53 protein-coding genes, 1 tRNA gene, 1 other RNA gene and 1 pseudogene (2 of these 56 only partly in view) are annotated in these 57,379 nt (G+C 51.0%); 22 read left to right on the top strand and 34 right to left on the bottom strand.

Going from position 1 to position 57,379, the window contains the following annotated elements; translation table 11 throughout:
• From ABFZ83_RS08270 to ABFZ83_RS08285, 4 genes are all read right to left on the bottom strand, one after another.
• Positions 1-504: the 5' portion of a helix-turn-helix domain-containing protein gene (locus tag ABFZ83_RS08270; RefSeq protein ID WP_411816074.1), read on the bottom strand. 174 nt of this gene lie to the left of the window's left edge; the window shows 504 of its 678 coding nt (coding positions 1-504); its start codon is at positions 502-504; its stop codon lies beyond the left edge, outside the window.
• Positions 505-760: 256 nt separating this feature from the next.
• Positions 761-1,393: a response regulator transcription factor gene (locus ABFZ83_RS08275; protein ID WP_411816075.1), complete on the bottom strand. Its 633-nt coding sequence runs from the start codon at positions 1,391-1,393 to the stop codon at positions 761-763.
• A 5-nt stretch (positions 1,394-1,398) separates the two neighbouring features.
• Positions 1,399-2,892, bottom strand: a complete 1,494-nt coding sequence (locus tag ABFZ83_RS08280; RefSeq protein ID WP_411816076.1) for a PAS domain S-box protein — start codon at positions 2,890-2,892, stop codon at positions 1,399-1,401.
• Positions 2,893-3,039: 147 nt separating this feature from the next.
• The gene (locus tag ABFZ83_RS08285) at positions 3,040-3,465 is read right to left on the bottom strand and encodes a c-type cytochrome (RefSeq protein WP_411816077.1); all 426 of its coding nucleotides are present in this window, start codon (positions 3,463-3,465) and stop codon (positions 3,040-3,042) included.
• Between the two features lie 391 nt (positions 3,466-3,856).
• Between ABFZ83_RS08285 and ABFZ83_RS08290 the strand changes: the two genes are divergently transcribed.
• Positions 3,857-4,486, top strand: coding sequence for a phosphoribosyltransferase (locus tag ABFZ83_RS08290; RefSeq protein ID WP_411816078.1), 630 nt, complete (start codon positions 3,857-3,859; stop codon positions 4,484-4,486).
• A 233-nt stretch (positions 4,487-4,719) separates the two neighbouring features.
• The gene (locus tag ABFZ83_RS08295; RefSeq protein WP_411816079.1) at positions 4,720-4,866 is read left to right on the top strand and encodes a hypothetical protein; all 147 of its coding nucleotides are present in this window, start codon (positions 4,720-4,722) and stop codon (positions 4,864-4,866) included.
• A gap of 61 nt (positions 4,867-4,927) precedes the next feature.
• Here ABFZ83_RS08295 and ABFZ83_RS08300 read toward each other — a convergent pair.
• Positions 4,928-6,193: pseudogene (locus ABFZ83_RS08300) on the bottom strand (class I SAM-dependent methyltransferase).
• Between the two features lie 325 nt (positions 6,194-6,518).
• Here ABFZ83_RS08300 and ABFZ83_RS08305 point away from each other — a divergent pair.
• Complete coding sequence (locus ABFZ83_RS08305; RefSeq protein ID WP_411816080.1) at positions 6,519-7,283, top strand: glutaredoxin family protein; 765 nt, start codon at positions 6,519-6,521, stop codon at positions 7,281-7,283.
• Between the two features lie 564 nt (positions 7,284-7,847).
• On the opposite strand, the gene ABFZ83_RS08310 is transcribed toward ABFZ83_RS08305, so the two are convergent.
• The 3 genes from ABFZ83_RS08310 to ABFZ83_RS08320 form a co-directional block, all read right to left on the bottom strand.
• Positions 7,848-8,399: a TetR/AcrR family transcriptional regulator gene (locus ABFZ83_RS08310; RefSeq protein WP_411816081.1), complete on the bottom strand. Its 552-nt coding sequence runs from the start codon at positions 8,397-8,399 to the stop codon at positions 7,848-7,850.
• A 43-nt stretch (positions 8,400-8,442) separates the two neighbouring features.
• The gene (locus ABFZ83_RS08315) at positions 8,443-8,883 is read right to left on the bottom strand and encodes a methyltransferase family protein (RefSeq protein ID WP_411816082.1); all 441 of its coding nucleotides are present in this window, start codon (positions 8,881-8,883) and stop codon (positions 8,443-8,445) included.
• Between the two features lie 140 nt (positions 8,884-9,023).
• On the bottom strand, positions 9,024-9,323 hold the full coding sequence (locus ABFZ83_RS08320; RefSeq protein WP_411816083.1) for a hypothetical protein: 300 nt from the start codon (positions 9,321-9,323) through the stop codon (positions 9,024-9,026).
• Positions 9,324-9,574: 251 nt separating this feature from the next.
• On the opposite strand from ABFZ83_RS08320, the gene ABFZ83_RS08325 reads away from it, so the two are divergent.
• On the top strand, positions 9,575-10,579 hold the full coding sequence (locus ABFZ83_RS08325) for an FkbM family methyltransferase (protein ID WP_411816084.1): 1,005 nt from the start codon (positions 9,575-9,577) through the stop codon (positions 10,577-10,579).
• 313 nt (positions 10,580-10,892) lie between these two features.
• On the opposite strand, the gene ABFZ83_RS08330 is transcribed toward ABFZ83_RS08325, so the two are convergent.
• Positions 10,893-10,969, bottom strand: a tRNA-Asp gene (locus tag ABFZ83_RS08330).
• A 274-nt stretch (positions 10,970-11,243) separates the two neighbouring features.
• Here ABFZ83_RS08330 and ABFZ83_RS08335 point away from each other — a divergent pair.
• From ABFZ83_RS08335 to ABFZ83_RS08355, 5 genes are all read left to right on the top strand, one after another.
• Positions 11,244-11,990 (top strand): alpha/beta hydrolase, encoded by a 747-nt coding sequence (locus tag ABFZ83_RS08335; RefSeq protein ID WP_411816085.1) that lies wholly within the window; start codon positions 11,244-11,246, stop codon positions 11,988-11,990.
• 156 nt (positions 11,991-12,146) lie between these two features.
• Positions 12,147-12,533 (top strand): BlaI/MecI/CopY family transcriptional regulator, encoded by a 387-nt coding sequence (locus ABFZ83_RS08340; protein WP_411816086.1) that lies wholly within the window; start codon positions 12,147-12,149, stop codon positions 12,531-12,533.
• Positions 12,530-14,569: a peptidoglycan DD-metalloendopeptidase family protein gene (locus tag ABFZ83_RS08345; RefSeq protein WP_411816087.1), complete on the top strand. Its 2,040-nt coding sequence runs from the start codon at positions 12,530-12,532 to the stop codon at positions 14,567-14,569. Before ABFZ83_RS08340 ends, ABFZ83_RS08345 begins: the two co-directional genes overlap by 4 nt.
• Before the next feature lie 212 nt (positions 14,570-14,781).
• Positions 14,782-17,868 carry an efflux RND transporter permease subunit gene (locus tag ABFZ83_RS08350; RefSeq protein WP_411816088.1) on the top strand — a complete coding sequence of 1,029 codons (3,087 nt, stop codon included), beginning with the start codon at positions 14,782-14,784 and terminating at the stop codon, positions 17,866-17,868.
• 11 nt (positions 17,869-17,879) lie between these two features.
• The gene (locus ABFZ83_RS08355) at positions 17,880-19,010 is read left to right on the top strand and encodes an efflux RND transporter periplasmic adaptor subunit (RefSeq protein WP_411816089.1); all 1,131 of its coding nucleotides are present in this window, start codon (positions 17,880-17,882) and stop codon (positions 19,008-19,010) included.
• Here ABFZ83_RS08355 and ABFZ83_RS08360 read toward each other — a convergent pair.
• The 5 genes from ABFZ83_RS08360 to ABFZ83_RS08380 form a co-directional block, all read right to left on the bottom strand.
• Positions 19,007-19,285: an HPr family phosphocarrier protein gene (locus tag ABFZ83_RS08360; RefSeq protein ID WP_411816090.1), complete on the bottom strand. Its 279-nt coding sequence runs from the start codon at positions 19,283-19,285 to the stop codon at positions 19,007-19,009. The genes ABFZ83_RS08355 and ABFZ83_RS08360 overlap by 4 nt on opposite strands.
• On the bottom strand, positions 19,286-19,696 hold the full coding sequence (locus ABFZ83_RS08365; RefSeq protein WP_411816091.1) for a PTS sugar transporter subunit IIA: 411 nt from the start codon (positions 19,694-19,696) through the stop codon (positions 19,286-19,288).
• Positions 19,697-19,766: 70 nt separating this feature from the next.
• Positions 19,767-21,491, bottom strand: coding sequence for an ATP-binding protein (locus ABFZ83_RS08370; protein ID WP_411816092.1), 1,725 nt, complete (start codon positions 21,489-21,491; stop codon positions 19,767-19,769).
• A 6-nt stretch (positions 21,492-21,497) separates the two neighbouring features.
• Positions 21,498-22,193, bottom strand: a complete 696-nt coding sequence (locus ABFZ83_RS08375) for a response regulator transcription factor (RefSeq protein WP_411816093.1) — start codon at positions 22,191-22,193, stop codon at positions 21,498-21,500.
• Between the two features lie 103 nt (positions 22,194-22,296).
• Positions 22,297-22,629 carry a 4a-hydroxytetrahydrobiopterin dehydratase gene (locus tag ABFZ83_RS08380; protein WP_411816094.1) on the bottom strand — a complete coding sequence of 111 codons (333 nt, stop codon included), beginning with the start codon at positions 22,627-22,629 and terminating at the stop codon, positions 22,297-22,299.
• A 195-nt stretch (positions 22,630-22,824) separates the two neighbouring features.
• On the opposite strand from ABFZ83_RS08380, the gene ABFZ83_RS08385 reads away from it, so the two are divergent.
• Entirely contained in the window at positions 22,825-25,053 is a 2,229-nt protein-coding gene (locus ABFZ83_RS08385; RefSeq protein WP_411816095.1) for a TonB-dependent receptor family protein, read from the top strand.
• Between the two features lie 366 nt (positions 25,054-25,419).
• Here the strand turns inward: ABFZ83_RS08385 and ABFZ83_RS08390 are convergent, their stop codons facing one another.
• Entirely contained in the window at positions 25,420-26,913 is a 1,494-nt protein-coding gene (locus tag ABFZ83_RS08390; RefSeq protein ID WP_411816096.1) for a sodium-dependent transporter, read from the bottom strand.
• Positions 26,914-27,072: 159 nt separating this feature from the next.
• Between ABFZ83_RS08390 and ABFZ83_RS08395 the strand changes: the two genes are divergently transcribed.
• Positions 27,073-27,441: an Hpt domain-containing protein gene (locus ABFZ83_RS08395; RefSeq protein WP_411816097.1), complete on the top strand. Its 369-nt coding sequence runs from the start codon at positions 27,073-27,075 to the stop codon at positions 27,439-27,441.
• 33 nt (positions 27,442-27,474) lie between these two features.
• Here the strand turns inward: ABFZ83_RS08395 and rodA are convergent, their stop codons facing one another.
• The 6 genes from rodA to ABFZ83_RS08425 all read right to left on the bottom strand — a co-directional run bounded on the left by rodA (position 27,475) and on the right by ABFZ83_RS08425 (position 33,982).
• Positions 27,475-28,620 carry a rod shape-determining protein RodA gene (gene rodA, locus ABFZ83_RS08400; RefSeq protein WP_411816098.1) on the bottom strand — a complete coding sequence of 382 codons (1,146 nt, stop codon included), beginning with the start codon at positions 28,618-28,620 and terminating at the stop codon, positions 27,475-27,477.
• A 3-nt stretch (positions 28,621-28,623) separates the two neighbouring features.
• Positions 28,624-30,540: a penicillin-binding protein 2 gene (gene mrdA / locus ABFZ83_RS08405; protein WP_411816099.1), complete on the bottom strand. Its 1,917-nt coding sequence runs from the start codon at positions 30,538-30,540 to the stop codon at positions 28,624-28,626.
• Between the two features lie 2 nt (positions 30,541-30,542).
• Positions 30,543-31,055, bottom strand: coding sequence for a hypothetical protein (locus ABFZ83_RS08410; protein WP_411816100.1), 513 nt, complete (start codon positions 31,053-31,055; stop codon positions 30,543-30,545).
• Positions 31,056-31,058: 3 nt separating this feature from the next.
• The gene (gene mreC / locus ABFZ83_RS08415) at positions 31,059-31,964 is read right to left on the bottom strand and encodes a rod shape-determining protein MreC (RefSeq protein ID WP_411816101.1); all 906 of its coding nucleotides are present in this window, start codon (positions 31,962-31,964) and stop codon (positions 31,059-31,061) included.
• A gap of 49 nt (positions 31,965-32,013) precedes the next feature.
• A complete protein-coding gene (locus ABFZ83_RS08420) occupies positions 32,014-33,054 on the bottom strand; it encodes a rod shape-determining protein (protein ID WP_411816102.1) in 1,041 nt (346 codons plus the stop codon).
• Positions 33,055-33,214: 160 nt separating this feature from the next.
• On the bottom strand, positions 33,215-33,982 hold the full coding sequence (locus ABFZ83_RS08425) for a TVP38/TMEM64 family protein (RefSeq protein WP_411816103.1): 768 nt from the start codon (positions 33,980-33,982) through the stop codon (positions 33,215-33,217).
• Between the two features lie 242 nt (positions 33,983-34,224).
• Here ABFZ83_RS08425 and ABFZ83_RS08430 point away from each other — a divergent pair, with 242 nt between their 5' ends.
• Positions 34,225-34,908, top strand: coding sequence for a lysozyme (locus ABFZ83_RS08430; protein WP_411816104.1), 684 nt, complete (start codon positions 34,225-34,227; stop codon positions 34,906-34,908).
• Here ABFZ83_RS08430 and miaA read toward each other — a convergent pair.
• Complete coding sequence (gene miaA / locus ABFZ83_RS08435) at positions 34,901-35,800, bottom strand: tRNA (adenosine(37)-N6)-dimethylallyltransferase MiaA (RefSeq protein ID WP_411816105.1); 900 nt, start codon at positions 35,798-35,800, stop codon at positions 34,901-34,903. The two genes, ABFZ83_RS08430 and miaA, sit on opposite strands and share 8 nt — an antisense overlap.
• 18 nt (positions 35,801-35,818) lie before the next feature.
• On the opposite strand from miaA, the gene serB reads away from it, so the two are divergent.
• Positions 35,819-36,703, top strand: coding sequence for a phosphoserine phosphatase SerB (gene serB / locus ABFZ83_RS08440; RefSeq protein WP_411816106.1), 885 nt, complete (start codon positions 35,819-35,821; stop codon positions 36,701-36,703).
• Here the strand turns inward: serB and ABFZ83_RS08445 are convergent.
• The 3 genes from ABFZ83_RS08445 to hflK form a co-directional block, all read right to left on the bottom strand.
• The gene (locus ABFZ83_RS08445) at positions 36,700-38,088 is read right to left on the bottom strand and encodes a Do family serine endopeptidase (protein WP_411816107.1); all 1,389 of its coding nucleotides are present in this window, start codon (positions 38,086-38,088) and stop codon (positions 36,700-36,702) included. The two genes, serB and ABFZ83_RS08445, sit on opposite strands and share 4 nt — an antisense overlap.
• 120 nt (positions 38,089-38,208) lie before the next feature.
• The gene (hflC, locus tag ABFZ83_RS08450; RefSeq protein ID WP_411816108.1) at positions 38,209-39,096 is read right to left on the bottom strand and encodes a protease modulator HflC; all 888 of its coding nucleotides are present in this window, start codon (positions 39,094-39,096) and stop codon (positions 38,209-38,211) included.
• Between the two features lies 1 nt (position 39,097).
• On the bottom strand, positions 39,098-40,258 hold the full coding sequence (gene hflK, locus ABFZ83_RS08455; protein WP_411816109.1) for an FtsH protease activity modulator HflK: 1,161 nt from the start codon (positions 40,256-40,258) through the stop codon (positions 39,098-39,100).
• A 150-nt stretch (positions 40,259-40,408) separates the two neighbouring features.
• Between hflK and ABFZ83_RS08460 the strand changes: the two genes are divergently transcribed.
• Positions 40,409-41,509 carry a P-loop NTPase gene (locus ABFZ83_RS08460; RefSeq protein ID WP_411816110.1) on the top strand — a complete coding sequence of 367 codons (1,101 nt, stop codon included), beginning with the start codon at positions 40,409-40,411 and terminating at the stop codon, positions 41,507-41,509.
• Here the strand turns inward: ABFZ83_RS08460 and ABFZ83_RS08465 are convergent, their stop codons facing one another.
• The 4 genes from ABFZ83_RS08465 to ABFZ83_RS08480 form a co-directional block, all read right to left on the bottom strand.
• Complete coding sequence (locus ABFZ83_RS08465) at positions 41,510-42,679, bottom strand: nuclear transport factor 2 family protein (RefSeq protein WP_411816111.1); 1,170 nt, start codon at positions 42,677-42,679, stop codon at positions 41,510-41,512.
• Between the two features lie 167 nt (positions 42,680-42,846).
• Positions 42,847-43,377 carry a dihydrofolate reductase gene (locus ABFZ83_RS08470; RefSeq protein ID WP_411816112.1) on the bottom strand — a complete coding sequence of 177 codons (531 nt, stop codon included), beginning with the start codon at positions 43,375-43,377 and terminating at the stop codon, positions 42,847-42,849.
• Entirely contained in the window at positions 43,374-43,868 is a 495-nt protein-coding gene (locus ABFZ83_RS08475) for an N-acetyltransferase family protein (RefSeq protein ID WP_411816113.1), read from the bottom strand. The genes ABFZ83_RS08470 and ABFZ83_RS08475 overlap by 4 nt, the downstream gene beginning before the upstream one ends.
• Entirely contained in the window at positions 43,865-44,659 is a 795-nt protein-coding gene (locus ABFZ83_RS08480; protein WP_411816114.1) for a thymidylate synthase, read from the bottom strand. The genes ABFZ83_RS08475 and ABFZ83_RS08480 overlap by 4 nt, the downstream gene beginning before the upstream one ends.
• 124 nt (positions 44,660-44,783) lie before the next feature.
• On the opposite strand from ABFZ83_RS08480, the gene ABFZ83_RS08485 reads away from it, so the two are divergent.
• Positions 44,784-46,208 (top strand): hypothetical protein, encoded by a 1,425-nt coding sequence (locus tag ABFZ83_RS08485; RefSeq protein WP_411816115.1) that lies wholly within the window; start codon positions 44,784-44,786, stop codon positions 46,206-46,208.
• Here the strand turns inward: ABFZ83_RS08485 and ABFZ83_RS08490 are convergent.
• Positions 46,201-46,515 (bottom strand): helix-turn-helix domain-containing protein, encoded by a 315-nt coding sequence (locus ABFZ83_RS08490; RefSeq protein WP_411816116.1) that lies wholly within the window; start codon positions 46,513-46,515, stop codon positions 46,201-46,203. The two genes, ABFZ83_RS08485 and ABFZ83_RS08490, sit on opposite strands and share 8 nt — an antisense overlap.
• A 106-nt stretch (positions 46,516-46,621) precedes the next feature.
• On the opposite strand from ABFZ83_RS08490, the gene ssrA reads away from it, so the two are divergent.
• The 5 genes from ssrA to ABFZ83_RS08515 all read left to right on the top strand — a co-directional run bounded on the left by ssrA (position 46,622) and on the right by ABFZ83_RS08515 (position 49,871).
• Positions 46,622-46,996: a transfer-messenger RNA gene (ssrA, locus tag ABFZ83_RS08495) on the top strand.
• Between the two features lie 174 nt (positions 46,997-47,170).
• Positions 47,171-47,689, top strand: a complete 519-nt coding sequence (locus ABFZ83_RS08500) for an SspB family protein (RefSeq protein ID WP_411816117.1) — start codon at positions 47,171-47,173, stop codon at positions 47,687-47,689.
• Positions 47,690-47,787: 98 nt separating this feature from the next.
• A complete protein-coding gene (gene fumC / locus ABFZ83_RS08505) occupies positions 47,788-49,179 on the top strand; it encodes a class II fumarate hydratase (protein WP_411816118.1) in 1,392 nt (463 codons plus the stop codon).
• Positions 49,180-49,346: 167 nt separating this feature from the next.
• A complete protein-coding gene (locus tag ABFZ83_RS08510; protein WP_411816119.1) occupies positions 49,347-49,568 on the top strand; it encodes a hypothetical protein in 222 nt (73 codons plus the stop codon).
• Positions 49,569-49,652: 84 nt separating this feature from the next.
• Positions 49,653-49,871: a ribbon-helix-helix domain-containing protein gene (locus ABFZ83_RS08515; protein ID WP_411816120.1), complete on the top strand. Its 219-nt coding sequence runs from the start codon at positions 49,653-49,655 to the stop codon at positions 49,869-49,871.
• Here the strand turns inward: ABFZ83_RS08515 and ABFZ83_RS08520 are convergent.
• Positions 49,859-52,684, bottom strand: coding sequence for a hypothetical protein (locus tag ABFZ83_RS08520; RefSeq protein WP_411816121.1), 2,826 nt, complete (start codon positions 52,682-52,684; stop codon positions 49,859-49,861). The genes ABFZ83_RS08515 and ABFZ83_RS08520 overlap by 13 nt on opposite strands.
• A gap of 140 nt (positions 52,685-52,824) precedes the next feature.
• On the opposite strand from ABFZ83_RS08520, the gene ABFZ83_RS08525 reads away from it, so the two are divergent.
• Complete coding sequence (locus ABFZ83_RS08525; RefSeq protein WP_411816122.1) at positions 52,825-54,459, top strand: chloride channel protein; 1,635 nt, start codon at positions 52,825-52,827, stop codon at positions 54,457-54,459.
• A gap of 5 nt (positions 54,460-54,464) precedes the next feature.
• Here ABFZ83_RS08525 and ABFZ83_RS08530 read toward each other — a convergent pair whose 3' ends face one another.
• Complete coding sequence (locus tag ABFZ83_RS08530; RefSeq protein ID WP_411816123.1) at positions 54,465-55,202, bottom strand: squalene/phytoene synthase family protein; 738 nt, start codon at positions 55,200-55,202, stop codon at positions 54,465-54,467.
• Between the two features lie 84 nt (positions 55,203-55,286).
• Here ABFZ83_RS08530 and ABFZ83_RS08535 point away from each other — a divergent pair, with 84 nt between their 5' ends.
• Positions 55,287-55,886, top strand: a complete 600-nt coding sequence (locus tag ABFZ83_RS08535) for a superoxide dismutase (protein ID WP_411816124.1) — start codon at positions 55,287-55,289, stop codon at positions 55,884-55,886.
• Positions 55,887-55,954: 68 nt separating this feature from the next.
• Here the strand turns inward: ABFZ83_RS08535 and secF are convergent, their stop codons facing one another.
• On the bottom strand, positions 55,955-56,929 hold the full coding sequence (secF, locus tag ABFZ83_RS08540) for a protein translocase subunit SecF (RefSeq protein WP_411816125.1): 975 nt from the start codon (positions 56,927-56,929) through the stop codon (positions 55,955-55,957).
• Between the two features lie 11 nt (positions 56,930-56,940).
• Positions 56,941-57,379, bottom strand: partial view of a protein translocase subunit SecD gene (gene secD / locus ABFZ83_RS08545; RefSeq protein WP_411816126.1) — the final stretch only. Its footprint extends 1,196 nt past the window's final position; 439 of the gene's 1,635 nt are visible here — the last part of the coding sequence; the start codon falls outside the window, past its right edge — the gene reads right to left on this strand; it ends in the stop codon at positions 56,941-56,943.

The raw sequence follows: 57,379 nt of genomic DNA on the forward strand, positions 1-57,379 counted from the left end.
AATATTACTCGTTGCTTTTTGTTCACGTGAAAGCCTAATTAAAAATGCTGCCACCCGTTGAATAGCACTCATTCGACCGAGCATGATCATCCTTTCGCGGGAGCTATGCAAGCGAGCCATTAGCGTGTCTAGCAATTGCTGAGAAAGTTTGGGGCATGATGCGACTGCCTTTAAAAACGGATCGCGTGAATAGCAACGCACAGCGCAATCAGTAATGGCCTCAGCGGTGTGTAGCTGGTCTTCCAATTCCGAAATCCCAAAGAGATCGCCTACCCCGTAAAAATCAGCCACCTGGCGGCGACCGTCCTCTAGTGTGTTATACTCCTTAACAACGCCACTCACGACCTGATAACAATAAGGCGCGCTCTCACCCTCTACATAGAGCGTTTCGCCCGCTTTGAACCGAACGACATTCGCATTTTTGGCAAGCTTGAAATCAGATGCGCCGGGCCAAATCGCGCTCTGGTCGTAAAAAGGACTTTGGACTTGTGCTGAACACATCATAGTAACCTCACCTGATACGAATGAACCTAACGCAACCCACGAAAATATATTGATTGGATCATCAAGGTTTTTATATTGTGGTGATTACCTAGGTATTCTCTACACTGAAGGCCCCGCTATCGCGCGTTGACCCGAACGCTTCCGCGATGTCGGTATTTATTGACGACGCTTAACCATTGAAAAGCTCAGTAATTTGCGCACTTCTAGGTATTTCTACGTAGGTAGTTCTACGTTGCGACTCTCCGCCTTGCGACAACTATTCACAAAGGCCTAGCGCAACTGCCATGCGGATTAATTCCGCGAAACTGCCGGCTTGCATCTTTGCAATCAGGTTTTTCCTATGGGCCTCTACGGTCCTGGGGCTGATATCGAAGCGCCGGGCGATCTCTTTACTCGTCGCGCCTTCGACAAGCTCCTGAATGACCTCTTTTTCTCTCGGCGTTAATGCATCAAACCGCGCTTTTACCTCTGGTAGAGCGCTCAAATCATGATTAGACGCGGACCCAATTTCTTTGGTTGCTCTAGTTAGCGCCGCTGTGACTTCCTCCGCAGTAAATGGTTTTTCTAGAAAATATGCTGCGCCAGATTGCATTGCTCGAACGGCTAATGGAATATCGCCGTGGGCCGTCATAACTACGACCGGAAGTTCAGTTCCTTCGGATTTCAGGTGTGAGAGCAGCTCTATTCCCTGCATGCCCGGCATGCACACATCGACGAGTAATGCTGCATTACTCAGATCGCAATTCTGCAATTCATCGAGAAAAGTCTCAGCGGAATTAAAACATGTCACCGAATAGTCAGCTGCGGTAAGAAGTGCCGAGACGCCGCGCCGAACTGCGGCATCGTCATCAACAAGGAATATCGACACTGGACGGGCTTTTTCTACCATTATATCTAACTAATTATCGGTAAACGGAACACAAAAGTGCAACCACCTGATTCTTTATTATGTGCGCATATTTCGCCTTGATGTGCGTCAATTATCGCCTTTGAAATTGATAATCCAATACCCGTTCCATCGTCTTTGTTAGACACAAATGGCTGAAAAAGTTGATCTTTGATTTCATCTGCAAGACCAACCCCACTATCCTCTACAGATACCTCGATACATTTATCAGTCCTTTTCGTCGAAATCGATAATCGCCGTTCTGGCGCAGCCCGCATTGCATCTATCGCATTGCGAATAAGATTGGTTACCACCTGCTGAATTTGAACACGATCAAGCATCATCTCGCCCGCTCTTTTATCAAAATTTGTTTCAACGCGTATTCCATCCGCATCCGCGCCGATGAGCGCAATCTTACTGGCGTCTTCAACGACTTTATTAACATCGTGAATGCTTCGTGCGGTTTTTCTCTTACGCACGAAATCTCTCATATTGCTAATGATTTCGCTCGCGCGCTTGATCTCCCCTATCGCATCATCAAGCATCTCGGTCGTATTCAAAAATCTTTCTTCATTATCTTTCTTAAGAGTCAAAGACACAGCGCCAGTTAGGCTAGCCGCTGCTGTCAACGGTTGGTTCAACTCATGCGCGATTGACGTCGCGATCTCTCCCATGGCCCCGAGCCGTCCAGCGTGATGTAATTGCTCTTGAGTTTCATTGAGGCGACGTTCGGTATCTATGCGCTCAGTGACGTCCTCCACGAACCCGACATAAATATCATTATCATTGTGGAATTCGCTTACATGCAAAATCGCAGGAAACACCTCACCATTTTGTCTCAGCGCCTTAATAAGCCTTGCCTTGCCGATTATTCTTCGCTCACCCGTTTCCGCATAATGGCTAATATATTGATCATGCCGAGACCGGTCTGGTTCGGGCATTAGCATTTTTATATTTTTGCCGAGCACATCCACTTCTCTATAGCCGAATGTTAACTCTGCTTGCCGGCTAAAGGTCAGTATTCGACCTTTTTCATTTATGGTAATGACCGCCACCGGTGAGGCATCAATTATAGACCGCAAAAACGCCTGACTTTCTTGGAGTGCCGCTTCCCTCGAGCGCCGGTGTGTCAGGTCCTTGCCACTAGCAACGATGTACGAAATTGAGTTAGCCTCATGTATGATTGGCCGGAGGGACCACTCTATCAATACGCGCCCATTGTCTTTGACCGTCCAATATCCGGAAAATTCAAATAATGCATCTGCTTGCTGCGCATCGAATATGGTAGACTTAACATGCTCTGCGTCTTCTGATGACGCAAAAAGATCCCAGAATTTTCTTCCTGATACTTCGTGCCCGGCAAAACCTGAGAGCGTCTCGCAGGATTTATTAAACCGTAGAACGTCCCCAGATGGAGAAAGCAAAATCAGTGGTGCATCGACCTTATTTAGAAGCTCCTCAACTAGTGAGCCCTCAAGATCGGTCAATACCGGGCTTTCCATACTATCCTCACCGAGCGCACTTATTTGTTTCTTATACTAAAGTGGCACCCTGAGAATATTATCCGCAAAAGTAATACATTCAAACAACGCAATTATGATGTGATATTATCTCAAAACGTCGGTTTACCCGGTAAACCGAGCCTAATCCTAATAATTTGGCATTTCCTCATATTGCGATTGCAGAAATGTCACCAAATCGATCAGCTCGCTAACCGTCATGACGTCATTGTAATTGCGCATCTTGGAAACCCCGTCATCGGAATATTCTTCGCTGCGGTAGTACCGAGATATTCGATGAGAGGGATTGATAACAGAGGTTACGAGCTGGCCATAGGTTTTCACCTGTGTTGTCATTCCCCCAATAACAACGCTCATTTCCGGTTCAGAATCAATCTTCAGATCATCACGCCCCGGTATTACATGGCAACTCGCGCATTGATACTGAGCGAAAATTTTCTGCCCCTTCTCCGCATTCCCGTCAGGAAGCCTGAATCCCAGTGAGGATTTCGGACTATAATCACAAGCAGAGATCGATAGCGCAGCGGCGATAAGCAGCGTATGCAAAAGTTTCATTATTGACCTCCTCGCTTCATCAGTTCAGATACCATTGCAGATCTATAAGGATTTTCTAGGCTATAAAGATTGATTCCGATCAATCGCATTCCCCAAATCGCAAACTGATATTGTGTCTAGAAAAATATTCATCGATTGATGCAGATCAATTATCAAACAAAAGCGGGATGCTTTTATTAAATGCCTATAATGGGGAGCCGAACTAAAGGTGCATTGCCGAAACATATCATAGCGGTATGAACCGGTAATAGTATTCGTTAGCGACGCGACGATCCATTATGACGGAGCCCGAGAGCGGGTGTCGTAAGCGCGCCGGAGGAGACTTTGGCGTAACGCGATATCCTCTCGGGCTTTCCGTTTTTGATTATACTTGGTATTTTAGGGAGGACCGATGTTCGACAATCGTCAACAGGCCGGTGAACTTCTCGCCCGTGCGCTGAAAAAATTAGACATCGAAGATCCAGCGATTTATGCCCTGCCGCGAGGTGGTTTACCGGTAGCAGCGGCAATCGCGAAGCACCTGAGCGCACCTCTCGATATAATACTTGTGCGCAAACTCGGTGCGCCTGGACATGCAGAGTTAGCGATCGGTGCGGTCGTTGATGGTCCGGCCCCCACCCTCGTGCTCCATCGAGATATCATTCATGAACTGAATATTTCGCAAAAATATCTCGACGATATACGGGCGACCGCGCTACGTGAAATTGAGCGACGACGCGCGCTCTATATCGGCGACAACCAACCACTAAAACCCGAAGGGCGTAATGTAATTATCGTTGACGATGGCCTCGCGACAGGTGCGACCATGGAAACGGCGGTTAAGGCAATGCGTCGCGCAGGTGCCAAAAATATTCTTGTTGCGGTTCCAACAGGACCCAAAGAAACTGTTTCAAAGCTTCGAAAATATGCTGACGACGTGGTCTGCCTCGATATGCCGTTACAATTTTGGTCGGTTGGAAATCAGTACCGGAGCTTTCCCCAGCTATCTGACAAAGAGGTCATTGAAACCCTTCAAGGGTAACACTGAGTATATCAGCACCCGAGTTGATCTATGTAGGCCCAATAACATCAAGGCGAGTAAATCTAACCAAATCCAAGAAGGGATGCCAGGTGGTTGCTTAGGCCAGATTTATATCCCTGTATTCGATTACGTTCGGTCGCATCCAATGAATAACGATTGACCTATATCAACACGATTGATGTAAAGTTGAGCTAGTTTTCGGAAAACCCGTTTGTTTCGAAGGGTAACTTGTTATGACCCGAGACCGAAGAAAGCTGATGCATCTTTTATTATTTATCGTGCTCTTGGCGGCTCTACTCCTCGCCACCGGCACGATTATCGCTCATGTCAGTTCACAAAATGCTCAACCCGAAATCGCGGCCAGTGATATGTCGGATTAACGCTGATCCCTCTTGCAGAATCTTTAAATATAATTGCACCGCGTCATCTGTTTGTAGGATATTATCCGATAGCGGATGGTACTTTCTCCGACATTTCCGGACGGTGTATGTCGGCCGCACTCGACATGTAATCACGTACGATCGGCGTCGATCTTAATGACTTTAAAAGCTGAATTTGAAAGACAACATGGTCGAGATACCGGAAAGATTGCTCCGAACTTGCTAGGTAAAATGACCATAACCGGCAAAATTCGTCACCATAAAGGCTTTGTGCTAAATCCTCATTTTTCTTAAATCGATTAAACCAATGACGTAAAGTCTGAGCATAGTGCAGCCTTAGGATTTCTACGTCGCCGGTTATCAGGCCAGACTTTTCGACCGCAGGCGTGATTTCAGAAAGCGCAGGTATGTAGCCACCGGGAAATATGTGTTTTCGTATCCAGGGATTGGTCTCCTGAGGCACCCCGGACCGGCCAATAGTGTGTAGAAGCGCGAGGCCATTGGCGGTTAGGAGCGAATCGATCTTTTTGAAGAATCCGAAATAATCGCGCAGGCCGACATGTTCGAACATCCCTACAGATACTATTCTATCAAATTTATCTTATATATCTCTGTAGTCCGTAAGCTGAAACTTTACGCGATTGGAAAGTCCCGAATCCATCGCGCGTCGTCGCGCCACCTGAAGCTGGCCTGGCGATAATGTAACCCCTATCACCCTAGCATCCGGATATTGGCGCGCTATCGATAATGCCAACCCGCCCCAGCCACATCCGATATCCAGAATGCGCATATTACTTTTCATATTTAGCTTTGCGATTATCCGCTGTTTTTTGATGCCCTGAGCCTCCTCAAGGCTCATCTGCGAATTCTCAAAAAAACCACACGAATATTGCATATCCGTATCGAGAAAAAGGCGATAGAGCCGATCATCGATATCATAATGTCGACGGACATTTTCCCCCGACTTGGAAACAGTATTTTTCGCTCTTATCGCCTTTGAGAAGCCGTCTAAACCCTGCCTTACCCGTGCACCCGGCGATGCCCGGTATCGATCTATGTTTTTGAATAGAACTGCGATGACATTGTGTAAGGACTGGTCCGATACGCGAATATTTCCTTTCACATATTCGTTTGGAAAGGCATAGGCGGGGTTTGCAATTAGACGCCTTATCGTACGATTACTTGTGATAGAAATATTAGGCGTGTCATCCGTCACCTCCGAAGAACGACCGTATTTTTCGGCTCGCCCAGACGGGTATTCAACAACAATTGCACCGTCGACAATCACGCGGTTCAAAATTCGATGTAATAAGCTTTCTTGGAGCATTTTACTCTCCAATTTTTACAATAGATATTCACCTATTTTCCGTAATCGAAGTAATTGATAAAAGTCAAAATTCAAGGCCAAAGTTCTAGTATCATAAGATTATTGATTGCGTTTATTGCACCCTCAAACCCCGCGCCCTTCGTGAGCCCCAAAGCGCCTATAATCGGTTCTTTCATGCAAAAGCTGCGTGGAACTTTCGCGCTGAATTACAGTTGGCAACTTTACATCGAGTGTTTTTTTGAGCGGGCTCTTTTTCGGTAACCCTCTTGACAAAAAGTACTCTAACATTCATATACCCCTACAGGGTATGCAAAGCGAGCAATCAATGACGACTTCAAACACAAAAGCTTCACAAGCCACTCTATACAGAATGGTGATGGACAAGCATGTGTGTCCTTATGGGTTGAAATCAAAATGGCTATTGAAACGAAAAGGTTTTTCTGTCGAAGACCATCATCTGACAACACGCGAACAAACAGATGATTTTAAGGAAAAACATGATGTTTCGACTACGCCGCAAACCTTTATTGGCGAAGAACGGATTGGTGGATATGACGCCCTTCGGCAATACCTAACCGGCACTGGCCAAAAGGGCGACGAAACCTCCTATACGCCGGTTCTCATGATTTTCGCGATAAGCGCGCTTGTCGCTCTGTCCGTGACCGGGGCTTATACTGGAGATATATTCACGATACGTACGATAGAACTGTTCGTTGCATTCGCCATGACAATGCTGGCGCTTCAAAAACTGAAAGATGTTGAGAGCTTTTCAACGATGTTTTTGAATTACGACCTGCTTGCACGGCGTCGCGTAGGATATGCGTATTTATATCCTTTCGCGGAAGCATTTGCGGGTATTCTTATGATTGCTGGCGGAACAGCTGCGTTAATCGCCTCACCGGTGGCCCTGTTTATTGGCACCATCGGTGCAATATCGGTTTTTAAAGCCGTTTACTTAGAGAATCGAGAACTGAAATGCGCCTGCGTAGGCGGCAATTCGAATGTTCCTCTTGGGTTCGTTTCCCTAACCGAAAACCTGGCCATGATCGCCATGGGGTTATGGATGCCTATAAGCATTTTGGCTCTCTAAACGGGGTTGGGAACAAGGTTTCTAACCTATCGGAAACAACGCCTTGAGTGGCGGTGACGCAGACCACGCTTTAGGCGGCCACTATCGCATCGTGCGTTGACGCATTTAAGCGCCCAAGCGAAACGTCAAATCACAATTCAACCTATTTTCAGATTCTGCCCCCCCCCCGACGATCCCGAAATGTTAATGCCTACCGCCAGGGTGGTAGATTTTAGTGCCAGCGCCGAACATGAGCAGAAGAATTTTGCGTCGCGGTGAATGCGCAAAGCGTAGATGAAAATACTTCGCAAGCGCCGGTTTCAAGGCCTATCTGGCGTCGTCTAGGTCACACGGCATGAGACGGGAACGAGAGGTTCGAAGCGCATCTGGTGGAAACGGATTGGCCCAGTCTGGCCAACATTTCGGAAGACGCGGCGAGCCCCATAGTCGGGGCGATTATTTTTCGGTTTGGTGCAATCAATGAAGCCTTTGCCTGCATCGATCCGTGTACGCAAATTTTCTCGATTAGCTACCCCGTCGGCTCCGACAATGCCCCGAATTCCCAGAAAGCACGCACCTCAGGCGTTACGAGTTAAGGCAGGAAATCGCCACTTCAATGATTTTTCGGGCTCTATCTATGTCCAACTCTTCTCGAAAGCGCGCGATCATCCAGGGGTCTCGAATAAGTATGGTCATGTCGAGGAAAACACGCGTGAGTTCCGCAGCCTCTTGCGAGGTAACGCACTTTTCCGATAGCATTTCTACAGCGAGGGACGTGATCATGTCCGAAAGTTTCGCGCTGTGGCGCGCAACGGCGTCCGGATTGCGTTGTGCCAGCAATAGATACGACTGAAAGAGGTCAGGGTCTTGGTCGTGCGCGGCGAGCTTTATGGCGAACTGCGTCTCAAGAAACGCGGCCAGCCGCGCGTCGGCTGGTCCTCCTGAAACGGCAATTCGGTTAAGCTTATTTTCCGTTTCCGCAAACCACCGTACGGCCAAGGCAGCCATGAGCGAGTCTTTTGACGGAAAGTAGCGGTAAGCGTTGGACTGGGACATGCCGCATTGCGCCGCAATGTCGGTGACCGTGACCTTGTCCGGTCCATGCCGGGTTAGTAGCGTCTCGGCGGCGAGAAGCATTCGTTCCTTCACAAGGTCGTCGTCAGGCCTCGGGCGGGGCATATTAGATCCAGCGTCTGACACGTGTCTTATAATCGCGCCATTCGTCACCAAACACACGCTCAGCTGCGCGTTCTTCGAAAGGGATATAATGTAGTTGCGAGACCGCGATGAAAAAGCCAACCGGCACTAACGACAGCCATCCATTAGCCAAAAGCGCAGCCCCCAGAAGAGCGAGAGCAAAACCAAGATACATTGGGTTCCGGCTCATTGCGAATAGGCCGTCCGTTACCAGCACGGTCGGGTCACGGAATGTATGTATATTTGTCTGTACACGACTAAAATGCCGGTTAGCAATGATCGTTATGGCGAAACCGATAGCAAAGACAATGGCACCTGACCACTGCCATGGAATCGGAACAAGTCTTGGGCCCCAATTGACCCAATGACTGACTCCGATGAGGGCGAGCATCAATATCCAAAGCAGAGGCGGCAAAATGCGCATGGCAAGTCTCCTACACTAATGGAATTATATTATAAATAATAAATATGCACAACTATTATTTATCGGTCGCCTTGCTTGTATTTGTGGATTTCCGTCCACACTCTGCCGAACCCCGACCACCTGACAAGCAGACTGAACCGTCAGGCGGCATCTGGCTGATCGAAGGCATCGGCTTTATCGTCGGTGTCGGACTTGATGGGGGTTAGCCGTTCCTGGAAGTGATCAGCGACAGGCTGGGGCGAATAAGCTTTTTCCACAAGTTCTTCATGATTGCGGTCGTGTTCTTTGCCCTCGCCGTGCAGCTCTTCATCACCATCATGGAATTCAAGCTGACCACACTGGTCGGGTTTGCGCTCGTGCCGTTTGCCTCTGGAACAAGACGACGTTTCTGGGGGAACGCGATCACACGGCTCGTGCAATGGTTTGGCGGAAGTTCCCATCGAACACCGTATAGGCGTCGATAAACGGCCTCATCACTCTAATTTCGATCGTACGCGAAGAGGCCTGTTCCGGCCTCTTTTGGATATGAGCAAATTAAACGACTTTGCAGCGAGTAAGGTCTACCGCCGGGATAATAGATTTTAGTGCCAGCGCCGAACAGGGGAAGTGGACTTTATGCGCCACCTCCAGGGTATCATCATTAATATTTCTACTAGACTGTATTTAATTGCCTCTATACTGTGCTTTACTATTGCCAGACTATCAAAAGGATTCCCCTGCTGTGGTCGATATGAAGCATGCGCTCGGGCTGGTCGCAGATAAAGCAATCACCGACGCAACCAATGCAATTCTCTTTGGCGAAACGTCGGTTGATTTCGTACAGTTATTCGACCGTACACTGTTATTCGTGTTCGAGGATGATTGGCTTCACGCCGCAACACCACAAGATAATCGACACCTAACTCGCCAAGAAGCCTTAAAGCGCATATCAGAAGGCAAAGCGGTTGATTTTGGGAAGTACGCGGGTAACGGCAATGCTGGCGATGAAAAATTGCTCAAACGCTTCTGCGAAGTTTACGATACGTTCAATTTAGTGGATATAGGCGCAAATTATGGTCGCGAATCTGTCCGCTATCGAGCATTACTAACCAGCGAATTTTTTCAAGATGTATCGTCGGCCCTGAAATCTCATGTTCTCGTCGACCCAGCCCACGCAGGACTTTTGGCCCCTGCCAATCTAATCCTTCACAGATTTGGTGACGGAATAATCGTGCGCGGTGCTATGGGCGATATAAATGGTGTTGAACGGTTTTACTTTAAACCAAACGTTACAACAGGTGGCACCACCCTACCAAATGCTCAACAATTGAAAGAAGGTCGATATAAACACGTTCCTGTCCGCATAATTATGTGGGATTCTCTAGCAGAAAACCTGAATATTGAAGGCCCGACCTTCTTCAAAATAGACGTTCAGGGTGCTGAGCCACGGGTTTTTGACGGTGCTCGCCAATACATGCAGAAATATCCCTGCGCAGGAATATTTGAATTTTTCCCAAAGGCTGCGGCAGCGTTAAGAGACCAAACTGAATGGCTAAAACAAATGAATGCTCAATTTGATTTGTGGGATGTCCACATGGACCGTAAGCGCCTTAACAAAATTGATGATAATTTTGATTTATTTATTGATGAGGTCAACGCTAGAGATAATCCGTGGACTGACCTATTATTCGCGCCAAAAGGTTTCTATTTAATTTAATTAGCCCCGCAAAAGACGACGGCAAAATTTTCGGATTTTCATGATGCGCGCTCTAACATCTTTGATGCGCCGCTTCACGATTACGAGTCATCCATTTTCACTAAATTACTCGCAAATTGCCTACCCGACCCGATCCTAACAGATCGGCCTAGCCATCAGCTCAGCACGATATAAGCGCCCAGATTTGGATTAACTAAACAGAGCGCAAGGAGTGGGGCTAGTAATTGGGCGGGGCAAACGCTTCCGAATGCTCGCAGGCATCCATTTAAGCCGCTCACGCCAAAATTCTTTGCTGCCAGATTTCAGAATTAAATGGCGCGAGTGACGGGACTCGAACCCGCGACCTCCGGCGTGACAGGCCGGCGCTCTAACCAACTGAGCTACACCCGCATCAGATCAAGCTGACGCTCATCAGAGGGTGCCGTTTAAGATAGCCGACGATGCCCGTCAAGCGGAATATGGCGATTGAGGGGGCACAATCTTACTAATTCTTCTTGCGCGACTAAAAAGATACTGAATATCCGAGCATTGCCTCGGTTTCGCGCCCAGAATTGGGGATAATCATTAACGAATTACGCTTGGCCGGCTCCCTGTTGCCGAAGGCATATTTACCGGCATATTCATGCCCGCGCCTATTCGCAGATTAATCTATAAACGAGGCTCTATGACTAACGCTCCCCAATTTTTGCAAGGCCCCAATGGCCGCATCGCATACCGCAAAGTTGACGGCACAATCGCGCCGGGCATCATTTGGTTAGGTGGTTTCCAGTCAGACATGCTGGGCACAAAAGCAGAGCATTTGAGCGAATGGGCATTATCGGAAAACCGACCATATTTGCGGTTTGACTATACTGGTCACGGCGAATCTGACGGCAAATTCGAAGATGGTTGCATAAGCGAATGGGCTGAGGACGCTTTGGCGGTCTTTGACAATGCAACTGAGGGCCCACAAATTCTGGTCGGGTCATCTATGGGGGGATGGATCGCCACTTTATTAGCGCAGCAACGGCCCGAGCGTATTGCTGCCATCGTCTTTATAGCACCCGCCCCTGACTTCACAGAAACGCTGATGTGGCCATCATTTACCGACGCCGAGCGAAATACCATCAATGCTGAAGGTCGGCTGGCGCAACCGTCGGAATATTCCGATGAGCCTCAAATTATTACAAAAAAACTGATTGAGGACGGCCGAAAAAATCTAGTGATGAATGGCCCTATCCCGATCAACTGCCCCGTAAGGGTATTGCAGGGTATGAAGGATGACGCGGTACCCTATAGCCACGCATTGCGCTTCGCTGAGGCACTGGCCACCGAGGATATAGAGATCTCCATCGTAAAATCTGGGGACCATCGCCTTTCAACGCCTGCGGATTTGGAACGACTTACCGCAACCATTGCGGCGGTGTCTTGAGACCAGTCCACCGGAACCACTCGTCGCAACTCCACAACGACTTGTCGCAGAACGCAGCAAACCTCCAAGCACAGCCCTTGCGACAGTTGTCGCAATCCCATAAGCTAGCCATCAGAATTGGGGGCAATTCGCCCTGTTTTATTGGTTTTACGCTATATGGCCGATCTAAAGGGTGCAGACCCCACCAAACCTGAACTCGCGATACTCAAACACCTCTGGCAGGCGAAAGAGATGAGCGCGCGGGAGATCCACAGCAAAATCTCCTCCGAATTCGACTGGTCTTATTCAACCGTGCGGACCGTATTGGACCGTATGGCTGATAAAGGCCTTATTTCAAAAACCGCAATTGACGGCGTGAACATTTACGAACCACAGATCGGCAAAGTGACCATGCTTTCCCGAATGATCGCCGATTTTTCAAAGCGGGTACTGGAACTCGACTCAACCCCCGCGGCCGCATTTTTTTCAGACTCAAAGTTGCTTAGCGACGAAGAGCTTGAAGAACTGCAATCGGTACTTCGGAAATCGGAGGAAGAATCATGAGTGCAATCATAGAACCGTTTTTTCTGTGCCTTCTTGCTTCGATGATCTGGGCACCCATTATCTTTCTTGGCGCGCGTTATCTTGCAAACAGACAAGAGCAAAGAACCGGCACTTCGTCATTAGGAAGTACAATTTGGCCTGCGGCTCTTATCCTCGCTGCCCTGCCCGCGCTACTGGCACCTATTGCTGCTAGCCTCGGTGTCTCTCTGCGCGCCCCTGCGGCTTTGCCGGTGATGTCAGAATTTGCGGGCACTTCGGTATCCACAACAGAATCCCGCGAGTTAATTCTTGCGCCAGTAGCGACAACGGTTTCCATCGCGGACATTTTAAAAATGATGGCCGTCCTTTATTTTTACGGCTTCATGATGGTATTTGCTCTCGCAGCATTGCGGCATGTTTGGTTTTCCTACCGACTAAAGTTTGCTGCCGACATTGACGAGCCAGAACTTAAAACTGCGCTTGAAAATTGGCGTCTAAAAATTGGTGTGTCGCGCCAACCTCGTTATGTTTTCTCGCATATAGTTTCTAGCGTTTGCGTTTACGGCATATTCCGACCGGTAATTATCATGCCGTATAATCTCCTTGATCGCTTATCCATAAAGGATGCGGCGCTGATGGGTGCGCACGAAATGGCCCATATAAAACGCGGAGATGTCGCATTATTCGCGCTCTGCACTGTGGCGAAGTCTGTTTTCTGGTTTAATCCATTTATGCATCGCATTTGCGCGCAAGCAAATCTTGCCGCAGAACAAGGTGCCGATGCGCTGGTCTTGTCTGCCGGGGTCAATCGCCATCATTATGCAAATTGCTTTGTGCAAGGCTTGCGATTGGCGGCCGGTAAGCATTCTGGATTTGCAGGCGAGCTTATTCCGTCATTCACTCCCTTTGATAAGCGCTCGCGTCGTGCGCGACTGGATGCCATTTTATCGGGAGCACCATCGCAGAGATTACTGTCTACACCGAGTAAAATAGCCCTGTCATTGAGTGCTGTTTTTGCTGTTGCCGTCGCTGCTGCGCAGGCAACAATCGCCGTGCCGCCCCGCCCAGCAGGCGCGACCCTTTTCGTCATGCCGGTCGACGGTGAAATTACATCTCAGTTTACCGCAGATTTAACGCAGGATCGTGATAGAAAAGCGCATACCGGCATTGATATTCGCGCAAAGCATGGATCACCTGTATTGGCGGCTGGCGACGGCAAAGTAATCGACGCTACCGAAAGTTACAAAGGCGGAAAGGCTTGGGGTAAGGTTGTTGTCATTGATCATGGCCACGGTTTATTGACCCGATATGCTCACCTCGGCTCTTATGCGGTTGACAAAGGCGAAAGCGTAGACGCCGGCGATGTAATCGCAAAAGTCGGGGCCACAGGCAAAGCCGACAAACCCCATTTGCATTTTGAAATCATAGAGAATGGCGAAACAATCAATCCGGCTGGGGTATTCGCCCAAATAATACAACAACCGATTTCAACGGCTCCGCCCACAAATCTACCACGCGCAGTGCCTGTCGTGCCGGCGCTTTCACCAGCCGCACCGTTACCGCCAAAGACGCCTGATTATCCGGAAGCGGAGAAAAAAGCACGCAAAGTCAATGAACAGTTAGCAAAAATTGAAAGAAAAATGCGCAATCAGTTTCACGACTTTGAGGCCTTCGAAAACTTCCAAGAAATCGAAATTCCAATCGAAGCGTTTGACGGCTTTTCAGAGACAACAGCGCGATTGCAAGAACAACGCCTAAGATTCAAAGAACAAGCAAGAGAAAAATTTGAATCGCGGCGCGCTGAATTAAGCGAAGTTCGGCGTCAACAAGAACGAGCACGGAAACACGCTGAAAGAGAGTTCGAGCGTGCTGAAGAAAAGTTCTCACAGATCGTTGTAGATTTAGACACAGACCTTTTTAAGAATGAATTTATTCAGGAAAAAGAACTTCTCGATATTCGCGAAAAAGCAATCAAAGATGCGAAAGCGGATCTCGAAAATGAACTGCGTGAAATCAAACGCCGGCGGCAAGAGTTAAAAGCGCAAGAGAAACAATAAAAGCGTATTTTAATTTTCCAGAAATTCTTAGATGGAAGAAAAATGCGGTACACTAAACCGTGTACCGCATTTTTTTATTATTGAAGATAATAAAAATTTCCCGTCGTCGGCTTGTCGCAAACTACCTGCGATTGGTCGCATTACAGGTGCATGTTTACATTGAAGGCGTAAAAGTCTCCTCAGACCTTTGTCAAAAAGGCGGGAGAGATTAAATGGGCCTTACACGAGTTTGCCTGAAAAACCCGGCTGCAGCACTCGTCGTGCTAGCGCTAATAACGATGTTGGGCGCACTTTCTGTAACCCGCCTGCCAGTACAATTATTTCCGTCAATCGAACGCCCTCAAATAGGCATTTGGACGGGGTGGCGCGGGGCATCACCACGCGAGGTTGAAAGCGAAATAACCGAACCAATTGAACGAGAACTTCGCGGCATTCCCGGTGTCACAGTTATGCAATCCTGGTCCAACCAGGGTGGCGCTTGGATTTCACTTGAATTTTCTCTTGGTACTGACATGGATAATGCGTTCACAGAAGTGAACGCAAGATTGCAACGCGTGCGCGGCTTACCGGCGGACGCTGATCGCCCCGTAATTAATAATGGCGGCGGTGGTGGTGCCGAAACTCTTATATTCCTGTTTTTGCAACGCCTACCCGGCAATGAGAACCCAGACCTAAATTTAGGGGACTTCGCCGAACAGCGCATTGTACCCCGCCTTGAAGCAATTGAGGGGGTCGCGAGTATTGACGTGCAGTCCCCTCTTGGCGAGCGAATATTAAGTATTGAATTCGACCCCTATCTAGCCGCTCAATTCGGAATTACCCTAGATGAAATTGCCCAGAATGTTAATCAGTCAACAGATATTACTGGCGGATCTATAGAAGTTGGCCGACGCAATTATACCATGCGGTTCAAAGGTCGATTCACTGCCGATCAATTGAACGAGACGATTCTTGCATGGCGAGACGGTGCCCCCATCAGGCTTGGCGACATTGCAACGATTGAAGTCGCGCCTGATGAACGAAACTCCGGCCTATCTTATCAGAACGGAAACCCTGCCATAGGGATGAATGTCTCGCGTTCTCCAGGATCTAATACGCTTGAAGCGATCAATGCGGTCACCGAAGTTATAGACGAGTTGAATGCTGGCCCGCTGGATCAAATGGGCCTGGCAATACATAAGAGTTTCGACCCGTCGGTATTTATAAAGCGCGCAATCGCCCTATTGTCAGGCAATCTCGTTATTGGAGTCATGCTCGCAATTGGTGCCTTGTGGCTGTTCCTACGCCGCACAGCAGCTACCTTCATCATAGCTGCATCAATTCCTATATGCCTTATGTCGACGTTAGTTGTGCTCAATCTATTCGGGCGGTCAATCAACGTAATTTCATTAGCCGGCTTGGCATTTGCGACGGGAATGGTGCTTGATGCAGCAATCGTCGTTCTGGAAAATTTCGTTCGCTTGCGAGAAGAAGGCCGGACCCCATTTGAAGCGGCGGAACAAGCGGTTGGGCAAGTTTTTGGAGCGCTCTTCGCCTCTACAGTCACAACCGTTGCGATCTTCATACCCATCATGTTTTTTGAGGATGTTGAAGGCCAGCTTTTCGCAGATCTCGCATTGACCATCGCGATAGCTGTGTCTTTCAGCCTCGTCGTCGCTGTCTCGCTCTTACCGACGGGTGCCCGCTATTTTATCAAAAATTCCGGCACGACCAAAGAACGTCCGAATTTTGCAAAGCATGTAGCGAATTTTATTATGAACCTCACATCGTCGAATAAGCGACGAGGTGTCATAATTTTCAGTCTCACGATCATCCCAATGGTTGTGGCATTCCTACTATGGCCACAACTGAATTACCTGCCCCCAGTGAAGCGCGATGCGGTTGACGGGTTTATTAGTTACCCCTCTGGGGCGAGCGCCGACACGGTGCGCAAAGAATTCGCTGAAATCGTCGTTGAGCGTCTCCGTCCCTATATGGAGGGAGAGAAACAGCCAGCATTGCGAAATTACTATCTATTCTCAAATAATTTCGGTGGTAACATCGGTGTGCGGATTAATGATCAATCGCGTATCGATGAAATGGTCGACATCGTCAATAATGAAATTCTGTCCGGCTTCCCTGATACGCGCGTATTCGCGAGTCAGGGTAATTTATTTGGTAATTTCGGCGGAGCCGGTTCAATCAACCTACAGCTCCAAGCTGCCGATTACGATGCGTTGATTGAATCAATGCCGGCCGCTATGGAGCTTATTCAAACCGCCCTACCCGGAGCGCAAGTTTGGCCAAATCCGGACCCAGGCGTTGTCACCCCTGAGCTACAACTTATTCCCAATGATCGCCGGATTGCGGAAGTAGGCATGACCCGTGCCGCAGTTGCGCGCGCCGTTCGCGCATTGGGCGACGGACAATGGCTCGGCGAATTTTTCCACGAAGATGGCAGAATAGACGTTTTCTTGCGGGCGAAAGACTGGGCCGAACCCGAATATCTCGAAAGTGCACCCATCGCGACACCGTCGGGAATCGTGGTCCCGCTTGGTGAATTGGTCACGGTTACCCGTAATGTCGGCCCGCAACAATTGCGTCGCTTAGACGCCAGACGGACAATTTCGCTCGGCATTAATCCGCCGGAAGGCATGGCCCTCGGCCCAGCGGTTGATCAGTTAAAACGCAATGCCGGGGATGAAATTTATGATGTTCTTCCGCAGGGCGCGACGGTGATTTGGGGTGGCGATGCCGACTCCCTCGACCGGGCCATTAAAAATCTTGGCGCGAACTTCTTGCTTGCGGTCGTCATTCTGTTTTTGATCATGGCTGCGCTGTTTAAGTCGGTCAAAGATTCTGCACTCGTCATAATAACCCTGCCGATGGCTGCAGTAGGCGGCGTATTGGCTATTCGATTGCTGGACCTATTTAAAACGACGCCACTCGATCTATTGGGCATGATTGGATTCATTATCCTTCTGGGGCTGGTTGTGAATAACGCCATCCTGCTTGTGTCTCAAACTCGTGCGTCCGAGCGAGAAGGAAAAAGCAGAACCGATGCCGTACGCGAAGCCCTATTACTTCGTATACGCCCAATATTTATGTCAACATCGACCTCATTAATGGGAATGCTGCCGCTCGTACTCGCGCCGGGAGCCGGTAGCCTCATCTATCGCGGGCTCGCGACGGTCATTGTCGGCGGGATGGCTATATCCACCTTGTTCACGCTTTTCTTACTGCCCGCCCTTCTGCAATTAGGTGCCGCGCGTCACGTCCACAAAGATTTGCCAACCCTCGGCATGCAGCCCGCAGAATAAGGAGCTTCGTCATGAACCGTAAAATCGCCTATTCTGGAATAGCAGCGACATTCATCGCTGTGGCCGCTGGTGCTGCATTTGTCTATGGCGGACATGTCGGCGCGAGCCCCGACACTGAAAGCGCGGAAGCAACAGAGGAACCCCAAGGACCTCCCCCTGCGGCGGTCGCATTGGCAAAGGTTGAAAGCCGAAACCTTGCACCACATTCAGAAACACCGGGGACGATCGTCTCTATCCGCGATAGCCGCGTTTCCGCGGCGACGAGCGCGAAAGTTGAATGGGTCGCCGAAGTAGGCGCTGAAGTCAACGAAGGTGATTTAATCGCGCGGCTCGACCCGTCGGATGCAACCTTTGCGAAGAACGACGCCGAAGCCGAATTAAAGCGCCTCAATGCGCGTGCGAAATATCTCGACAGCTTATACAAGCGTTATTTAGGTCTTGGCGAAGAAGCGGGCGAATCCGAAGCGACGCTTGATGAAATGCGTTCAAATCGCGATGAAGCCTATCAGGCTGTTGCACGAGCGCGCGTCGCGCTTGAACGCGCAGAGACGAATTTAAGTCGAACCGAAGTCCGCGCGCCATTTTCTGGCAGAGTTGTTTCACAAGAAACCCAAATCGGCGAATTTGCCACTCCGGGTACAGAGTTAATCCGCCTTGTGGACACACACCATTTGGAAGTCACCGCCCGAGCACCAATTGGCCTAACGCAAAACATTCGCCCGGGCGCGACCATTCGGGTGGCAAATGGCGTAGAGACACTTGAAGGTAAGGTGCGCACAATCGTCCCGGTCGGTGATGAGCGATCACGGATGCTGGAAATTCGTCTCGAACTTCCCGCCGAGACAAGTTGGTATATTGGATCGGCTGTGCGGGTACACCTTCCCTCCGCGATACCACAACGCGTCACTGCAGTACCACGAGACGCATTAATTCTTCGCGCGGATCGGATTAGCGTTTTTGTCGTCGGCGAAGACAATTTGGCAAAGCGTGTTGATGTCGAACTAGGCACTGCGGAAGGCGAGTTCATCGAAGTCATGGGCGATCTCGAACCGGGGCAAAATGTTGTCATTCGAGGGGGTGAACGGCTTCGCGAAGGACAGCCGGTTACGATTTCTCAAACGCGACTTCGTCCGAGCGCCTAGTCTTTCTCGCCAAACTTATCTTGAACCAGTTTGACAATTGAATCGACTGCTTCTGCCGCCTGAGGACCAGTCGCAGAAATTTCCAGTTTTGCACCCTTGCTTGCCAATAGCATCAACAGATCGAGCTGCGAATCCGCAAGCGCGACACGGTCATTGTTTTTAACCGAAACAACGGCGTCGTAGGATTTAGCAAGAGATGAGAGATATCGCGACGGACGAATATGCAAACCGAGTTTGTTACAGACTTCAACGGTCGCTGTTACTTCGTCCGACACCTATTCCGACGCCTCACCTGACAAAACCCATGACGCAACATTGATGTATTTTCTTCCCGCGTCATGCGCCGCTTTAACAGCTTCAGCGAGATCATCTTCGGCGCGCGCTGATGCGAGTTTAATGAGCATAGGTAGATTTACACCGGCAACAACTTCGGCATTTGCTTTTTCCATTACAGAAATAGCCAGATTAGACGGTGTGCCACCGAACATATCAGTCAAAATGACGACGCCATCGCCGGTATCAACGGACCGTGCAGCCTCGAGAATATCTTGCCGGCGCTTTTCCATATCGTCATCCGGCCCGATTGAAACTGCTTTTACCTGCTCTTGTGGGCCAACCACATGTTCGGCCGCGGAAAGAAACTCTTCCGCCAGCCGGCCGTGGGTTACAACAACGAGTCCAATCATTTGTTTCTGCTCAACTCCGTCACAACGCTACTATGGTGCGTGATTGTTCCCAGATGTCCACCAAAAATTGCTATTCTTGGCTCGGAAGCTCCACAACAAAGCGCGCGCCTAGCCTTTCACTATCCGGATTATCCGGATCTGTGAGACGGTTTTCCGCATAAATCCGGCCACCATGGGAATTCACAATTTGGCGCGAAATCGCAAGGCCTAGACCGGAATTATTACCAAATGACGCACCAGATGGGCGTTTGGTATAAAAACGTTTGAAAACGGATTCTAGATTGTCGGGCGGTATCCCAGGTCCGTCATCGGAAACTGTGATCCGCGAGAAGGTAGACCGTGCGCTCGACGGCTCCAGCACGACCCTAACCTCGCCGCCATCAGGACTGAAAGACCGGGCATTGTCGATCAGGTTTCGAATGACCTGCCCTAATGCCCCGGGGTTCCCAAGAATGTAGGTTGGTTTGATCGGTTCTTCATATTGGACCGAGACATCGCCGTCTTTCGCAGTATCTGCATAAACCGACACAATGTCTTTTATCAGCTTTCCAAGATCAATCGCTTCGCGGCTTTCCCGAGCGAGTTCCGCGTCAAGGCGCGACGCATTGGAAATGTCGGTGATCAACCGGTCCATACGCGCCACATCTTTTTGCACGACAGCCAGCAACTTCGCCTGCTGTTCAGGTGTTTTCGCGATCTGCAGTGTCTCCGCGGCACTTCGAATAGACGTCAGCGGGTTTTTCAATTCATGCGACACATCTGCGGCAAAGCTTTCGATCGCATCAATTCGCGCATAGATCGCCTGCGTCATTAATTTCAGTGATCCAGACAACTCACCGATTTCATCTCTACGATTTGTAAAATCGGGGATACGGGCCCGCCCCGCTGCGCCGATTCCCTCGCGTACTTTGTCCGAGGCAATGGCCAGTTGACGAATAGGCTGAGCAATCATCGTCGTGAGCAATAGTGATGAGAGAATCGCCGCTGCAACGGCCCATCCAAAAAACGGCAGGATCGACAAACGTGCGTCTTCCACCAGTTCATCAATGCCGCCACTTTCCGCCGTCACGATCCCATAAATAGCTTGCACGCGCCTGATAGGTACCGATACCGAGGCGACGATCTCGCCTTCTTCGTTTACCCTGACTGACGCGGCACCGCGCTCTATGGCAAACGGCGAGGATTGCAGTGCTGCGTTAAGTTCATCCTCAATCGTGCGGCGCGCAGCTTCCGCGCGATAGGCACGTGAAAAGTAACGGGACAATCGTCGCCAGATATCGCCCGCGCTGAAACTCGTCCAATCCGAGTTTCCGTCGTCAATCGACGGTAGCTCTTGCGCGACAATTTCGTCTTCGCGCAAAACGACGTCTTCAATCAGAAGGCTACGTGCGTCGGTGATTGGCGGGTCGGCAAAGGTCTGGGGCGCATTGAAAATCCGTACACGACCTTCAAAGCTATCCCACACCCGATTAAAGACTTCGCGAACATCCCGCTGGCTTAGTGATAACGAACAAACCGCTGATTCATCTTGCGAGGCGATATCCGCTTCTTCGACGGGCTGGCAAGTCGTTTCATCTATGGCGACTTGCGCCAAGACATCGGCAATGATCTGCGCCTGCGCCCGCACGCCTTCGAGTTTTGCCTGAACCAATCCATCGCGATATTGCGTAAGGGCGAAAGTTCCTAATAGAAGAATTACAAGCCCAATAAGATTGGCGAGGACGATCGTCAGCGTCAGACGCGACACCGCCATGGGTGCGCGTCGTTTGCGCACGATCCCGCCCTCTTTACTCATGCGCGATTAGGTATCCTTGTATTTGTAACCAACGCCGTAGAGTGTTTCGATTGAATCAAAATCCTTATCAACGACTCTAAATTTCTTCCGTACTCGTTTAATATGGCTGTCGATTGTGCGGTCATCAACATAGACTTGGTCATCATAGGCCGCATCCATCAATTGATCTCGACTTTTTACGAAGCCCGGCCGCTGCGCAAGCGCCTCCAAGATCAAGAACTCAGTCACAGTTAAAATAACCGGCTGATCTTTCCAGAGGCAGGCGTGACGCATCGGGTCGAGCGTTAAAGGCCCGCGGCGAAGAATTTTTTTCTCTTCGTCTTCCGTTGGTGTGTCGCTGGCCTGCCCACGCCGAAGAACGGCTTTGACCCGTTCCAGCAAGAGCCGCTGTGAGAACGGCTTTTTGACATAATCGTCTGCGCCCATGGTAAGCCCAAGCACTTCGTCGATTTCTTCATCTTTTGAAGTAAGGAAGATCAGCGGTAGGCTGGATGACTGACGAATGCGGCGTAAAAGTTCCATGCCGTCCATGGTCGGCATTTTAATATCAGAAACGACCAGATCAGGCGGCGTCGCATTGATATATTCAAGCGCCTTGGCACCGTCTTCGAAAGTTTTGACCGTGTGACCTTCGGATTCGAGTGCGATCGAGACCGAAGCTAAAATGTTTTCGTCGTCATCAACGAGTGCGATTGTCGCCATAATTCCTATTCCCCGTGTAATATCAGTTTCTTACTATGTAGCCGCGCGGGCGTATAGAAGGCGAAGCCAAGGCGATTTTGTGTCCGCCCCGACCGAGCCATTTTTAACTGAAAACACCTCCTGCGGCGGCATCGATAAACTTCGCCAAGGAAACATCCCGCTCAGACAGACCATCCGCATCATGCGTCGTCAGGACGATTTCCACCTTATTATAAACATTGAACCATTCTGGATGGTGATCGGCCTTTTCCGCAGCTAACGCGACCCGGTTCATAAACCCCCATGCAGCATTGAAATCACCAAATACAAATGTCTTTTTGACCGCATCTCGGCCCTCGACCGGATTCCAGCCCGGATTTCCAGCCAGAAATGCTTCACGCGCATCGGCGGTTAATTTTTCGACCATTACCAAACTCCGTGTTTTGTCCAACGACATAAACGGATTTCAGCAAATGCCCAACCTATCAACGGTGAGATCACCCCATACCGGCATCAATGCAACACCCGCCAATAAATCCTCGCCCTCAGCTCTCTTGTAATTGACAATCATTATCAGTCCGTCTAGCGGAGCGGTAATTGATAATCATTATCAAGCAACCCTGACCCGAACAAAATAAGAAAGTCGAGTAGAATGTTAAGGAAACTGGCTCTATTTACGGCCCCAATCGCACTTATGTCAGCGCAGGCTAATGCAGATGACGACAATCTGGAACTTGCCGCTCTAGACGGCGTTGACCAAATCACGGTCTTTGCTTCGGCTGGCGGCCTCAAAGAAGTGCCGGGCGCGATCACCTATATCGACGCCGATGACATCGCGAAACAATCCTACACCGACATATTGCGGACCCTTCGGCGGGTACCGGGCGTGAACATCCAAGAAGAAGACGGCTATGGTCTGCGCCCAAATATTGGTCTTCGTGGCTCGGGGTCTGATCGCTCAGCGCGGATCACAATCATGGAAGACGGCGTGCCGATCTCGCCTGCCCCTTATGCGGGACCTGCAGCTTATTACTTCCCTTATGCCGGCCGGATAAACTCCATCGAAATCACCAAAGGAACCGGCGCAATTAAATATGGCCCGCGCACAACCGGCGGCGCTATCAATCTCTTCTCAACGCCGATTCCAGAAGATTGGTCCGCAAATGCGCAATTCCTATTGGGATCAGATGACGGCCGCCGACTTCACGCCTATGCAGGCGGTCGCGGAGACCTTGGCGCGCTTGATGGCGGTATATTGATCGAAACATTCCAGCAATCCACTGATGGCTTCAAAGAAATTGATGCCGGGGGCGATACCGGCTTTGACGTATCCGACTATATGATCAAAGCTGGCCTCTACACGAAAGACGGCGCTAGCGTTCCACAAAGCCTTGAATTCAAATATCAGCGTTCGGATGAAACTTCGGATGAAACATATTTGGGTCTGACACGGTCGGATTTCTCGGAAAATCCCTATCGGCGTTACAATGCTTCTCAGGAAGACCAGTTCAATAGCGACCATGAGACTTTCCAGATCACATATAAAGCCGACCTGACGGATGATCTGAGGTTTTCGGTGAATGCCTACCGCACTGAATTTTCCCGTGACTGGTTCAAGCTCGAAAAAGTATTGGGCACTTCGCTCTCGACAGTTTTGAACGACCCGACAACCTACTCGGTCGAGTTCGCCAATCTCGTAGCGGCACCAGGTTTTGTTGGCGCTGCGGACGCGCTCGAAATTCGCCACAATGCGCGTGACTATGTCGCAAAAGGCATTCAAGGGACCGTCACCTATAAAACCAATACTGGTGCTATTTCCCACAATCTGGAAGGTAGCCTCCGCTGGCATGAAGACGAGGTCGATCGGTTCCAGAATTTCGAATATTTCCAAGCGAATGACACAGACCTACTCCGCACGAGTGTTGGCGATCCTGGTACGGACTCCAACCGGATCGAAAGCGGCGAAGCACTGGCAATATTCGTACAAGACAATATTGATTGGGGCCGGCTACACGCAACGATTGGCGTGCGGATCGAAGATATTGATCTAACGCGCCTCGATTATGGAAAGTCTGATCCGAACCGCACGGGGACGAGCCTTTCCACGCGCGAAAATTCACTCACGGCCGTAACGCCCGCATTCGGTGTTGTTTACGATGTAACGGAACAGCTCTCCATTCTTGGCGGCGTTTATCGTGGTTTCGCTCCTCCCTCACCGGGAAATTCAAACTCCAGCGAAGAAGAATCAACGAACTGGGAAGCCGGGTTACGTTGGGAAAATGCTGCCGCAAGTTTTGAAGCGATTGGCTTTTTCAATGATTACCAAAACCTTTTGGGAACCTGCACAGCATCAACCGGCGGCGGCTGCGTCATTGGCGATCAATTCGACGGCGGCGAAGTTGATGTTTACGGCCTTGAAATTGTTTCTATCGTTGATGCAGCGCAGTGGCTGAATACTGCATTTGCTATTCCGCTATCAGCAACCTACACGCTGACCCAATCCGAGTTCAAAACCAGCTTTTCATCTGGATACGGACCGTGGGGTTCCGTTTCAGAAGGTGACGAGCTTCCATTCGTCGCAGATCACCAGCTTCTGCTGACAGCTGGTATTGAAGATACCAAGTGGGGTGGCGAGATCGCGATGTTCTATCAATCAGAACGCCGCACCACAGCCGGGCAAGGTCCTATTGCGCTTAATGCCAGCCTTGATGCGCACACGGTTTTTGACGTCTCTGCCTATATTCAGGTGATCGAGAATGTAAAAATTCGCGGTAAGGTCGAAAATATTTTCGATGAAGAATATATCGCGTCGCATCAACCCGCCGGACTGCGCCCCGGTCTGCCGCGGACATTCTGGGTTGGCGTAGATTTATCCCTTTAACCAATCATGGCCCGGCGAATAGCTGGGCCATTTCTTTTTTACCGCCAAAAGAATAGGGCCGCTCGTTCGAGCGGCCCTCAATCCATTTAAGGATCGCGATTCCGTAAGCCAATTGGCCTCGAGATCTATTCAAATCCGGTGGTTAAACGAGCTCCGAAGGCTGCTCCGAACCGCGCTTTTCCCACAAAGACCTCATTGGCTTGCTGAAATCACTCGACATCGAATCACCTCCTCTCATTAATTGAACCTGAAATAGAGTGTGAGGCGCATCGCACCTTTTGGCAAGGGGGTTATGGTTAACGAAACCCTAAAGAAAAAGCCGCCTGTCACAGGACAGGCGGCTTTCATTGATCATAATTTTGCGATTTACGAACCGAGCATCGGTGCCAGAATTGTCGAATAGACAATAACCAACAAAATACTGACCGGACAAATATACCGGATCAGGAAGCGCCAGCGCTGGAACCATAGCTCTGATTTAAATCCGATTGCTTCGCGTGCGGTTGCAGTAGAAACGATCCACCCCGCAAATACCGCGGTAATAAAGCCCGCAATTGGAAGAATCAAATCAGTTGCTGCACTGAGGAAGTCCAAAAGCACCATGCCTTTGAACAATGTCGTCTCGCCCAAAGGTTGCCAAGTATTCCAGAAGGTTGACTGATCTTCGCCATTAGGACCAACAGCTGGGACCTGGCTAAGTGCGTTGAACACACCAATGATGAAGACGACGAGCCCGATACCACCGGCAGATAGAAAGCGGTGATCGCTTTTGGTTTGCTCATCGACCCACTTTGTCGACGTTTCCAGCAATGCGATTGATGAGGTGATCGCCGCAAAAAAGCCGAGAATAAAGAACATCAGGCCGAACAGTCCACCGAAAGGAATCCCTTGAAACGCTAGTGGCAATGTTTGGAACATTAATGTGGGACCACTGCCCGCATCGAGGCCCATCGCAAAAACGATCGGGAAGATCGCAAGACCCGCAATAATACCAACGCCAGTATCAGCAATGGCAACTAGGCGCGAAGAACGCGGCAAGTCCTGCTCCTCGCGCATATAGGCCCCATAAGTGGCCATAAGCGCTGAACCCAGTCCAATTGAGAAGAATGCCTGCCCAAGCGCTGCCGAAATGACCGAGCCGTTTTTAACACCGACCCAAAGATCATCGAAACGGACACCCAAAAGGAAATCAATACCGCGACCTGCATCCCCTTCGATCATCGCGAATCCAAGCAAGACAATTAAAAGCACAAAAAAGGCGGGCATTAAGAACATGACCGCCGCTTCGATGCCGCCTTTAATACCGCGCATAACAATGCCCACGGTAAGGATTACAAAAATCGCGTGATAGGTGATCATCCGCGTTGGGTCGTTCAAAAGATTGCCCAGCTTCGCAGCGACCTCGTCACTGGTCTGGCCTTCAAATGCAGTGGCGGCAAGACCGCCAATGCCACTTTGGGCGATCGAGTTAATTAAATCGCCGCCAATCATGATGACATAAGCCAGAACCCAGCCGGCGATTACTGAATAGAAAGTTAAAATGATAAATGCGCCGATCATGCCGATCCATGATTGTGCGGCCCAAAATGTGGACCGGCCTTCGGCTTTTGCCAATTTGACGACGCTACCCACTGCGGACATGCCGCCTCTGCGTCCAATAAACAACTCAGCAACCAAAACAGGTAAACCGATGACCGCGACACAAATTACGTAAAGCAGAACAAACGCCCCGCCGCCGTTCTCCCCTGCGACATACGGAAACCGCCAGAGATTCCCCAATCCTACGGCAGACCCAACCGCTGCCATGATAAACGCCGCCTTAGATGACCAGTGACTTCCTTCGCCAGCCGTACCTTGCATAAATGCAACCCCTTATAATTTTAGACACCGAATTGGTGTGATTATGTATTTTAGACAAATTTTTACGGTTGTTAGCAAATATTGCTCAAGGGAGAGAACATAAAAACACGTGCAATTGTGAGATTTATCGCTTATTGCCGTTAAAAACGGGGAAAAAACTTGCAGGAGACGCAACTGTTTGAGCCTTCTCACCTCCAGACCGAACAGGTCGAAAGCCTGATCGCGGCTGCGGGTGTCGATGGCACGCGCGCGATTCTTGAAGCCTTTCAGCGTTCAACCACAGAATTGCTGACGCTCCTCGACGAGGGGCTTAAAGGCGGTTCCCTGAATGACGCCTATAAAAATGCTCATGCGGTCAAAGGTTCGGCGGCAAATGTTGGCGCTCAGCTACTTGCTGAGGCCGCTGGTGCAATCGAAACCGCCTGCAAAGACGGGAATGCTGTCGCCGCAATGCAATTCCTTAACGACGCTCATGCGAAATTTGAGGCATTCTGCGTCCATTTCGACGCGCATCTACAACAATATTAATTTCTAAGGATCGGCGACAGCAGAAATCCTGCCCTAAAGATCGCTCGACCGGTACATATCCTGATCTCTGTGGATATGCGCGCTCATCACGAAACCGAAGCCAGCCATAATCGTCAGCATAACCGTTCCGCCATAGGAGACCAATGGCAGCGGCACACCGACGACCGGCGCAAGCCCCATCACCATCCCCGTATTGATCAGCACATACAGGGTAAATGTCGCGACAACCCCGGTCGAAACCAATCGACCAAAATGGGATTTCGTGTTCATTGCGACCGACAACCCTGTGATGATGACAGCAAAGTACAGCAGCAATAGGCCAACCGCGCCGACGAAACCGAATTCCTCACCGAATATGGTAAAAATGAAGTCTGTTTGCATTTCCGGCAAAAATTTTAGCTGACTTTGCGTGCCTTCCATATAACCCTTGCCATCGAGCCCACCGGAGCCAAGCGCGATCTTGGACTGCAACAAGTGATAGCCCTCGCCTAGCGGATCGCGATCAGGATTTAAAAAGGTCAAAATACGGCTGATCTGATATTCTTTGAGAATCTCAAAACGATAGGCACCATAACCGGCGGCAATTGCACCTATCACTGCCGCAAACCCAATGCGCCAGCTCAATCCAGCGACAAAAATAATGATTGCCCCCGTCGCAGCCAGCAAAAGCGCTGTCCCAAGATCAGGCTGGATAAAAATCAGCCCGACCGGTGCCCCGATCATCAATGCCGGCGGGATAAGATATAAAATGTGCGACACCTGCTCGGCACGAAGACCGTGATAATACCGTGCCAAACCAAGTACGAGACCAATTTTCATTGCCTCCGAAGGCTGGAATTGCATGCCGCCGAATTCGATCCAACGCTGTGCGCCCATATTAACAACGCCAATAAAGGGCACAGCCATGAGCGCGGCCAATGATGCGAAATACAGTGGATAGGCCATGGCCAGCCAATATCGGATGGGTACCATCGCGATACCGGCCATAATGACGAACGCTGCCATAAAGCGCAGTGCGTGTTTAAGCGCCCACGGCTGCCAATGGCCTTCTGCAACGGAATAGAGGGTTATCACCCCTGCCCCTGCGATCATCGTCAATAGAATTATCAATGGCCAATGAAGGCGGGAAATTTTATCCCGTACGCCGCGCCGTCGACCTGGAAGAATGATCGATGACATTGCTTATCCCTGCCTTACCGGCGAAGCGTGCGCCAAGGTTCTTGGATCGATTGCATTCCGTGAGGCCGGGTCCTTCGCCGCAACCGCTTTCATGATTTCACGAGCTTTTGGCCCAGCCATTGATGCACCACCAATGCCGTGTTCCACCACGACAGCACAGGCATATCGCGGATTTTCATAGGGCATATAGCTCACGAACAAGGCATGGTCTCGCCGTTCCCATGGCAGGTCTTGAGGCTTGGCAAGGCCCTTCGCGCGATCTTCCGCGGTAATCTGATAGACCTGACTTGTTCCGGTCTTTCCGGCCATCTGCCATTCAGGATCTTCGATTCTTGACCGAGCGGCAGTACCCCACTCATTCGTCACCGCATTCATCCCTTCACGGACGACTTTGAGATGCTCCTGATCTACATCAATCAATGGCGCATCGGGTGCCGGTAAAATTAGATCGCCAACAGCGCGTACCAATCGCGGACGAACCGCCCTTCCGGTCGCAACACGGGCCGACATTACAGCCAATTGTAGCGGCGTCGATGTTACATATCCCTGCCCAATGATAACCGACAAGGTTTCCCCTTGGAACCACGGTTGGTTAGCAGGGTTTCCAGCGAAATATTGTTTCTTCCAGGCGCGGTCGGGAATTATGCCTTTTTGCTGGCCGGGAATACCTAATTCATAGGTTTGCCCCAAACCAAACTTACGCGCAGTATCCGCAAGCAAATCGACATCAAGGGTCTTCGCAATGTCGTAATAGAAAATGTCACATGAATGTTTTAACGACGCTTTCATATCGACGGTGCCGTGGCCGCCCCGTTTCCAGCAATGGAAATAACGATTGCCGTACCAAACACGTCCATTACAGAAAGCAGTGTGGTTCGGTTTAAACCCTGCCCGCTGGGCCGCGATCGCGCTAACGAGTTTGAACGTGGATCCCGGCGGATACACGCCTGACAGCGGTTTGTTCAAAAGCGGTTTATAGGGGCTGGCGTTTAATTCTCGCCATAGATCGGGATCAATCCCCACATTGAAATCATTGGGATTGAATGCTGGCGTTGAAGCCATGACCAATATATCACCGGTCACGACATCCATGACCACCGCCGCTGCGCTTTCACCGTCGAGCTCTTTCATCGCGGCTTCTTGGAGTTCCGCATCAATCGTTAGCGACAGCGTTTTTCCCTGGACGGATGGAATGGCTGTTTCCGCCATTTCCTCAATTACCCGACCATGCGCATTTACTTTTACATTGATCGCACCCGCACTACCGCGAAGCTCTTTTTCATAGGTTCGCTCCAGTCCCTCTCGGCCAACTTTGAAACCGGGCTGACGAAGCAATACGCGTTCGTGATCGGATTCCTGCGCAGCGAGGTCACGTTCGGTCACAGCCCCCACATAGCCGATTACAAAAGCTGAAGATTCTCCTTGGGGGTAATCTCGTGTCTCCCCAACATCCGGCAGAACACCAGCAAGGTGTGGCAGTTCAAAATTGATTTTGGAGAAATCATGCCAACTCAAATTATCGGCAATCTGAACTGGCGTAAATGATCCGCGCCGACGAATTTCGCGTAAAATCCGCGCTCGCTTGTCATCGCTGACTGTGATGATGTTGGAAATCTTATCCAACGCTGCGTCGACATCTTTTGCCTGTTCGGGAACAAGCAAAATACGGAAATTTTTGCGGTTAGATGCAAGTGGCGCACCGAAGCGGTCTACAATTTCGCCGCGTAGCGGTGTCAGAACGCGACGGTTGAACTGATTACGCTGAGCAAGATCAAGGTACTTTTGGTGATCGACGACTTGGAGTTGGTAAAGACGGCCTGTGATACCCGCAAATAACAGCCCTACGCCGCCACCAAACAAAACGGTTCGGCGACTGACCGTTTCTTGACGTTCCGGATCATGGGCATTCACTTTTACCATGCCTACGCCTCCACCAAAACGCGCCGATGCAACTCGCTAAATGCGGCACCAAATAACGGGTAGATCATGATCGTAGCAGCGAGTTGCAAAACCAACGACCAAATCGGTAGCAACACGCCTGACATTAAACTCATCACAAGCCATAAGATAAGCCCTGCGCCCGCGGCTGCAAAGCCAAAACCGACCCAGACGACCTTTTGTTCGCGACCCAGAAAATAAGACCTTTGCGCCATTACGATGAATTGGGTGGAAAGATATACCAATGGCCACAGGCCAAGCGGACCACCAGTTAACAAATCCTGAACAATACCGATCAGAAACACACTGAATGATGGCAATGAGTCTGGATCATAAATTGACCAGAAAAATACGACAACCAACGGGATGATTGGCGTTGGTGCAAACCCTTCAAATAGCCGGATAGGTGCCGCCAGCATGACGACCCCGATTAAGCCAAGAATCGTCGGGGTTATCGCTTTTAAAAGTCGGAACAGGTTTTCAGCACGGTATCCCATGCCCTAACCCTCAGCCGGCGTTGGCTCGTCTTCGCCGGTTACAATTGCTTCTTCTTCGACTGGATTGACAGATGGGAAGGCATAATTGATGACCCGTACCATCCGCGTTCGCGCATAATTTGTATAGAGATCAACAATTATTTCGTCATTCCGCTCACCACTCACCGTACCGACAGGCAAACCACGCGGTAGCGCACCACCAGCCCCGGACGTCAAAACCCGCTGTCCCGGCGCTGCTTCGATCTCATCGTCAGTTACAGTGACACTAATGACCGGGTTTTTACGCGTATTGCCGACAAGCATGCCTTCAATATCAGCACCCTCCACATAAACGGGGATACGACTTTGGATATCGGTCAACAGCAATACACGCGATGCGGATCCGCCGGCCTCAACAATCCGGCCGACCAGCCCGTGATCGTCGACTACCGCTTGACCAACTTCAATGTTTCGAGCGCGCCCCGCATTAACGATCATCGAACGGGCAAATGCATCATTTGACTCACCGATAACAAACGCCGTTACTGGCTGCGCGTTAGGTGGTGCCTGATAACCTTCGAGCGCTTGAAAGCTGGCAACCGTTTCACGCAGCTCCAACGCCTCTACCATCCATTGGCGTAACTCCGCATTTTCTTCGCGAAGCGCCTTGTTCTGTTCCATGACGTTAAAATAGTCGCCAACCGAACCGGCAACGTCATGAATATAATTGATGGGTGCAGAAAAGAATGTAAGGACCGGCGACGCGGCGTCCATGACCCCCTCGCGCGCCTTCTTAAAAACCGATGCTTGCGCTGAATAGAGGCTGGAAAGTAGAAGCAAAACCGAGACGAGAATAAGTAGGAACAGGACAAAGCGCGAGTGCGCCTTACGTCCTAATCCCTCGCGTCTGTCCTGCCCCAGAAATTCCATGCCTCGCGAACAAGATCCGTGTTGTCGCGACGTTTACGCTGTAATGGCTTTAGATGGCCGAAGACAGTACGCCGCGCATTGCTTTCGTATTTTCTAACGCTGCGCCAGTACCAAGAGCAACGCATGATAGTGGGTCATCCGCTACAGAAACTGGCAAGCCAGTCTCATCGCGAAGAACCTGATCGAGATTCTTGAGCAGCGCCCCACCGCCCGTCAACATAATTCCGGTGTCGACGATATCAGCAGCCAATTCCGGTGGCGTTGCTTCAAGCGCAACCTTCACCGCTTCAATAATCTGACTCACTGGTTCCGCAAGCGCTTCGGCGACTTGCGCCTCACCGATGCGTACTTCTTTCGGAACGCCATGCATCAAATCACGGCCTTTGATCTGAATAGTTGTGCCCGACCCTTCCGTCGGGATCATCGCAGAACCTACCTCTTTTTTGATACGCTCTGCAGATGCTTCGCCAATCAATAGATTATACATGCGGCGAATGTAAGCGACGATCGCATCGTCCATTGTATCACCGCCAACGCGAACAGAGCGCGAGTAAACGATGCCGCCCAAGGACAAGACCGCAACCTCTGTTGTCCCGCCGCCAATATCCACAACCATAGAACCGGTTGGCTCAGTCACCGGAAGACCCGCACCGATTGCAGCAGCCATCGGTTCTTCGATCAATTCGACCTTACGAGCCCCTGCCGATAATGCAGATTCCTGAATAGCCCGGCGTTCAACCGCGGTCGCACCGGACGGTACGCAAACGACAATCCTCGGTGACGCAAATGAACGACTATTATGCACTTTACGGATGAAGTGCTTGATCATTGCTTCTGCGACTTCAAAGTCGGCAATAACACCATCACGCATAGGACGAATGGCTTCAATTTCACCTGGCGTACGGCCAAGCATTTCTTTCGCTTCGTTACCAACAGCGCGCACCATCTTGCGGCCACCGCGGGTTTCAATCGCAACAACTGACGGCTCGTTCAGCACGATCCCGCGGCCTTTTACATAAACCAGCGTATTTGCCGTACCGAGGTCGATGGCCATGTCCGCAGAAAGCATGCCTAACAAAGTAGAGAACATTGGGCTTGTCCTATTCGTGGATACTAATAATCACGGACGTTCTTATCCTTAATGGGTTCCTAAATCGTCAACAAAGACACGATCGCCGTTATTTTTCCAGAAAAGGTCGATGCTGAATATTTACGCATTAACAGGATTCTCGAACATCATACGGGTTTCTTCAATAAACATTTTCGCTTTTCCGCAAGCGTCGATAAATCCAGCGGACAAATAGAAGGAAGCTCAACCAAGCCGCGATAATCAACGCAATTATCGATAAGTCTCTGGGATTGCGGCTTGTAAAGAATTCAACCACGCCGGAAACGCCATCGCGCAATGCCTCCGTATCGGGCGTAAATGCCGCAAGGCCCGCTACCACAAGGATTTTAGGGATGATACCTATCCCCGTCCCCACCCAAAATTTCCACATCGGAATATGCGCGGCCCCAGCTGCGGCATTGACGACAATAAACGGCGCAGAAGGCACTACTCGGACCAAGCCACTCGCCAAAATGCCGTGACGACCGATAAAATCTATGGTGCGCTGCACCCTAATCCCGCCTTTGCGCCGAACCCAACGCCCACCGAGGAAATGGCCAATACCAAAGGTCAACGTGGCGCTCGTCATCGTGGCAATCCATGAATAGATCGCACCATTTTGCGGGCCAAATACAATGACGGTCGCCGTGATCAAGAAAATCTGCGGAAAGCCGGTCAACGCAAGAAAAACAAAAATAGAAACGACCCCTATAACTGCCCAAGGAGATTCAGCGGCAGTCACCAGAAGTTGAGTAAGCCCTTCTTCTTGGTCAATATTTAGCCATTGCTGCCCGAATGCGAGCATCAAAACGACGAAAACAAGCAAGATCACGGAGACCGCCAAAGACGTTATCGCCTTGGCATCCATCGACGTGAGCAAGCGCCCCAAAAGGCGCAGAAACTCAATCATATAGCGGTTCCACCTAGCGCAGCGTCTAAACGACACTAGCCGAACTAACCCCATTTTAGCTGCTTTATAGCCCCAAACAGCCGTGCCCTTTACGTTATTAAATAACGCTCCCCAACAGCCTATGCAATCTATCCGGGAAGATAAAGGTTAACATTGCGATTGACGGCTTAAAGGTCCACCATCGCGTGGGGAAATTGTGGCTAACACCGCGCGAATGATGAATACGGCGGGGAGAGTAAGCTATGCGTATTTCACTGTTTTTCTGGCTCATCATTTTTCTATTGGGCGTTCTCGTCGGAGACCGCAATGGCGCGCCGGGCTGGGCGAGCCGCATTAGTGCAGGCGCTTTTACCGCCGTTGAGCGATGGTTCGGCAAGCTAGATGAGCCAATTCCGAATGCTGCGGATGCCGTCGAAGACGTAAGTGCAGACGCCTCGATAACAAATGAATCTCTTGATGAAAACGCGCCGGATAATTCGCAACTTCGTATCAACGAAGCCGGGCTCGAAATCATCAAGGAAAGCGAAGGGTTGGAGCTTGAAGCCTACAATTTGTATGGACAATGGCTCATCGGTTATGGACATGCGCGCACCGCAGAACCCGGCATGACGATAACCGAAGCAGAAGCCGAACGCCTATTGCGCGAAGATGTTGCTTACTCGGAAAATGCGGTACGCGAATTGGTCGTCGTTCCGATCAATGAAAACCAGTTTTCGGCGCTCGTATCACTTGCCTATAATTTGGGTTCAACCCGTTTTTCAAATAGCTCCGTTTTGGAGCTTTTAAATAACGGCGACTATCAGGGCGCGGCAGACGCATTTATATTTCATGATCGCGCCAGAATTAACGGCGAATTGCAATCAATCCCACATTTAACAGAACGCCGCGCGAAAGAACGTGAATTGTTTCTGCGCCCAGTTAACTGAGCAATTTTATCGCCTCGGCACCATTATGGACTTGAGGCCATTCGGCCGCCTGATTGCGAAACCAGGTCATTTGCCGTTTCGCAAATCGCCGCGTGTTTTGCTGAAGTTGCGAAAGCGTAGCCTCCCGATCCGCCGCCCCACTCAGGAATGATACCAACTCCGCGACCCCTAATGCCTTCATGACCGGCATCGCAGGATCAAGTTTTCTTTCCATAAGCGCGCGCACCTCATCAATGGCCCCTTCTTCGAGCATCTGGGCCGCGCGCCGATCACAATTTGCATAAAGGGCTTCGCGCACAGGCACGATGACAACACGTCCTGAAACCTCTTGGACAAGCGGCTTTCGCGGTAAAGCCTGAAAATATGAGAGGGGCTTGCCTGTTGCTTTTTGCACTTCCCAAGCGCGCAAGAGGCGTTGCGTATCACCAACAGGTAGCCGCGCCATCGGCGGATCTGTCGTAATGACTTCCTGCCGGAAAGCTTCGGCCCCCAATTTATTCCACCGGTCTAATGCCTCTTCTCGCGCAGATTGCGGAATATCAGGAATTGGAGATAGCCCCTCCTCTAGGGCTCGAAAGTATAGCCCCGTGCCGCCCACAACGATCGCCGTTTTTCCGCGCGATTGTATTTCAGCAATAATCTGCGCGGCGCGCGCCGCCCAAATCCCCGCAGAATATCGCGTCGCGCCATCGACCACCCCATATAAGTGATGCGGGATTTTCGCTTCGTCTTCCGCGGATGGACGGGCGGTCAGCACCCATAAATCCCGGTAAACCTGCATCGCGTCAGCATTGACGATTTCCCCATCAAGCTGCTCCGCCACAGATAATGCTGCCGCTGACTTGCCGCCAGCGGTCGGCCCTGCGATAAAGATCAAATTTGCAGCGCTCATGGAGCCGTCCGTACTCGTATGACTTATATTCTCTCGGTCGTCGCTAATCCCGAAAACCCAACAATTGATTCCGACCTTCTCGACCGCATAGGCGACGCGGTCAAGGGAACGCCGCCACGCATTCTCGCCCCGAATATCGCCTATGATATTGGACTTGCAAAGCCGCCTGCTAAGGAAGCGTTATCCAAAGCGGCGGCAATGGCGCGCGAGGTTCGGGTCGATATTAACCTCATTTCAGCAGAAAATCGGCGTAAAAAACTGCTGATCGCGGATATGGATTCAACAATCATCGAACAAGAATGTATCGACGAAATTGCGGATTATGCGGGAAAACGCGAAGAAATTTCTGACATCACAGAACGCGCAATGCGCGGTGAACTCGATTTCGATGAAGCGCTAAAGGCGCGCGTTGCAATGCTGAAGGACCTCTCAGAAGAGGTTTTGATTGAAGCCTTCAAACACAAAATTTCGCTAACCCCCGGTGCGAAAACTTTGGTTCAAACGATGAATGCGATGGACGCAATGACCGCACTGGTCTCCGGCGGCTTTACCTTTTTTACAAGCCGCGTCGCAAAGGAAACCGGCTTTAAATACAATCAGGCAAATGAACTGCTGTCGAATGACGGTAAACTTACGGGCGAAGTTAAAACACCCATATTAGGCCGCGCAGCAAAGGAAAAAGCACTCAAACGTCTAGCCGATGAAGCCAATATAAAATTGGCGGATACAATCGCGGTCGGTGATGGTGCGAATGACCTATCCATGCTTGGGGCCGCAGGTGTTGGCGTCGCATTTCGCGCGAAACCCGCAGTCGCCGCTGCAGCACATGCGAGAATAGACTATGCTGATCTAACAGCGCTTTTATACCTGCAAGGCATTCCGCAAACGGAATTTCAACATTAAGGGCGCAACGATTCGTAGAACAGCAAATCACCACGCTGCACGTAGATCTGCACTGGCCCGCTATTGAGGTTACGAAGTTTACCGAGCTTATCGACCGCCGTTGACGGTCGTGTAACGCGCTCCCAACCGATTTCGAGAATGATATCCCCCGGCTGCAGAACAATTGCTGCAGGGCTTTCCGGATCAACGGCAGTGACGACAACCCCCTGCACCGTTGCGGGAAGCCCAAAGGCTTGACGGATTTCCTCTGTTGGTTCCTGCAATGTAAGGCCGGACCCTTTCGCGGCATTCGCAGGTAAAATGCCTGAAGAATTCGCCGCCAGCATTCTGGTTTCGCGGCGGTCAACGCGGACCGAGACGCTGACCCGGCGTCCATCACGCAGCACCACAAGTGGCACCGTCGTACCTATGGGCGTATCTGCCACAGCACGCGTGAGGTCACGCACACTATCTATGTTACGGCGGTTAAACAGCAAAATCACGTCATTCGGCGCAAGGCCCGCATCGGCAGCGGGACTATTGGGACGAACGACTGTTACCAACGCCCCTTTTGGCGCGCGCAGACCAAGCGATGAAGCTAGCTCCGGTGAAACATCATCAATAGAGACACCCAACCAGCCGCGCCGCGTTTCGCCAAACTCGCGCAATTGCGAGATGACCGTATTTGCAAGATCGGCGGGCACTGCAAACCCGACACCGACAGAACCACCGGTCTGTGAGTAGATCGCCGTGTTCACCCCAACGACCTTGCCGTCCATATCAAAGAGCGGCCCGCCGGAATTACCGCGGTTAATAGCTGCATCAGTTTGAATAAAATCATCATACTGACCAGAATTGATATCCCGATTGCGTGCAGAAACAATTCCGACTGTCACTGTGCCGCCAAGGCCAAAGGGATTACCGATTGCAATAACCCAATCGCCGACCCTTGCGGCGTCAGAGTCGCCAAAACTGACATAGGGAAATTTGGTCGAGCCACCATCAAGCTGCATTACCGCCAAATCCGTTTCGCGGTCGCGGCCAATGACGCTCGCCGAAAACTCACGGCCATCATGCAAGGTGACCGTAATGTCATCGGCGTTGTCGATAACGTGGTTATTTGTGACGACCACACCGGATGAATCGATAATAAACCCGGACCCCAAAGAAACGGCCGGGCGGTCGAATTTACGTTGAAGCGGCGCAAGCTCCCCGGTCGCGCGTCCACCAGCACTTCGCTGGGCAGAGGAAATATTGACCACCGCCGGCGTTAACTGCTCGGCCAAATCTGCAAAACTGTCTGGCGCGCCGCGCCCCGCTGCGACCGCACTAAAGTCTGTAGCCAATAGGCTTCCCGACGCAACGACGCTCGCCAGAACACTACGCACAATCCCCATTCGAGCCATATTCGCCTCTACTCTATCCCCGAGAAAAATACCCTAGGTGAAATAGGTTAACCCAAACAGCACCGCCGGGAAACGCCTCAAACGCGCATCCCGGCGGTCAATCGTCGATCAATTTTCGAGTTAGTTCCGCTTTCCGTCCAAGTTATTGAAATAGCGGAAAAATTCGCTTTCTGGCGAGAGCAGGATGGTTGTGTCGCCGCTTTCGCCACTTTTCTTGAGGGCTTCCTCATAAGCTAACAGTGAGCGGTAGAAAGCGAAAAACTCTGGGTCTTTGCTGTAAGCAGCCGCAAAAATCGCATTTCGCTCACCATCCGCAGCACCGCGAATCTTTTGCGCTTCTTCTTCGGCTTGCGCCTTGATCTCGATAACCTGACGGTCAGCTTGCGCCCTGATCTGGTTCGCGCGCTCACTACCCTCGGAACGATATTGCTGCGCAAGCTGACGCCGCTCAGCGATCATCCGCTGGAAAACCGCTTCTGAGTTGGTTTGCGGCAGGTCAGCACGGCGGATTTTAACATCGATAATCTCAACACCCAATGGCCTTGCAGACTGACTGAGTTGCTCTTGGATACGACCCATCAATTCGCTACGGCGTTCAGAGATAATTTCGTCAACCGTCACAGAGCCTAACACCGCGCGCAAAGCATCTTCGAGCTGAGAACCGACACGGTCTTCACCAATGGTCTCACTTCGGACTGACTGATAAAAACGCAGTGGATCAATAATCCGATACCGAGCAAACGCGTCAACGATTAGTCGTTCCTGATTGCGGGCAATGATCTCTGTTTGACCTTGCTCAAGATTACGATTTCGCTTGTCAATAAAATCGACGCTCTCTGCAAACGGCACCTTAAACTTAAGGCCGGCTTCGGTGTACTGGTTTTTCGGCTCACCAAAACGGAAGACCAATGCCGAATGAGTTTCCGGAACGATAAACGCCGAGTTCAAAATGACGACCAAAACGGCAAGCGCCGCAATACCAATTAGGGGCAATGGAAGTTTATTCATCTTAGTTTGCTCCCTGATTTCTGCGCAGCTCATTCAGCGGCAGGAACGGCACAACGCCTGACCCCGCGTTTTCGTCGACGATAACTTTATCCATGTCGCCAAGAACCCGCTCTACTGTTTCGAGATACATGCGTTGACGGGTCACCTCTGGAGCTTGCGCATATTCTGTGTAGATTTCATTGAAGCGCGCCGCCTGACCACGGGCATCCGCAGTCCGTTCGGCTGCATAACCGCGCGCCTCCTCAAGGATGCGTTGCGCTTCACCACGTGCCTCAGGCACGACCTGGTTTGTATATTGCCGTGCATTTTGAATGACTGTCGCCTGATTTTGCTCCGCAGCCTGAACATCACGGAAGGCTTCGTTGACTTCCTGAGTTGGCGGCTCGGCAAGGGTCATATTGACACGTTCAATGTCGATACCGGCGCGATAGCTATCGAGCGCCGCCTGCATCAACTGTTTGCTTTCCTCAGCAACTTCAACGCGGCCTTCGGTCTGAACAAAATCTAGGGTATTACTCCCTACGACTTCACGCATTGCCGCTTCGCCGGTCATCCGCACCAATGCAGCCGGATCATCAATGTTGAACACAAACTGTGCGACACCGGGAAGGTCTTCACCGGGTGCGGGCACGAGATCTGATTTGATCTTCCATTGTACGGTGAATGCGACATCGACGATATTTTTATCACCAGTCAGCATAAGGCCCGGCGATAACTGACCGGACCGGCGATCATTCGCCGGAATAACTGTATCTTGGAGCGTTAGCGCTGGCTGTTTGTTCACGCTCTGCACTGGCGCAGGTATATGCCAATGAAGGCCTGGGCCTTTGACGGTGTCGTATTTTCCAAAGGTCGTTACAACGGCAAGTTCATTCGTTGCGACCTGATAAATACCACTGGCAAGCCATAACAACACAACCGCCCCAGCGACCAGACCACCGGTTGCAGCCGACATATTGAAACCACCGCCACCGTTTCCGCCGCCGCGGCCGCCACGGGGAAAGGCCCGCTTTAATCGCTGGCGAGACGCTTGAAGCAGATCTTCGAGATCCGGCGGATCATTCCGTCTGCCGCCATTATTGTTTCCGCCGCCATTACCGCGAGGGGGCTGCCCCCAAGGTCCGCGACCGCCGCCATTGCCAGAATTATCTTGCCAGGGCATTGAGCCTCTCTTTGCTTGATTATTTCACCTTGCGCCCGATTCATTTTCCGAGCACTGGTGGAAGTGACTGTATAGAGCCGTATATATGTTACCAAATTGCCCGCGTGCAACGCGCGCTCTGCGTTTTTTTAAAGGATTTCAAAGGCAACTGTGACCAATCCCCTGATCATGCGCGTTCGCGCCGCTCTCGAGACCATTAACGATCCCGCCTCGGGACGCAACCTTATCGCTGCCGGCGCGATTCGCGGTCTTGCGGCCGATGACGATGGCCGCGTGCGTTTCACTTTAGAACTAGCCGGCGCGGACCGCCAAGCCTCCGAGGCGCTCTTGGAAGCAGCCAAAGCGGCAGCGGGGTCAGTGGACGGTGTTTCATCGGTTTCAGCAGTTGCGACCGCGCATCAGGCCCAATCCCCGCAAACCCAAAAACCGACCACGCCAGCCGGAGCCCATGCAAATCCATTTGGCCTCAAAGGAAAACCAAAGATCGAAGCCGCTGGTGAAACACTGACCGGTGTGAAAAGCGTTATTGCCGTTGCCTCTGGCAAGGGCGGGGTCGGAAAATCTACGGTCGCAGCAAATCTGGCCGTCGCACTGGCCGCTACCGGAAAACGGGTCGGGATCCTTGATGCGGATATTTATGGCCCGTCCCTACCCACTCTTTTTGGCCTCAAAGACAAACCAACTATGCGCGAAGGCAAAATCGTGCCCCATGAGGCGTATGGCGTAAAAGCAATGTCGATAGGCTGGCTGGTCGATCAAGAAAAAGCGGTGGCTTGGCGCGGGCCAATGGTAATGGGCGCGGTACGGCAGCTTATGACCGATGTAGATTGGGGCGAGCTTGATATCCTTCTCATCGATACCCCGCCCGGGACCGGCGACACGCATTTGTCCCTGATCCAATCGAAACGGTTATCGGGCGCGGTAATTGTTTCTACACCGCAGGAAATGGCATTGGCCGACATGCGCCGCGGAGTCGCGCTTTTTCGGCAGACAAAAACACCTGTTCTCGGCATTATCGAAAATATGGCTTGGCTCGAAATGCCGGATGGATCGCGTCAGTATATTTTTGGCGAAGGCGGCGCACGCAAGGCCGCTAATGCCCTAGAGGCCCCGTTTCTAGGTTCAATACCGCTTTACCCAGAGCTTCGTCAGGCTTCAGATGAGGGAATGCCGCTTGCAGCACGTGAGCACCCCGCATCAGATAGCTTCAAAGAACTTGCCGAAAAAATCGGGAAAAGTATCGATGACTGATTATTCGTCCGAGGACGTATGATCATGAACGATGCGCCATGCGCCATTATCGCGACGCATCACCAAGCTGAAAGTACCGCTCGATAATTCACCATCTTGATCTAGATTAAATCGGCCGGTCACAGTCGCCACATCATCCGTTATCATTTTCACGTCAAGCTTTTCAAAGCCGAGTTGGCCAAGGGTTGCACCGCCGCCATAGGTTTCACGATAACGCTTCATCGTCGACGACCAGCCGCGCGTGATCGAGGTGTTGGAGACGAATTTTAAGTCATCGCTCTTCCAATAGGTCTCCATAAATGCTTCCAGATTGCCTTCATTCCACGCAGCAGCCTGAGCGAAAATAGAAGCTAAAATGACCTCTTGCGGCGTCCGCAGTACGGACGTTGATTTCTTTGGTTCTTTTTTCTCAGTTAATTGCGGAACAGAATTATCTGCCGGTGATTGCTGACTACTAACGACCGTAGGCGTAGTAACCGGTTGAGCCGGTTCTTGCGCAAGGCTTGCGGTTGTAACCGCAGTCGCGGGTTTCGGCGCATCAGGTGCTGCACCCAACATACGACCGGAACCGATCGGCGCGTGTCTCACGTTCGATGTCTCAGCGCGCTGTTCGACCAACACGGCCGGTTCACCAGACGGCTCAGCCAGTGATGGCTGCGCAAGAATTTGGCTCATGCGCTCTTCTAATACGTCATCTTCCTGTTGGGGTTGTTGGTAATCACCTGTTGATGCTGTTCCACCAACTGGCTCCATAGCTAACGGGACCGGCGCATCCATCGTCTCAATTGAACTCGAAGACGCCTCCTGCGTCGGGGCGTGGGTCGTATCGACAACATAGTCGCTTACTGGAGCGGAGGTTGTTTCGGCACGCAAGGCTGGTTTTGAAACAGTGCAAGTGAAACCCGCAGACTTCAGCCGTGTCACAATCGCATTAGCTTTTTCAATACAAAAACTGTCGGAATTATTCGCATGATACGGAACGGACACATTAGAGCCGCCACCGCGCGTATATCGAACATCACAACTTTGCCCAACATTGCCGGGCGTTAAAACCTCAATGACGCGCGCGTCGCTTCCGCGAACGCAACTGGATTTATCGGTTTCCGCCAATGCAGCCCCCGCTGCGGCGATCCCGATAAAAAATGAAATCCCTGATAAAGCCCGTTTCATATGTCCCCTCCTCGAATCGGTGCTTGTGCGATTGCGCTTAATAGGTCTGCGCCACACAGCTAAGACATTAACGCACAGGACGATGCATTAGGAACTTATTGCCAGCGAATGTTTAATTTACTGTCGATATCGTAAATGGCAGATGGCAAAAACGTTTAAAAAACAGCCTATTTCGCTGGTTTCATCGGGAGCCGGTCTAGAATGAAAAATTCGCAAGAATATTGATTTTTCGGGCCCTTTTCACAGCTCGAAAGTAATTTGCGGCTCCATTGTGACGAATCAATGGTCGGGAAAAACGCGTCTCCGTCTACATCGGCGTCAACTTCGGTCAGATAAATTCTATCCGCTAGATTGATCGTTTGGGCGTATATTTCTGCGCCCCCAATCACGCAAAATTCTTCCGCGCCCACCGCCTCAGCACATTCGCGACCCAAATGCAGCGCCGCATCAATTGACCTGCTGATAAAAACCCCTTCGGCGCTAAATCCCGTCGCGCGGGTAATGACGATATTATCCCGCCCCGGAAGCGGTCGGCCAATCGAATCAAAAGTTTTCCGCCCCATGATGATAGGCTTGCCCATGGTGATGGACTTGAACCATTTGAGATCGTCAGAAATCTTCCACGCTAAATCTCCGTCGACGCCAATGACGCCGTTCCGCGCGACCGCCACTGCGAGAGATAACGAAATATCCGTCATCGGCCGTTCATCTCATAGGCAGCTAATGCCCTTAACGGATCACCGGTTAAACGATAGGTCGTCCAACCGTCCATCGGCTCGGCGTTTAGCGACCGATAAAACTCAATTGACGGCTTATTCCAATCCAGCACAGACCATTCCATCCGCCCGCAGTCATTTTCGACAGCGATCTTTGCTAGTGACGCGAGCAGTGCTTTGCCTGCTCCAATTCCTCGGTATTGCCGCTGAACATACAAGTCTTCGAGGTAAAGCCCGTGCTTCCCTAAAAAAGTGGAGTAGTTGAAAAAATAAAGCGCAAAACCCACCGCCGCACCCGATTGTTCGGCAATAAGCGCGAACACCCTAGGATTATCGGCAAAAAGCGTGACCTCTAGGTCTCTTTCCGTTGCCACGACTTCGTGGCTCAGCTTTTCGTATTCAGCGAGTTCTTTAATGAAGCTCAAAATAATCGCTTCATCACCAATTGTTGCTGCCCTGACGGAAACGGTCATACCGCAACTGGCGCTTTGATATGCGGCTGCGGCGAGTAATTTTCGATGGCGATATCATCAAAAGTAAAATCGAAAATATTGGTTGTTTCTGGATTGAGGCGCAGCGTAGGCAGGTCATGCGGTGTACGTGCTAATTGTTCACGCGCTTGGTCGACATGGTTCGAATAAAGATGTGCATCCCCCAATGTATGCACGAAATCGCCCGCTTTTAATCCGCATACTTGTGCAATCATTGCGGTCAACAATGCGTATGATGCGATATTAAACGGAACGCCCAAAAACACATCGCCTGAGCGCTGATATAATTGGCACGATAATTTGCCGTCCGCGACAAAGAACTGGAAAAGGCAATGGCATGGCGCGAGTGCCATTTTATCAAGCTCCCCGGGGTTCCACGCACTGACGATTAATCGGCGTGATGTAGGGTTATTCTTGATTTCGTTGATAACCCAAGAAATCTGATCAATCGTTTCTCCATCCGGCCCTGCCCATGATCGCCATTGCTGACCATAAACTGGCCCGAGATCACCGTTCTCGTCGGCCCACTCGTCCCAGATCGAAACGCCGTTCGCTTTCAAATATCGAATGTTTGTATCGCCCGAAAGGAACCACAATAATTCGTGCACGATTGATTTCGTGTGCAACTTCTTCGTGGTCAGTAACGGAAAACCCTCTGACAGGTCATATCTGGATTGGTGACCGAAAACCGCGCGCGTCCCGACCCCGGTCCGGTCCATTCGTTCGTCACCGTTTTCCAACACACGCGAAAGTAGTTCCAGATATTGACGCATAAACTTGGCGAATCTCCTGTTTCCCACATAGTTTAACGATCTTGCGGGACGATCCAACTGTTGCTTTTTCCCCGTTTCCGCTAATGTTACGAAAAGCGGATCAACCAGTGGGGAGCTGTGGCGCATGGGTATTTCGGGAACCCCTGACAATCAAGTAGGTTCTGCCGAAACTGCGAGAGGACTGGCGCTCACCGGACTGGTGATCGGGCTCCTGACTGGCGGTATTTCCTATGGAATCGGAGAATATTGGATAGATGACCATGACGAACGCTTTTTAGCGTTCACCACTCTCCTTTTTATCGTCACGACCGCATTTTCCTATCTGTTGCTGACCGAAGCAGGCCAAATAGCCCGCGCCGGATTGGGGGCATTTCTCATCGGCGTGATTATGACCGGCCCCGATTATTTTATTTTCAGCACGCTCGCCGTCGAAACCGACAACTATGATCCGTTTCCGGGGATGTTCTGGCTATTTGTGGGTCGGGGTTTGGCCGTTTTTCTCTTGATAGTCTTACTAAAAGCCGGTTTTGAACGGGGATCGTCCCTTTTTGCATTCCCATTTTACAAAGACGTTTTTTTCCACGGGCTGACACTCCCCCTAATCACAGGCGGCGCGAAGCTTTTTGCCGGTTTATCACTTCTTCTCCTGTTTGCGTGGGCCTATTTATTAAAGCAAATGGACGTGGACTTTTTCCACAGGCTTTTCAAAGAAGGATGGTTTCTACTGCCATTCCTTGGCGCAATTGGCGGCCTATCGATCGCATTGATGCGCAGTCAACAATCGGTGCTTAATGCCTTGCGCTATGTGCTTCTTTTGTTTTGCCGAATTCTCATGGTCATTACGGCACTTTTCACGATTACCCTTTTGTTGGTGCTCGCAACAAAGGGTGTGGGCGTCGTGTTCGACAGGCCCTATCCGAGTATTTGGATGATGGTGCTGGCGATTGCCGGCATGCTGATATTCAATGGCGTTTATCAAAATGGCCAGGGCGCTGCGCCGCCAATTTGGCTTCGCCTACCGACGCTTATCACCTTGCTTGGATTTCCTGTCTATTCCGGGCTGGCATTTTATGCGTTTGGCTTACGGATCGATGAGTATGGCCTGACACCGCCGCGATTGACCGGTCTTGTTATCAACGGCCTTGTCGCGGCTTACTCTTTTGTTTGCCTTGCCGGCCTGGTTACCGAGTTAAACTGGCGCGGTAAAAAATGGATGCCTCTGGTTGGCCGTCTCAACATTCTAATGGCCTGTTTGTGGGTTATCGTTTTGGTTGGCTTAGCATCGCCGATCGCAAACCCTTGGGCGATTAGCGCCCAGAGCCAGTATAGACTGATCGCTGAACAAAAAATCTCTGCCGACGATTTTGACTATGGATATTTGCGGTTCAAGCTCGGACGTCCCGGCGACCGCGCCCTCGAAAAATTACTAAAGCTAGACAATCATCCGGAAGCTGCAGCAATACGAGATGGCATTTCGCGAGCGCGTAGCGCCGAAAGTTATTACCGCTACAAAACGCCGATTGTTCCCGAGTTGCAAGAAGCTAACTAGCTATCGGCTCAGGAAGCTTGTCTGCGTTTTCGTCCTTCGAAGATTTGTCTTTGTGCGACTTTTCGGATTTGTCTGCGTTCTTTTCGATTAAATGCAGTTTCCGATTGGGCCCATTATAATCTTCAACCCCTTGCGAGATCGCATAACAGGCCAATCTAACGGAGCGAGGGATTTTCACTTTTTCCCCGTCACGTTCGCCTTTTTCATAGTACTGAATCATGCGCCGTTTGAGGCCCAATAGATGCGCAGCATCTTTTTGAGACAGTCCCAAAGTCTTGCGCCACTTGCGGAAATCGCTGGCTTCCATTTTTGCTGCCCCATCTCAAAGTTAAATATCAGCCCCGTGCGCACATAATGCATGGATATTACAGAATATTGACAAAAACCGAGATTTTTTCGCCTAAAGGCCTATTAGGCTTTAAATTTTTTGCTACGCGCCCTATATCTAGGGCGCTCGCGCAAGTGAGCTATGGCAATAAATGACGCGTGTAATAAGCGTTTCGGACCCGGGGGCGGTACCCGGCGGCTCCACCAGATTTCCTCCTCCTTAAACCACGGTTCGGGGAGATGTGGCGGGGCCGAACTAGGATCGACGAGCGTCTAAAGACGATGTTTTTGCCCGGTTTGCCTCCGTTATTTGGCTAAACTGAATAGTTGCTAATGACAACAATTCGGAAGAGTTCGCTCTTGCTGCTTAATGCAGCTGAGTAAGCTCGCTTTTTAAAGCCCTAGCCCCCATCCAAGGGCTAGGCGGGGTTCCCCGGTACCTGGCAACAGAAACCGGGACTTTCATTGAAAATTGTTTGAACAATCGCCTCCATGCAGGCGTATTTTCTCGTTGTCGGCGGTGTTAAACCTTCAGGAATCTATCCAAATCAGCGGGGTTTAGGGCGTTCAAGCGCTAGCGCAGCAGCATTTAGCCCGTTAAAAGACGGGACCGAATTACCAGAAGGACGGATATCGTGAGTGAAGACGTCGAACTCGATTACAGCGAACTAATTCAAGACGCCCAGAAAAAAGCCTATCGATTTCTGATGCAGGATGTATTGAACATTGTTGCCACGCTTGGCGACGCGCCGGGAGAACATCACTTCTTCATCGAGTTTCAAACCACCGCGAACGGGGTTTCCATTCCCGATCATTTAAAAGCGCAATATCCCGAGCGTATGACGATCGTTCTTCAGCATCAATTCGAAAATCTCGTCGTTACCGACGACCAGTTCAGCGTCACCCTCTGGTTTAAAGGTAAGGAAGCGAACCTTGTAATTCCATTCGATGCGGTCACTCAGTTTGCTGACCCTAGCGCACAATTCGGTGTCAGCTTTGAAGCCGTCGAAGAAGAATATGAAGAGGTCGATGAAAGCGAGACATCAGATCCAGAAGACCCCGATATGTCGGATACGGACAACACCGCGGACGAGAGCGAACAAAAATCAGACGGTGCCGACATCGTTAGCTTGGACGCATTTCGCAAAAAGTAACCGCGCGGCGTCGCCACGCACGCGTCCCCAATTCTGTTTTTCGGTTCGGCACCTGATCGAATAAATCCACCCGCCAAAAATCTGCGAAAGATATTAATATGACCAAAACCCGTACAGAATCCGATAGTTTCGGAAAACTCAATGTTCCTGCTGACAAATATTACGGCGCGCAATCCGCGCGGTCGCTCATAAATTTTCCAATCGGTACAGAAACAATGCCGGCTCCTCTCATTCGTGCGCTCGGCATCGTTAAATTAGGCGCTGTACGCACAAATATGAAGCTGAAATCAATCCCGGCCAAAACGGGCAAAGCGATTGAGAAAGCAGCCAAAGAAGTAGCTGAAGGAAAGCTGAACGATCATTTCCCGCTTTCTGTTTGGCAAACTGGCTCGGGCACACAGTCAAATATGAACACGAATGAAGTCATTGCGAACCGCGCCATTGAGATCTTGGGCGGCGTGATCGGGTCTAAAGATCCCGTTCATCCGAATGATGACGTTAATATGAGCCAGTCGTCTAACGACACATTCCCTACGGCGATGCATATCGCGGCAGCTGAGCAAATAAATCACGAATTAATACCAGCGCTTGAGCATTTGCACGCAGAGCTTGTCACAAAACAGAAAGCCTTCGCAAAGATTATCAAAATCGGGCGGACCCATTTACAGGACGCAACACCGGTCACACTGGGGCAAGAATTCTCTGGCTATGCGCATATGGTCAAAAACGGCATCAAGCGGGCGAAAGCTGTGCTTCCCACTCTCTATGCGCTTGCTCAAGGCGGGACCGCAGTCGGCACGGGCGTAAACTCCAAGAAAGAATTCGCTAAAACCTTTGCGGCTGAAGTTGCGACTTATACCAAGCTTCCCTTTGTTACGGCACCAAACAAATTCGAAGCCCTCGCAACCCATGACAGCATGGTTGAGGCCCACGGCGCATTAAATGAAATTGCGATGAGCCTTTTCAAGATCGCAAATGACATACGCTTGCTCGGTTCTGGTCCGCGGTCGGGGTTAGGTGAAATTAGCCTTCCCGAGAACGAACCCGGATCTTCGATCATGCCGGGTAAAGTTAACCCGACCCAGTGCGAAGCGATGACAATGGTCTGCGCTCAAGTAATGGGTAACAACACAACCGTTAGCTTTGCTGGCTCACAGGGCCACTTTGAGCTGAACGTCTTCAAACCGGTTATCGCGATTAATGTTCTTCAGTCGATCCGCCTGCTCGCGGACGCGTCAAACTCCTTCACGGATCGCTGCGTCGTCGGAATTGAAGCGAATGAAGAGCGAATCAAGTCATTGATGGAGCAATCTCTTATGCTCGTGACAGCGCTTGCTCCGGTTATTGGTTATGATAACGCAACCAAGATCGCCAAAACGGCACACAAAAATGGGACAACCCTCCGCGAGGAAGCGGTTAGTCTTGGGTTTGTCAGCGCTGAAGAATATGACCGGATCGTCCGGCCAGCAGACATGGTTGGACCGAAATAATATAACAAATTCAAGGCACTTTATCTTTGCACGTGAACCGGTAAACCCGGCACGTGCAAAGTTGGACCGGTTCTTGCCTAAACCATTCCAAGCGTTGTTCCCATGGAATGAAAATTGGGCATTTGGCGCTTTTTGGGACACGGGATTTAACAAGGACTAGGACGATCATGGCCGATACCAAACCTTCCGATAGCCAATTGCGCGTGCTTCTTGCGCAATTTCTTTTTGCGCACAATGTCGACATTGAAGCCCTTTATGGCGCTTTAGGCACAGACCTTTCCAATGCCGACGCTGAAGCAGTTTCACACATGGCCGGTATTATCGACGGTGTCATGCTGGCGACCTCCAAAATCCGCGCTCATGGTCTGGATAACTGGACCAAAAACTAAGCAGCGCAATTTCACTTTTTACTTGCACAGCGCGCGCGAACCGGTTTCCTCATTGGGGGTGAGGAGCCGGTTTTCGCTATTCCGATGATTAAAAAATCAATTACCCTAAAAGGCCATCGCACAAGTATCGCGTTAGAGGCTGAATTTTGGGACGCGCTCGAAATCATCGCGGACCAAAAAAGATGTTCCCTACCCGCCTTAATCAATCAAATTGACCGCAATCGATTGAAAATCGATCCCGCGCCGGGACTGGCATCCGCAATACGGGTTTACATTCTACGGAATTCGACTCAGCGCGATTGACCAGCCGCATAGTTCGCGCCGCTTGTTTCGTTACGGCCCAAAACTACCTGCGCATAGGCTCTACCAACCTCGTCGGCATAGCCCCGCAACATCGGCCGAACCTGATCGAAATTACTCACACCGGCTGCACGGGCAAGCATTTTGCCAAAACGGCTCCGTACCGGTGACTGGATCGGATCTCGCCATTGGCTAAGGGCGCGGACTAATTGCAATCGCGCCCAGAATGCGCGAGCTGATTTAAGCGATTGAACAGTGACCTCGGGCAATAACCCGGACCGCGCCATTGCGTCCAACGCCTCTGACGGATTGCAGTCCTGTACAAACGGATGCGCCGAAGCATGTTTGTAAACGAGCGTGCTGATAATCAACTCGACGTCTGAACGACCACCCTCAATTTTGTCGATGTCCCAATCCGAACTCGGCCGATCACGCCGCATCCGTTGTGCACGGGCGCGATCAAGGTCGCGGAACAATATGTCAGCACGCCGAGAACAAGCGACCGCGCCGCGCAACGCTTCACGGGCGCTCTCCGCAATTTTTTCGGAACCCGCTGCGATCACACGGCCGCGCGCTAACATTATCTGTTCATGGGCAATCGCCTCAGACTGCACATAATTTTTGTAGGCTTTCAAATCCGGGACGAGTTCACCATTGATGCCCGATGGCCGGTGGGTCGTGTCAGGCAGAACCGCAAAAAGCCCCTCACACATTGAGCCAACACCATCAAGGTATGCCCGGGCAAACCCCTCTCCGGCTTCCCCCAACGGGGCTGCGCTAATAAAGCCGAGATGTGTCGCGGCACCCAGAACATACGGCCCATCGGATTCGAAGATATGTAGTGAAATCTCCTCTGCTGCCGCCTTTGTCTTATCATCGGCCGCAAAATTTACAGCCTCGAATGCTTTGCTCAGGGTACTGATATGAACTTCATTAATTGCCTCAACTGCTGTATCAAAACTCGTCGCACCGATGGAAACGCTATAGGCAATGCGCGCAATCAACTCAGATCGCCAAGCACCAATTTTTGACAATGCGTCATCTTGATCAGACTTTGGCGGCACGTAGCGTGATAGCCATTCCTGAGCGGTTTTTGGTGTCTCAACACCAGCGCCTTCAAACAAGAACGCACATGCCTGCTCTGATTGAACGATTGGCGCAATCGCAGGACTGAACGAGCCGAGTGCATCAACCAATCCGTCACGTTCCGGAGCGCCTTCACTAACCAAGGAAAAGACATCACGGCTTTCGCCCGCGACACTCAGTAATTTATCGAAAAGGCTAACTGCACGATTTGGATATTGCGTTTCACCGAATTCCGAAAGTAATCCAGGTGCACAAGCGGAAAATCGCTTCTCGCCTTTAACTTGGTGCGCGTGCTCAGCCCAGCGGTCTATTGATCTTGAAAGGCCCGGCCCGTTCAAAAATCCTAGATCTTCCAACTTATCCGCGTCTTGGTCGACACCGTCCTCACTCGAACGATAAACCGCCAATTCCTCCCGCGGTCCGGTTGCGAGTCGCCGTAATGTACTAACCGCATCTGCCTTTGCACCGGCTAAAACAGTCGATAACTGCTCATATTCCGTATAGCCACAAAGGCGCGCGAGGGCTTGCTGTTCGTCATCGCGATCCGCATTAAACGCCGGGCAACCTTTTAAAATCTGCAAACGTGAAACTGCGATATGCGCGAGTTCCTCGCCTGCAATCAAACGCCTCGCTGCGTCTTTTGAAATAAAGCGAGATTGCGCCGCAGTTTCGAAGATGTCGCGCGCAGACGCGGTTCGGAATAACGGCCGAACGCCGCCGATCACCAAACGGCATAAATCTGCCACACCACGAAATGCACTACGGGGATCCTGTTCATTTGCTGTGACAAAGCTTTCTAGGGAATCTACGGAAACTGGATTATCGCTCCAGACAAGCTTTTCGATATTTTCGAGAAACTTACCGCCAGCCTCCCGGTCACCCGCAACAATGCGGCCCGTACTAAGCCAAAATTTCAATAAGTCTGACTGTGGCCCTTCCGCTGTGGATGCAACGCGAGCAACACTGTCAGCATAGCCTGCGCCGCCAACGCCTGAGCCTAAGGGTGTCCGCAATGCATAAAGCGTTTGCTCGCCCGGCTTACCTTCGAACGCCTCACGAAGCTCTGCGCCAATACGAACAAAAGTTCGATCCATGCCGCGCGCATTTGAAGCCTCGAAAATAGCCTCGTCGTAAAGAACCACCAGATCAAGCGGGCCATATGGTGTGAGATCTTCATGGGCGAAATCCGCACCGGCGACGATAAAAACGCCTTTGAGGAAATTATCAGGGTCCGGTGCGCTCAGTTCTCCGCGTTTGACCGCAGCGCGAACAAGCCACCTAAGGCCGCATTCAACCATGCGCTCAGCAAAGTCGACGCGTGCAGCGGTTGCTTCGGCCACACCCCATTGACCGTTTAACTCGGCAATTGCGATTGCAACGTCCACGCGATTTTTGAGCGGCGCAAGCGCAGCATGTAACGCCTCTGGACCACCAACACCGCGATCTAACGACGTTAAATCCCGCGCGGCCTGCGCGAGGATTGGCGATGGACCGTCGATTAGAGAGGTTGCTGCGGCATCCGGGTGGGTCATACATAAATCAGCAAGGCGACGCGTCGTACCAAAAACACGCAACATCACCAACCGTCGATCGGGTTGATCTAGCGGCGCACCGGGATCGCCGCCGAGCGATTCAGCAACTGCTCGACGCCACCGCTCAAGTGCGGCTGTCGCACGCGATGGATCAATCGCGTCACCGTTATTGCGTGCTGAATAGGTGCTCGCAGCCATATGAAACCCCGTGATTGGCCTAAAAGATCAGAATGGACTATGCCGCTCCACAGTGAATGCTGCGTTAAACATATTGTGACATTTAGACTTCATCTGAAAAACTGTTATGAAAACCTTTTCTTAACCATGCTCGATTGCTCATGACGCGGAATGTTGCTCGGTTCTTAATTCTTCTACGCAAAATGCGTCGCCGTATGCCGCAGGTTGATGTGCTGCGTGTCTGGATTGTCGCTGTTTTGATCGGGATTGCGGCCGCTTATGCGGTAATCGGCTTCAGATACGCAATCGATGGCGTTTCGATGTTCGCCTTTGGCGCGACCGAAGCCAGTATGACCAGTGGCGCTTCCTCTCTCAGCCCTTGGCGGGCATGGGCCGCTCCAGTTCTTGGCGGGCTCGTCGTCTCCGCGATGCTGTATCTTGCCGAAAAATTTAGTTGGTTGCCCGGTGGCCGAGGACAGGCGGTCGCCGACGTTATTGAAGCCCGCGCCGTTGCTGGTGGGCGCGTCTCCCTTCGCGCCGGGCTCGCTGCGGCAGCAGTTTCTGCAGTATCGCTCGGTGCCGGTGGCAGTGCAGGCCGTGAAGGACCAGCGGTCCATCTCGGTGCCACCATCGCATCAATTTTGAATCGCAAGCTCGGGTTTAACGCCAAGCAGCGCCGAGCATTGCTTGGTTGTGGGGCCGCCGCGGCTGTATCTGCAAGCTTTAATGCGCCGATTGCCGGGGTCCTATTCGCCCTTGAGGTCATTTTGGGAAACTATGCGCTTTCGGTTTTTGGCCCGATTGCCGCAGCGAGCGTTTCAGCGGCGATTGTCACCCGTATCCACTTGGGTAACTTTCCCGCCTTCGCGCCCCCAGAATATGGAGCGATCTCAAATATTGATGTTCCGCTCGCCGCACTCCTCGGCATTATTTGTGGATTGATTTCGTCTGGATTTCTTCTGTCTACGGAAAAACTAACCGTCTCAGTCCGTGAATTCGCTCAAAAACGGAATATTTCCTATTTGCTCTTGCCACCGATAGGCGGGTTCATCATCGGGGCGATTGGCATTTTTTATCCGGAAGTCTTTGGCGTCGGCTATGAAGCGGTGACGAAGGCCCTCAACGGCGATTATGCGATCCCGTTATTGGTCATGCTTGTCGTCATGAAATGCGCGGCCACCGCGGTTACGCTTTCCTGCCGATTTGGGGGCGGTGTATTTTCACCTGGACTTGTTATCGGCGCTTTCATTGGTGCCGCGTTCGGGGCAGCGTTGGGACAACTCTTGCCCGGCGTAACCGCTAGCCCCGTCTATTACGCGATGATTGGTATGGGGGCCGCCAGTGGTGCGATTTTAGGCGCACCGATTTCAACGACCTTGATCGTTTTCGAACTTACCGGTGAATATGGTATTACAATTTCTTTGATGGTTGCCGTCGCGATTGCGACGCTCATCACGCAATATATTTGCGGACGGTCTTTCTTTCACTGGCAATTATCGCGGCGTGGTTATGACCTCTCCGAAGGTCCGCAAGGTATCATCCTGAAAACCACGCGGGTGCGTGATGTAATGGAGGCGATGCCGCCGGGCTCACCGCTTGCGCCGGATGCAGACCGGCTGGAAACGCGTCAATCTCTCGGCGATGCGCTTGCGCGCCTCAATGATGCCGAGGAGCACGGGCTACCGGTTGTGAACGCGGAAAACCGGGATCAGATTGTCGGTTATCTATCCCGCGTAAAAGCGCTCGCTGCCTATAATAAAGCGCTGATCGAAGATAATATCGAACATCATACCTAAGGTGACTAAAAACGACCAAACGCCATCGCCGAAAACATCTTAAGGCGTTTGCGGATCGGAAAGGCTTTACCGGCGCGCGCGGCATATAGTTTGGTCAGCGCAAGATGCAACAATGCGGGTGTTACGTCAGCGGAAGCCTTAGCTAAGACTTGCCGGGTATTTTCGGCGATCACCTTGGCTCGATCTGCAACTTGTTCCGCTAGGTTAGGCGCTAGCCCCCGCCCCTCACGAGCCAACGCAAATCCTGATCCAGCCTTTTTGGCGATATCAGCGAGTTCTTGATCTCCGCCCAAAATTTTAACGCCCATAGCATCAATCGCGCCATCAGCTGACATTAACCACTGCTCTAATGCCTCGATATCGGCGAAACCTTCGCCGTATAGCGGATAGGCCGCGGCATCAATCGCGCCATCAATAAGTGCCGCATAGGTTTCCGAAGCGAGTCCGGTTTCCGCTATTTCTTCAACAACAGGATGCGCGCGAACAGGTTTTCCGGATCGAATTTCATCAAACGCCTCGCGCCACCATTGCAGACGAATCTCACCCAATGCAGGCTCACTGACCGCACCCGGGATACGCCTGAGTTCAATCTGAAATGCGTAAAGCGCAAAAAGCGCACGCTGCTTTGCCCCGGACGCATAGCCGCACGCTAACCACCGATCTTCATCTTGCGATTGCACGGTCGTGGAACAATATGTTGCGCTATCTGTTCGTTGCTCTGACATGACGGTTTTTTGCCGCATTTGTGCGACGCGCCTCTTTTTCACTTCGACTTCACGCGTTAAGAGCCGAAGTCATAATATGTAACCCTGAGAAAGGCGAATTTCATGGCGATTTCACTTCCTGATCTTCCATACAGCAATGGCGCACTTGCGCCACATATCTCTGAGCAAACTGTCGATTTCCATTATGGCAAGCACACAGCGGCCTATATCGACAAAATGAATGCAGCAATCGAAGGCACTGACCTCGACAATGCATCGCTCGAAGAAATTGTATTGGCTGCCAAAGAAAAGGGCGATCAGGGCCTATTCAATAATGCTGCCCAGTCCTGGAATCATATTTTCTACTGGAATTGCATGGCACCAAATGCTGGCGGCAAGCCTGAAGGCGACCTTGCCAAAGCAATCGACGAAGCTTTCGGTGACTTCGACGGCTTCAAGAAAGCATTCTCTGATGCGGGTGCAACGCAGTTTGGCTCAGGTTGGGCATGGCTTGTTTCGAATGGCGGAAAATTAGAAGTCCGCAAAACGCCAAATGCGGAGACACCGCTGACAGAAAATGGTGTTACGCCGCTCTTGACCATGGATGTGTGGGAACACGCTTATTATCTCGACTATCAGAACAAGCGCCCTGACTACATCGCTTCATTCCTCGACAATCTTGTGAATTGGGATTTCGTAGCGGCCAATTTCGCCAAGGCGTAACTTCTGATTTATCCAAATAAAAAGGGCGGCTCAAAGCCGCCCTTTTTTGTTATCTGTTTTGTTCAAAACTAAGCGCCGGTCGGAGCAACTTTTGACCAATCCCGTTTCACGTTGGTCGCCATCAAGAATGGAGACGCAACAAAGACCGATGAATAGGTACCAATTACAACACCCCAGATCATCGCAAGCGTAAAGCTGCGCAACACTTCACCACCAAATACGGCAAGTGAAATAAGCGCGAGCATTGTTGTCAACGACGTCATAACCGTACGTGAGAGCGTTTCGTTGATCGAAAGATCGAGAAGGTCCGATAGCGGCTTTTGTTTAAATTTGCGCAAGTTCTCCCGCACGCGGTCATAGACAACGACGGTGTCGTTCATGGAATAACCAACAATCGTCAGGATCGCCGCGATCGTCGCGAGATTAAAATCGAGCCGCGTGACCGCAAACATCCCGAGCGTGATGATGACATCATGAACCAGCGCCACAATCGCACCGAGTGAGAACTGCCATTCAAACCGTAGCCAGATATAGATCAGCATCATGCCAATCGCGAGCGCGACTGCGAGCGCCCCTTTCTGAACAAGCTCGCCCGAAACGGTAGGTCCTACAATATCGGTTTTCCGGAAATCAACGCCGTCACCAAGCAACTCTGTTAGCGTGTCGCGAACCAGTGCAGCAGCCGCTTCTTGCGCCTGCTCATTCTCAAGAGCCGCATCCTCGCCCTCGTCTTCGGTAGCTGTTTGTTGCTCAATATAGATAACAACAGCGTCGTCGGACCCGGCAAAATCGTTGATTGCCTGAACCTGAACATCACCTAGGCCTAATGAGGTTACCGCGGTTCGAATTTCGCCAATATCCATAGGTTCGTCATCAGCGACTTCGATGGTGACGCCGCCACGGAAATCTACGCCGAAATTTAGGCCAAGCGTAGAAACCGCTATCAGCGAGCCAACGACCAACAGGGCCGAAAACACGAGCGCAATAGACCGTAAGCGAATGAATGAAATATTCGTGCTATCCGGGACAAGTTTTAAAAGCATGATTCCGTTCCCTATAGCTTAATTTCTTGCGGACGCTTAGCGAGCAGGTATCCGCCAGCGAACAATCGCGTTAGCACATAAGCGGTGAACACCGAGGTCACCACACCAACCGCAAGAGTAATCGCAAACCCGCGGACCGGCCCTGCCCCGAGCTGGAACATAATAAGCGCTGCAAGAAATGTGGTGATATTGGCGTCGATGATTGCCGAACGGGCTTTATCATAGCCAACTTCGGCCGCTTTTATCGGAGCTTTACCGGACAACATCTCTTCGCGAATTCGTTCAAAAATCAGAACATTCGCATCAACCGCCATACCGATTGTCAAAACAATACCAGCAATACCCGGAAGGGTGAGCGTAGACCCCATGAGCGATAGCGCCCCCATCAAAAGAATGACATTGGCAATGAGCGCTATATCTGCATACAAACCAAATCGGCCATATGAAATA

The organism is Hyphococcus formosus (genome assembly GCF_046736345.1).
GTDB lineage: Bacteria > Pseudomonadota > Alphaproteobacteria > Caulobacterales > Parvularculaceae > Hyphococcus > Hyphococcus formosus.

Excerpts from the sequence above, each read along its gene's own strand:
- ABFZ83_RS08335 (WP_411816085.1), top strand. The coding sequence starts at position 11,244 with ATGACTAACGCTCCCCAATTTTTGCAAGGCCCCAATGGCCGCATCGCA.
- ABFZ83_RS08280 (WP_411816076.1), bottom strand. The coding sequence starts at position 2,892 with ATGGAAAGCCCGGTATTGACCGATCTTGAGGGCTCACTAGTTGAGGAG.
- fumC (WP_411816118.1), top strand. The coding sequence starts at position 47,788 with ATGACCAAAACCCGTACAGAATCCGATAGTTTCGGAAAACTCAATGTT.
- mrdA (WP_411816099.1), bottom strand. The coding sequence starts at position 30,540 with ATGGTAAAAGTGAATGCCCATGATCCGGAACGTCAAGAAACGGTCAGT.
- ABFZ83_RS08290 (WP_411816078.1), top strand. The coding sequence starts at position 3,857 with ATGTTCGACAATCGTCAACAGGCCGGTGAACTTCTCGCCCGTGCGCTG.
- ABFZ83_RS08515 (WP_411816120.1), top strand. The coding sequence starts at position 49,653 with ATGATTAAAAAATCAATTACCCTAAAAGGCCATCGCACAAGTATCGCG.
- miaA (WP_411816105.1), bottom strand. The coding sequence starts at position 35,800 with ATGAGCGCTGCAAATTTGATCTTTATCGCAGGGCCGACCGCTGGCGGC.
- ABFZ83_RS08430 (WP_411816104.1), top strand. The coding sequence starts at position 34,225 with ATGCGTATTTCACTGTTTTTCTGGCTCATCATTTTTCTATTGGGCGTT.
- ABFZ83_RS08340 (WP_411816086.1), top strand. The coding sequence starts at position 12,147 with ATGGCCGATCTAAAGGGTGCAGACCCCACCAAACCTGAACTCGCGATA.
- ABFZ83_RS08370 (WP_411816092.1), bottom strand. The coding sequence starts at position 21,491 with ATGAGTAAAGAGGGCGGGATCGTGCGCAAACGACGCGCACCCATGGCG.
- ABFZ83_RS08535 (WP_411816124.1), top strand. The coding sequence starts at position 55,287 with ATGGCGATTTCACTTCCTGATCTTCCATACAGCAATGGCGCACTTGCG.
- ABFZ83_RS08355 (WP_411816089.1), top strand. The coding sequence starts at position 17,880 with ATGAACCGTAAAATCGCCTATTCTGGAATAGCAGCGACATTCATCGCT.
- ABFZ83_RS08445 (WP_411816107.1), bottom strand. The coding sequence starts at position 38,088 with ATGGCTCGAATGGGGATTGTGCGTAGTGTTCTGGCGAGCGTCGTTGCG.
- ABFZ83_RS08295 (WP_411816079.1), top strand. The coding sequence starts at position 4,720 with ATGACCCGAGACCGAAGAAAGCTGATGCATCTTTTATTATTTATCGTG.
- ABFZ83_RS08375 (WP_411816093.1), bottom strand. The coding sequence starts at position 22,193 with ATGGCGACAATCGCACTCGTTGATGACGACGAAAACATTTTAGCTTCG.
- ABFZ83_RS08520 (WP_411816121.1), bottom strand. The coding sequence starts at position 52,684 with ATGGCTGCGAGCACCTATTCAGCACGCAATAACGGTGACGCGATTGAT.
- ABFZ83_RS08305 (WP_411816080.1), top strand. The coding sequence starts at position 6,519 with ATGACGACTTCAAACACAAAAGCTTCACAAGCCACTCTATACAGAATG.
- ABFZ83_RS08380 (WP_411816094.1), bottom strand. The coding sequence starts at position 22,629 with ATGTCGTTGGACAAAACACGGAGTTTGGTAATGGTCGAAAAATTAACC.
- hflK (WP_411816109.1), bottom strand. The coding sequence starts at position 40,258 with ATGCCCTGGCAAGATAATTCTGGCAATGGCGGCGGTCGCGGACCTTGG.
- rodA (WP_411816098.1), bottom strand. The coding sequence starts at position 28,620 with ATGTCATCGATCATTCTTCCAGGTCGACGGCGCGGCGTACGGGATAAA.
- serB (WP_411816106.1), top strand. The coding sequence starts at position 35,819 with ATGACTTATATTCTCTCGGTCGTCGCTAATCCCGAAAACCCAACAATT.
- ABFZ83_RS08315 (WP_411816082.1), bottom strand. The coding sequence starts at position 8,883 with ATGCGCATTTTGCCGCCTCTGCTTTGGATATTGATGCTCGCCCTCATC.
- ABFZ83_RS08475 (WP_411816113.1), bottom strand. The coding sequence starts at position 43,868 with ATGACCGTTTCCGTCAGGGCAGCAACAATTGGTGATGAAGCGATTATT.
- mreC (WP_411816101.1), bottom strand. The coding sequence starts at position 31,964 with ATGGAATTTCTGGGGCAGGACAGACGCGAGGGATTAGGACGTAAGGCG.
- ABFZ83_RS08470 (WP_411816112.1), bottom strand. The coding sequence starts at position 43,377 with ATGACGGATATTTCGTTATCTCTCGCAGTGGCGGTCGCGCGGAACGGC.
- ABFZ83_RS08350 (WP_411816088.1), top strand. The coding sequence starts at position 14,782 with ATGGGCCTTACACGAGTTTGCCTGAAAAACCCGGCTGCAGCACTCGTC.
- secF (WP_411816125.1), bottom strand. The coding sequence starts at position 56,929 with ATGCTTTTAAAACTTGTCCCGGATAGCACGAATATTTCATTCATTCGC.
- ABFZ83_RS08410 (WP_411816100.1), bottom strand. The coding sequence starts at position 31,055 with ATGGGATACCGTGCTGAAAACCTGTTCCGACTTTTAAAAGCGATAACC.
- ABFZ83_RS08285 (WP_411816077.1), bottom strand. The coding sequence starts at position 3,465 with ATGAAACTTTTGCATACGCTGCTTATCGCCGCTGCGCTATCGATCTCT.
- ABFZ83_RS08510 (WP_411816119.1), top strand. The coding sequence starts at position 49,347 with ATGGCCGATACCAAACCTTCCGATAGCCAATTGCGCGTGCTTCTTGCG.
- ABFZ83_RS08320 (WP_411816083.1), bottom strand. The coding sequence starts at position 9,323 with ATGGGAACTTCCGCCAAACCATTGCACGAGCCGTGTGATCGCGTTCCC.
- hflC (WP_411816108.1), bottom strand. The coding sequence starts at position 39,096 with ATGAATAAACTTCCATTGCCCCTAATTGGTATTGCGGCGCTTGCCGTT.
- ABFZ83_RS08465 (WP_411816111.1), bottom strand. The coding sequence starts at position 42,679 with ATGAAACGGGCTTTATCAGGGATTTCATTTTTTATCGGGATCGCCGCA.
- ABFZ83_RS08530 (WP_411816123.1), bottom strand. The coding sequence starts at position 55,202 with ATGCGGCAAAAAACCGTCATGTCAGAGCAACGAACAGATAGCGCAACA.
- ABFZ83_RS08485 (WP_411816115.1), top strand. The coding sequence starts at position 44,784 with ATGGGTATTTCGGGAACCCCTGACAATCAAGTAGGTTCTGCCGAAACT.
- ABFZ83_RS08385 (WP_411816095.1), top strand. The coding sequence starts at position 22,825 with ATGTTAAGGAAACTGGCTCTATTTACGGCCCCAATCGCACTTATGTCA.
- ABFZ83_RS08310 (WP_411816081.1), bottom strand. The coding sequence starts at position 8,399 with ATGCTTCTCGCCGCCGAGACGCTACTAACCCGGCATGGACCGGACAAG.
- ABFZ83_RS08420 (WP_411816102.1), bottom strand. The coding sequence starts at position 33,054 with ATGTTCTCTACTTTGTTAGGCATGCTTTCTGCGGACATGGCCATCGAC.
- ABFZ83_RS08345 (WP_411816087.1), top strand. The coding sequence starts at position 12,530 with ATGAGTGCAATCATAGAACCGTTTTTTCTGTGCCTTCTTGCTTCGATG.
- ABFZ83_RS08365 (WP_411816091.1), bottom strand. The coding sequence starts at position 19,696 with ATGATTGGACTCGTTGTTGTAACCCACGGCCGGCTGGCGGAAGAGTTT.
- ABFZ83_RS08425 (WP_411816103.1), bottom strand. The coding sequence starts at position 33,982 with ATGATTGAGTTTCTGCGCCTTTTGGGGCGCTTGCTCACGTCGATGGAT.
- ABFZ83_RS08490 (WP_411816116.1), bottom strand. The coding sequence starts at position 46,515 with ATGGAAGCCAGCGATTTCCGCAAGTGGCGCAAGACTTTGGGACTGTCT.
- ABFZ83_RS08480 (WP_411816114.1), bottom strand. The coding sequence starts at position 44,659 with ATGCGTCAATATCTGGAACTACTTTCGCGTGTGTTGGAAAACGGTGAC.
- ABFZ83_RS08275 (WP_411816075.1), bottom strand. The coding sequence starts at position 1,393 with ATGGTAGAAAAAGCCCGTCCAGTGTCGATATTCCTTGTTGATGACGAT.
- ABFZ83_RS08390 (WP_411816096.1), bottom strand. The coding sequence starts at position 26,913 with ATGCAAGGTACGGCTGGCGAAGGAAGTCACTGGTCATCTAAGGCGGCG.
- ABFZ83_RS08525 (WP_411816122.1), top strand. The coding sequence starts at position 52,825 with ATGACGCGGAATGTTGCTCGGTTCTTAATTCTTCTACGCAAAATGCGT.